This window comes from Lacinutrix cladophorae (genome assembly GCF_053604645.1).
Genome location: NZ_JBSHNR010000087.1, coordinates 171,847 through 229,517 on the forward strand (window position 1 = coordinate 171,847; position 57,671 = coordinate 229,517).

At 31.6% G+C, this 57,671-nt stretch carries 49 protein-coding genes and 5 tRNA genes (1 of these 54 running past the window's edge); 43 read left to right on the forward strand and 11 right to left on the reverse strand.

Annotated features, from left to right (window positions below; all coding sequences use genetic code 11):
- Nucleotides 1–841 carry the 3' portion of a DegT/DnrJ/EryC1/StrS family aminotransferase gene (locus ACVC3Y_RS05545; RefSeq protein ID WP_452226329.1) on the forward strand. 260 nt of this gene lie to the left of the window's left edge, so the window shows 841 of its 1,101 coding nt (coding positions 261–1,101); its start codon lies beyond the left edge, outside the window; the stop codon is at nt 839–841.
- Nucleotides 842–927: 86 nt separating this feature from the next.
- Nucleotides 928–2,238, forward strand: coding sequence for an O-antigen translocase (locus ACVC3Y_RS05550; protein WP_303426185.1), 1,311 nt, complete (start codon nt 928–930; stop codon nt 2,236–2,238).
- A gap of 179 nt (nt 2,239–2,417) precedes the next feature.
- Here ACVC3Y_RS05550 and ACVC3Y_RS05555 read toward each other — a convergent pair whose 3' ends face one another.
- The gene (locus tag ACVC3Y_RS05555) at nt 2,418–3,560 is read right to left on the reverse strand and encodes a glycosyltransferase (protein WP_303426186.1); all 1,143 of its coding nucleotides are present in this window, start codon (nt 3,558–3,560) and stop codon (nt 2,418–2,420) included.
- Nucleotides 3,561–3,590: 30 nt separating this feature from the next.
- Between ACVC3Y_RS05555 and ACVC3Y_RS05560 the strand changes: the two genes are divergently transcribed.
- Nucleotides 3,591–4,697 carry a glycosyltransferase gene (locus ACVC3Y_RS05560; protein WP_303426188.1) on the forward strand — a complete coding sequence of 369 codons (1,107 nt, stop codon included), beginning with the start codon at nt 3,591–3,593 and terminating at the stop codon, nt 4,695–4,697.
- On the forward strand, nt 4,694–5,107 hold the full coding sequence (locus ACVC3Y_RS05565) for a sugar 3,4-ketoisomerase (RefSeq protein WP_303426190.1): 414 nt from the start codon (nt 4,694–4,696) through the stop codon (nt 5,105–5,107). Before ACVC3Y_RS05560 ends, ACVC3Y_RS05565 begins: the two co-directional genes overlap by 4 nt.
- On the opposite strand, the gene ACVC3Y_RS05570 is transcribed toward ACVC3Y_RS05565, so the two are convergent.
- Complete coding sequence (locus ACVC3Y_RS05570) at nt 5,090–6,028, reverse strand: glycosyltransferase family 2 protein (RefSeq protein WP_303426193.1); 939 nt, start codon at nt 6,026–6,028, stop codon at nt 5,090–5,092. The two genes, ACVC3Y_RS05565 and ACVC3Y_RS05570, sit on opposite strands and share 18 nt — an antisense overlap.
- Before the next feature lie 3 nt (nt 6,029–6,031).
- Nucleotides 6,032–6,922: a glycosyltransferase family 2 protein gene (locus ACVC3Y_RS05575; protein WP_452226330.1), complete on the reverse strand. Its 891-nt coding sequence runs from the start codon at nt 6,920–6,922 to the stop codon at nt 6,032–6,034.
- Nucleotides 6,923–7,004: 82 nt separating this feature from the next.
- Here ACVC3Y_RS05575 and ACVC3Y_RS05580 point away from each other — a divergent pair, with 82 nt between their 5' ends.
- A complete protein-coding gene (locus tag ACVC3Y_RS05580) occupies nt 7,005–8,615 on the forward strand; it encodes a hypothetical protein (RefSeq protein ID WP_452226331.1) in 1,611 nt (536 codons plus the stop codon).
- Here the strand turns inward: ACVC3Y_RS05580 and ACVC3Y_RS05585 are convergent.
- A complete protein-coding gene (locus ACVC3Y_RS05585) occupies nt 8,612–9,295 on the reverse strand; it encodes a cell division ATP-binding protein FtsE (RefSeq protein ID WP_452226332.1) in 684 nt (227 codons plus the stop codon). The two genes, ACVC3Y_RS05580 and ACVC3Y_RS05585, sit on opposite strands and share 4 nt — an antisense overlap.
- Nucleotides 9,296–9,519: 224 nt before the next feature.
- Between ACVC3Y_RS05585 and ACVC3Y_RS05590 the strand changes: the two genes are divergently transcribed.
- From ACVC3Y_RS05590 to ACVC3Y_RS05610, 5 genes are all read left to right on the forward strand, one after another.
- The gene (locus tag ACVC3Y_RS05590) at nt 9,520–12,540 is read left to right on the forward strand and encodes a tetratricopeptide repeat protein (protein ID WP_452226333.1); all 3,021 of its coding nucleotides are present in this window, start codon (nt 9,520–9,522) and stop codon (nt 12,538–12,540) included.
- Between the two features lie 87 nt (nt 12,541–12,627).
- Nucleotides 12,628–14,385, forward strand: a complete 1,758-nt coding sequence (locus ACVC3Y_RS05595) for a TonB-dependent receptor (RefSeq protein WP_452226334.1) — start codon at nt 12,628–12,630, stop codon at nt 14,383–14,385.
- A 610-nt stretch (nt 14,386–14,995) separates the two neighbouring features.
- A complete protein-coding gene (locus tag ACVC3Y_RS05600; RefSeq protein WP_452226335.1) occupies nt 14,996–15,526 on the forward strand; it encodes a DUF2059 domain-containing protein in 531 nt (176 codons plus the stop codon).
- Nucleotide 15,527: 1 nt separating this feature from the next.
- Nucleotides 15,528–15,854: a hypothetical protein gene (locus ACVC3Y_RS05605; protein WP_452226336.1), complete on the forward strand. Its 327-nt coding sequence runs from the start codon at nt 15,528–15,530 to the stop codon at nt 15,852–15,854.
- Nucleotides 15,855–15,868: 14 nt separating this feature from the next.
- Nucleotides 15,869–16,498: a hypothetical protein gene (locus ACVC3Y_RS05610; protein ID WP_303426206.1), complete on the forward strand. Its 630-nt coding sequence runs from the start codon at nt 15,869–15,871 to the stop codon at nt 16,496–16,498.
- On the opposite strand, the gene ACVC3Y_RS05615 is transcribed toward ACVC3Y_RS05610, so the two are convergent.
- On the reverse strand, nt 16,495–17,193 hold the full coding sequence (locus ACVC3Y_RS05615; protein WP_303426207.1) for a class I SAM-dependent methyltransferase: 699 nt from the start codon (nt 17,191–17,193) through the stop codon (nt 16,495–16,497). The two genes, ACVC3Y_RS05610 and ACVC3Y_RS05615, sit on opposite strands and share 4 nt — an antisense overlap.
- A 100-nt stretch (nt 17,194–17,293) precedes the next feature.
- Between ACVC3Y_RS05615 and ACVC3Y_RS05620 the strand changes: the two genes are divergently transcribed.
- From ACVC3Y_RS05620 to ACVC3Y_RS05635, 4 genes are all read left to right on the forward strand, one after another.
- On the forward strand, nt 17,294–17,788 hold the full coding sequence (locus ACVC3Y_RS05620; protein ID WP_303426208.1) for a YkgJ family cysteine cluster protein: 495 nt from the start codon (nt 17,294–17,296) through the stop codon (nt 17,786–17,788).
- Between the two features lie 80 nt (nt 17,789–17,868).
- The gene (locus ACVC3Y_RS05625) at nt 17,869–18,711 is read left to right on the forward strand and encodes a sterol desaturase family protein (protein ID WP_303426210.1); all 843 of its coding nucleotides are present in this window, start codon (nt 17,869–17,871) and stop codon (nt 18,709–18,711) included.
- 38 nt (nt 18,712–18,749) lie between these two features.
- Nucleotides 18,750–19,583, forward strand: coding sequence for a glycerophosphodiester phosphodiesterase family protein (locus ACVC3Y_RS05630; RefSeq protein ID WP_452226337.1), 834 nt, complete (start codon nt 18,750–18,752; stop codon nt 19,581–19,583).
- A gap of 280 nt (nt 19,584–19,863) precedes the next feature.
- A complete protein-coding gene (locus ACVC3Y_RS05635) occupies nt 19,864–20,697 on the forward strand; it encodes a hypothetical protein (RefSeq protein WP_452226338.1) in 834 nt (277 codons plus the stop codon).
- Between the two features lie 66 nt (nt 20,698–20,763).
- Here ACVC3Y_RS05635 and ACVC3Y_RS05640 read toward each other — a convergent pair whose 3' ends face one another.
- Nucleotides 20,764–22,056: an exo-beta-N-acetylmuramidase NamZ family protein gene (locus ACVC3Y_RS05640; protein ID WP_303426214.1), complete on the reverse strand. Its 1,293-nt coding sequence runs from the start codon at nt 22,054–22,056 to the stop codon at nt 20,764–20,766.
- A gap of 8 nt (nt 22,057–22,064) precedes the next feature.
- On the opposite strand from ACVC3Y_RS05640, the gene ACVC3Y_RS05645 reads away from it, so the two are divergent.
- Nucleotides 22,065–23,300: an ABC transporter permease gene (locus ACVC3Y_RS05645; RefSeq protein WP_452226339.1), complete on the forward strand. Its 1,236-nt coding sequence runs from the start codon at nt 22,065–22,067 to the stop codon at nt 23,298–23,300.
- A 336-nt stretch (nt 23,301–23,636) separates the two neighbouring features.
- Nucleotides 23,637–24,617: a PLP-dependent cysteine synthase family protein gene (locus ACVC3Y_RS05650; RefSeq protein WP_303426216.1), complete on the forward strand. Its 981-nt coding sequence runs from the start codon at nt 23,637–23,639 to the stop codon at nt 24,615–24,617.
- Nucleotides 24,618–24,753: 136 nt separating this feature from the next.
- Here ACVC3Y_RS05650 and ACVC3Y_RS05655 read toward each other — a convergent pair whose 3' ends face one another.
- The 3 genes from ACVC3Y_RS05655 to ACVC3Y_RS05665 form a co-directional block, all read right to left on the reverse strand.
- Nucleotides 24,754–25,473, reverse strand: coding sequence for a 3-ketoacyl-ACP reductase (locus ACVC3Y_RS05655; RefSeq protein WP_303426217.1), 720 nt, complete (start codon nt 25,471–25,473; stop codon nt 24,754–24,756).
- 215 nt (nt 25,474–25,688) lie between these two features.
- Nucleotides 25,689–26,591, reverse strand: coding sequence for a hypothetical protein (locus ACVC3Y_RS05660; protein ID WP_452226340.1), 903 nt, complete (start codon nt 26,589–26,591; stop codon nt 25,689–25,691).
- 85 nt (nt 26,592–26,676) lie between these two features.
- Nucleotides 26,677–27,165: an AAA family ATPase gene (locus tag ACVC3Y_RS05665; RefSeq protein ID WP_452226341.1), complete on the reverse strand. Its 489-nt coding sequence runs from the start codon at nt 27,163–27,165 to the stop codon at nt 26,677–26,679.
- A gap of 259 nt (nt 27,166–27,424) precedes the next feature.
- On the opposite strand from ACVC3Y_RS05665, the gene ACVC3Y_RS05670 reads away from it, so the two are divergent.
- Entirely contained in the window at nt 27,425–29,104 is a 1,680-nt protein-coding gene (locus ACVC3Y_RS05670) for a hypothetical protein (RefSeq protein ID WP_452226342.1), read from the forward strand.
- Between the two features lie 151 nt (nt 29,105–29,255).
- Here ACVC3Y_RS05670 and ACVC3Y_RS05675 read toward each other — a convergent pair whose 3' ends face one another.
- Nucleotides 29,256–29,666 (reverse strand): AAA family ATPase, encoded by a 411-nt coding sequence (locus tag ACVC3Y_RS05675; protein WP_452226351.1) that lies wholly within the window; start codon nt 29,664–29,666, stop codon nt 29,256–29,258.
- A 117-nt stretch (nt 29,667–29,783) separates the two neighbouring features.
- Between ACVC3Y_RS05675 and ACVC3Y_RS05680 the strand changes: the two genes are divergently transcribed.
- From ACVC3Y_RS05680 to ACVC3Y_RS05805, 26 genes are all read left to right on the forward strand, one after another.
- Complete coding sequence (locus tag ACVC3Y_RS05680) at nt 29,784–31,058, forward strand: DUF2851 family protein (RefSeq protein WP_452226343.1); 1,275 nt, start codon at nt 29,784–29,786, stop codon at nt 31,056–31,058.
- A gap of 72 nt (nt 31,059–31,130) precedes the next feature.
- Nucleotides 31,131–31,358, forward strand: a complete 228-nt coding sequence (locus ACVC3Y_RS05685; protein WP_452226344.1) for a PspC domain-containing protein — start codon at nt 31,131–31,133, stop codon at nt 31,356–31,358.
- Between the two features lie 2 nt (nt 31,359–31,360).
- Entirely contained in the window at nt 31,361–32,386 is a 1,026-nt protein-coding gene (locus ACVC3Y_RS05690; protein WP_303426226.1) for a potassium channel family protein, read from the forward strand.
- A gap of 90 nt (nt 32,387–32,476) precedes the next feature.
- Nucleotides 32,477–34,087: an alanine/glycine:cation symporter family protein gene (locus ACVC3Y_RS05695; RefSeq protein ID WP_452226345.1), complete on the forward strand. Its 1,611-nt coding sequence runs from the start codon at nt 32,477–32,479 to the stop codon at nt 34,085–34,087.
- Nucleotides 34,088–34,124: 37 nt separating this feature from the next.
- Complete coding sequence (locus ACVC3Y_RS05700; protein WP_452226346.1) at nt 34,125–35,009, forward strand: ComEA family DNA-binding protein; 885 nt, start codon at nt 34,125–34,127, stop codon at nt 35,007–35,009.
- A gap of 23 nt (nt 35,010–35,032) precedes the next feature.
- Nucleotides 35,033–36,202 carry an acyl-CoA dehydrogenase family protein gene (locus tag ACVC3Y_RS05705; protein ID WP_303426229.1) on the forward strand — a complete coding sequence of 390 codons (1,170 nt, stop codon included), beginning with the start codon at nt 35,033–35,035 and terminating at the stop codon, nt 36,200–36,202.
- A gap of 229 nt (nt 36,203–36,431) precedes the next feature.
- Nucleotides 36,432–37,856, forward strand: coding sequence for a carboxypeptidase-like regulatory domain-containing protein (locus tag ACVC3Y_RS05710; RefSeq protein WP_452226347.1), 1,425 nt, complete (start codon nt 36,432–36,434; stop codon nt 37,854–37,856).
- A 360-nt stretch (nt 37,857–38,216) separates the two neighbouring features.
- Complete coding sequence (locus ACVC3Y_RS05715; protein ID WP_303426233.1) at nt 38,217–39,596, forward strand: alpha-amylase; 1,380 nt, start codon at nt 38,217–38,219, stop codon at nt 39,594–39,596.
- 95 nt (nt 39,597–39,691) lie between these two features.
- The gene (gene rpsU / locus ACVC3Y_RS05720; RefSeq protein ID WP_303426234.1) at nt 39,692–39,886 is read left to right on the forward strand and encodes a 30S ribosomal protein S21; all 195 of its coding nucleotides are present in this window, start codon (nt 39,692–39,694) and stop codon (nt 39,884–39,886) included.
- A gap of 141 nt (nt 39,887–40,027) precedes the next feature.
- On the forward strand, nt 40,028–40,921 hold the full coding sequence (locus ACVC3Y_RS05725) for a tyrosine-type recombinase/integrase (protein ID WP_303426235.1): 894 nt from the start codon (nt 40,028–40,030) through the stop codon (nt 40,919–40,921).
- A 32-nt stretch (nt 40,922–40,953) separates the two neighbouring features.
- Nucleotides 40,954–41,256 (forward strand): ribosome hibernation-promoting factor, HPF/YfiA family, encoded by a 303-nt coding sequence (gene hpf, locus ACVC3Y_RS05730; RefSeq protein ID WP_303426236.1) that lies wholly within the window; start codon nt 40,954–40,956, stop codon nt 41,254–41,256.
- Between the two features lie 104 nt (nt 41,257–41,360).
- Nucleotides 41,361–41,434: transfer RNA gene (locus tag ACVC3Y_RS05735), tRNA-Thr, on the forward strand.
- Nucleotides 41,435–41,467: 33 nt separating this feature from the next.
- Nucleotides 41,468–41,549 (forward strand) — tRNA-Tyr (locus ACVC3Y_RS05740).
- Nucleotides 41,550–41,619: 70 nt separating this feature from the next.
- A tRNA-Gly gene (locus ACVC3Y_RS05745) sits at nt 41,620–41,692 on the forward strand.
- Nucleotides 41,693–41,702: 10 nt separating this feature from the next.
- Nucleotides 41,703–41,774 (forward strand) — tRNA-Thr (locus ACVC3Y_RS05750).
- 66 nt (nt 41,775–41,840) lie between these two features.
- On the forward strand, nt 41,841–43,028 hold the full coding sequence (gene tuf / locus ACVC3Y_RS05755) for an elongation factor Tu (protein WP_452226348.1): 1,188 nt from the start codon (nt 41,841–41,843) through the stop codon (nt 43,026–43,028).
- A 63-nt stretch (nt 43,029–43,091) separates the two neighbouring features.
- Nucleotides 43,092–43,164, forward strand: a tRNA-Trp gene (locus tag ACVC3Y_RS05760).
- A gap of 17 nt (nt 43,165–43,181) precedes the next feature.
- Nucleotides 43,182–43,379 carry a preprotein translocase subunit SecE gene (gene secE / locus ACVC3Y_RS05765; protein WP_303426238.1) on the forward strand — a complete coding sequence of 66 codons (198 nt, stop codon included), beginning with the start codon at nt 43,182–43,184 and terminating at the stop codon, nt 43,377–43,379.
- A gap of 11 nt (nt 43,380–43,390) precedes the next feature.
- Nucleotides 43,391–43,945 carry a transcription termination/antitermination protein NusG gene (gene nusG, locus ACVC3Y_RS05770; protein ID WP_303426240.1) on the forward strand — a complete coding sequence of 185 codons (555 nt, stop codon included), beginning with the start codon at nt 43,391–43,393 and terminating at the stop codon, nt 43,943–43,945.
- Between the two features lie 69 nt (nt 43,946–44,014).
- Entirely contained in the window at nt 44,015–44,452 is a 438-nt protein-coding gene (rplK, locus tag ACVC3Y_RS05775) for a 50S ribosomal protein L11 (protein ID WP_215967225.1), read from the forward strand.
- A gap of 19 nt (nt 44,453–44,471) precedes the next feature.
- Complete coding sequence (gene rplA / locus ACVC3Y_RS05780; RefSeq protein ID WP_452226349.1) at nt 44,472–45,161, forward strand: 50S ribosomal protein L1; 690 nt, start codon at nt 44,472–44,474, stop codon at nt 45,159–45,161.
- Between the two features lie 19 nt (nt 45,162–45,180).
- The gene (rplJ, locus tag ACVC3Y_RS05785) at nt 45,181–45,702 is read left to right on the forward strand and encodes a 50S ribosomal protein L10 (RefSeq protein WP_303426244.1); all 522 of its coding nucleotides are present in this window, start codon (nt 45,181–45,183) and stop codon (nt 45,700–45,702) included.
- 62 nt (nt 45,703–45,764) lie between these two features.
- Nucleotides 45,765–46,139, forward strand: a complete 375-nt coding sequence (rplL, locus tag ACVC3Y_RS05790; protein WP_303426245.1) for a 50S ribosomal protein L7/L12 — start codon at nt 45,765–45,767, stop codon at nt 46,137–46,139.
- Between the two features lie 124 nt (nt 46,140–46,263).
- Nucleotides 46,264–50,076, forward strand: coding sequence for a DNA-directed RNA polymerase subunit beta (rpoB, locus tag ACVC3Y_RS05795; protein WP_303426246.1), 3,813 nt, complete (start codon nt 46,264–46,266; stop codon nt 50,074–50,076).
- A gap of 72 nt (nt 50,077–50,148) precedes the next feature.
- On the forward strand, nt 50,149–54,450 hold the full coding sequence (rpoC, locus tag ACVC3Y_RS05800; protein ID WP_452226350.1) for a DNA-directed RNA polymerase subunit beta': 4,302 nt from the start codon (nt 50,149–50,151) through the stop codon (nt 54,448–54,450).
- 152 nt (nt 54,451–54,602) lie between these two features.
- The gene (locus tag ACVC3Y_RS05805; protein ID WP_303426250.1) at nt 54,603–54,920 is read left to right on the forward strand and encodes a DUF3467 domain-containing protein; all 318 of its coding nucleotides are present in this window, start codon (nt 54,603–54,605) and stop codon (nt 54,918–54,920) included.
- Nucleotides 54,921–55,543: 623 nt separating this feature from the next.
- On the opposite strand, the gene ACVC3Y_RS05810 is transcribed toward ACVC3Y_RS05805, so the two are convergent.
- Nucleotides 55,544–57,133, reverse strand: a complete 1,590-nt coding sequence (locus ACVC3Y_RS05810) for a peptide chain release factor 3 (RefSeq protein ID WP_303426252.1) — start codon at nt 57,131–57,133, stop codon at nt 55,544–55,546.
- Between the last annotated feature and the right edge of the window lie 538 nt (nt 57,134–57,671).

Below are 57,671 nucleotides of genomic sequence, written 5' to 3' on the forward strand. Positions count from 1 at the left end.
CACATATATAGCAAGTATCATATCGGTAATGCAAGCTGGATTAAAACCGATTTTTGTAGAACCAGACCTAAACACTTATAATATTTCTGTCGCTAATATTGAAAAGCAAATAACACCAAAAACAAAAGCGATTCTTGCGGTACATTTATACGGACAAATAGCAGATATGGAACGTATTAATATACTTGCAAAAAAGCATGATATATTAGTTGTCGAAGATGCAGCACAAGCACATGGTGCAGTGTATGAAAACAACAAAAAAGCGGGAAATTTAAGTGATGCTGCAGCCTTTAGTTTTTATCCGAGTAAAAATCTTGGAGCTTTAGGTGATGCAGGAGCAGTTACTACAAATAATACTGCTTTAGCAGAAGTGATTAAAAAAATAAGAAACTACGGTGCTTCCAAAAAATATGTAAATGAACTAATCGGATTTAATAATAGATTGGACGAAATTCAAGCCGCATTTTTAAATGTAAAACTTCCAACGTTAGATGCAGATAATGAAATTAGAAGACAGGTAGCAAAGCGCTATATTGCCGAAGTTAATAACGAAAAAGTAATACTTCCGTTTTATAATAATTCTAACAATCATGTGTTTCATGTGTTTGTAGTTTTAGTAGAAAATAGAGACCATTTTATAAATTATTTAGATCAACATCAAATAGAAACTTTAATGCATTATCCTATTGCGCCCCATAAACAAGAGGCATTTAAAGCATTTGAGTCATTAGAATTGCCAATAACAGAAGAAATTCATAAAAACATTGTAAGTTTACCTATGAGTCCTGTTCTTACAGCTGACGAGGTAACGCAAGTTATTAAAATTTTAAACGGCTATTAATTGAAAATATTTCGACCTACATTTTATCTAAAAAAAATATATGCAAATGCTTCCTCTATACGCAATAAATCAAAACGTGTAAACCGATGAAGCGCGTATTAAATTATATAAACTCTAATGTTTTATTTAAAGTTGCTTCGCTAAACTCTGCGGCAGTTTTAACTAAAATACTTACGGGTTTTTTAACCTCTAAAGCTATTGCTTATTTTATAGGAGCAGAAGGAATGGCTTTAATTGGGAATTTGCGTAATTTTTTACATTCCGCACAATCCATTTCTATTCTTGGGCTTTATAACGGCGTGGTTAAATATGTGGCAGAGTTTAAAGACAATGCTTTAGAATTAAGTAAAACCTTATCGACCGTCTTTTACTTAGGTTTTATATCTACTTTTCTGGTTTCTTTTTTAAGTTATTTTAATGCAGAACATATCAATAACTATCTTTTTCCAGCATATAATAATTATGCGTATGTAATTAAAATATTTGCAATTGCATTACCTTTCTATGCGTTGAATATGTTCGCTTTCTCCATTTTAAATGGGTTTTCCAAATATAGAATCATTCTTATTATTAGTATTATTGGTCAAGTTTTAGGAGCGCTTATAACGATTGTTTTAATTTGGTTAAATAAAATAGACGGCGCCTTAATTGCTATTGTAATTGCGGAGTCTTTAATTTTATTAATTACTCTGGTTGGTATTTTAAATCATCGAAACTTAATGCCGCTAGTAAAGGTTAAGAGTATAAGTTTTTCTTCTATTAAAAAATTAAGCTCATATTCGGTAATGGCATTGTTTTCTGCAATAATTTTACCTCTTGTAGCAATTGCAGTTCGTACTTATATTATAGATAATGTTAGTCCTCAAGCTGCTGGTTTTTGGGAAGCAATGACACGAATATCAAAGTATTATTTAATGTTTGTAAGTTCTTTGTTAACCTTATATATTTTACCTCGTTTGTCTGAAATAGATAACGTTAAAGAATTTAGAAAAGAAGTTTTTGGGTTTTATAAAACGATAATCCCCATTTTTGCGGTAGGTTTAGTTATTATTTATTTCCTTAGATCGTATATTGTTGCAATTGTTTTTACTGCCGAATTTAAACCCGTAGAAGATTTGTTTTTTTGGCAACTACTAGGTGATTTTGTTAAGATTTTATCCATTGTAATAGCCTATCAGTTTTTAGCAAAAAATATGTTTTGGCACTATATAATAACCGAAGCGTTTTCTGTACTATTAATGTATTTAGCGAACATATATTTTATTGACTTGTATGGTGTAAAAGGGGCAGCAATAGCTCACTTTGTTAATTACCTTATTTACTATGTGGTAATCTTATTAATCTTTAGTTCTTCGTTGTTTGGTGTTATTCCTGATGTAGATGAAGCTAATGACTAGTACGTTTTTTTTTTTTTTTTCTGAATTGTATTTTTTACTATTAGAATGAAAGAAGTTCGTTTTAGATCCTATCCATCTTCAGTTGAAATAGAGAATACCTTTATTTGCTTCGAAGGAAAGGTTTTGCCTGAAAATGTTATACTAAGAGGCGCTTTAGTGAAAAGGATAAGGACATTAATTTAGCGCGTTATAGACCAAGCTTCTAAATACTTTTTAGCTATTAAAACGTAATGATGTTCTTTTTCAATAAAAGCTCTAGCGTTTTTAGAAATTTCAGCAATTTTCTCCGGATGTAGAATTAGCCATTCTAATTTTTCTGCAATTTTTTTAGCATCTGGTAAGGCATTTATAGCAATAGTATCTTCTTCAATATGATAATAATCTAACCATTCTTGTTCTGCTCCAGTAAAAACCACTTTTCCTTTTGCCATTGCTTCTAAGGCGTTATAACCTTGGTCATAAGCAAATACTTGATCCAGAAGGATATGAGCAGAATTATAAGATTTTATATATTCGGAATACGGAAGGCTTCTAGCTTCAATAATCTCAATTTTTGAGGGATATTTATCTTTAATTATTTGTAATGCTTCATCAAATAAATCATTACCTTTTTTGTAGTAATTCTTGTCATTTATGCCATGAAAAATTACAATCTTATTTGTAATGTTTATAGGCTCTACTTTTACTTTATCTGTGTTTATGGGGTTCGGTATTAAGCCAATATATTTATTGTCATTACGCATTGGTAAATGATAATCTAAGTCGCTTGAAATTACGCCTTGAATGTTTTTAAAAACATAATCATGTAATTTTTTAAAAGGTTTTGTACGCCATTTTAATACATTCCAGTAATTAGCTTTAGAGACTTTATTGTTTTCATACGGAGTAAAAATGGAGTATCTAAACTTTTTGTCAAAAGCATAATTTACACTGATATAATCGGTACCACAAGACAGTAAAAACACTTTTTTATTATGTTTGAAAAGGTGTTGTAATAATGTGATCTCTAATTTCGGAATTGTACAAAAAGGGTTTTCATTTATTAATTGGACAACATCAAAATTAACAAGCTTACTTTTGTGTTTGTTAATTTGCCTTTTCGTACTTAAAGAAGTAATATCTATTGCTGTTAATTTATAGATGATTTTTTTTGCTAAAAGTAGAATCCCTTTGTTATACGCGTTTTTTAAATAAATATCGACAGGATAATTTTTAAAGTCATCACCAAAACCGGCAATAGTAACTTGTGCTCCAAGCGATTCTAACCCTTCTTTTAAAGAATTATGTAATCTACTATATTCTCCTATTAATAAAATTTTCATTTACTATCTTTGGTTTCTAAAAATTTACCCTTGCAAAATAACAATAAAAAAAAGATTTGTGTCGTTACTCCTTCATTAGCTAAAGGAGGAGCAGAAAAATCTTCGGCAACACTTACCACTATTTTGCATAATCTAGGATATAATGTACATGTGGTAACGCTGTTATCACAAGTAGAATATGAGTATTCTGGTACGCTTTTTAATTTAGGGGAATTTAAAGATAAAAATGATACTTTTTTAGGGAAAATAAAAAGATTCCGAAAATTAAAGCAATACTTTAAAGAGCATCATTTTGATTGTATTATCGATAATAGATATCGTATCTTAGCCTACAGAGAATATATATTCACAAAATATTTATACAGACATATTCCTGTAATTTATGTACTTCATAATTATGTGCAAGAAAAAACATTTACTCCTTATAAATGGTTGAATGCGTGGTTGTATAAAAACGAAACATTTACGGCGGTTTCCGAAGAAATAAATCAGAAATTTAAAAAAGAATTTCAAATTAAAAAGATGCATACTATTTATAATGCATTTGATTTTGAGGATATAGAAAGAAAGGCTTTAGATTTCAATGTGGTTGAAGCAGAAAAGAGTACGTATATTATTTATTACGGACGGATAGACGATGAACACAAGAATTTAAAACTTTTATTAAATGGATATAAAGCATCCAAATTGCCAACCCAAAACATTAAATTATGGATTCTCGGTAATGGTGAAGATCTAAATGAAATAATAACATACACAAAAAAAATACAATTAGAAACACATGTGGTATTTAAGGGGTTTACCGCAAATCCGTATCCGTATGTTAAAAATGCTTTGTTTACTATGCTTACAAGTAGACACGAAGGTTTCCCTATGGTAATTCCAGAATCGTTAGCATTAGCAACTCCAGTAATTTCTGTGAACTGTAATTCTGGGCCAAGAGAAGTAATACAAAATAAGGTAAATGGATTGTTAGTAGAAAATTATGACATAAATGCACTAGCGGAAGCTATGGATAGTTTTATATTTGACAAAACATTGTATCAACACTGTAAAGCAAATGCAAAACAAAGTGTTGCTAGGTTTTCTATAGAGAAGATTTCTAAGAATTGGAAAAAAATAATTGAAAGTACATGAGTCATACTATTATAAAAGATATTAAAATTATTGATATACCTCGAATTGCCGATAGTAGAGGTAATCTAGCTGTTATAGAGAAAGATTGTACTCCTTTTGAGATTAAAAGAGTGTATTATTTATATGATGTGCCCAGTGATGCATATCGAGGTGGTCATGCACATAAAGAGCAATTAGAATTCTTGGTTGCCTTAAGTGGTAGTTTTACTGTGATTCTAGATGATGGAAAACAAAAACAATCTATTACACTTAATAAGCCAAATAAAGGGTTGTTAATTCCAACAGGGATTTGGCGTGAGCTGGAAGATTTTTCTTCCGGATCTGTTTGTTTGGTGTTAGCTTCAGATGTTTTTGAAGAGAGCGATTACATTCGAGAATACAAAGACTTCGAGTTATTTAAACGGACTTAAATTAACGTGAAACTGTCGTAGTACTTTTTGTGTTTTCATTAAAAACAATAAAGTGCTTTTATTGCAACTAAGTATAAAACGTTGTTTTGCATTTAAATTACGCTTGTTTAAATGCTTTAAATAAAAATCCATCTTCTCTTTATTACCTACAAGTTTGTATTGCAAAGCAATAGAAAATCTATTGAAATCTAGATATTTTTTTAAAGAAGGATTGTTTTTAGCAGCTTCTTCATATACATCTAAATCTAAAAACTGTCTTAAATTGGTATTGGCATTAGAAATTCTGTTATCTGCATGTAAGTTATAAACGGCAGTAACATTATTGTTAAAAGCTATTGGATGTTGTATCGCTATTTTCATCCATAAATCGGTGTCTTCTCCAGCGCCAAGTGTAATTTTTTCATCAAAGCCATTAAAGGCCTCCAATGTTTTTTTAGGAACCATTACTGCAGATGTCCATGCAACACAGCTAAATTGACTGGATTTAAAATAGTCCTTAACAATACCATTCCATGCATTAGGAATGTCTATATAATCGGATTCTAAAGCGATTTCACCCATTTTTTTTACATATGCATTTGCATATAAACCACAGTTAGGGAAATCTTCTTGTAATTTTTTAAGTTGTGCTAAATGGTTGTTTAACCATAAGTCATCAGCATCTATAAACGCAATATAAGCTGCAGTTGCTTTTTCTATTCCATAGTTTCTAGCATGTGCAACACCTTGGTTTTTTATCGTAAATATTTGTATTCTAGAATCGTTAAAAGTATCTAATAGTTTTAAACTCGCATCCGTAGAACCATCATTAACCACAATAATTTCAAAATCTTGAAATGTTTGCTCAAGTACACTTTTTATTGTGTTGACAATAAAGTGTTCTTTGTTGTATAATGGAATTACTATGGAGAAAAATGGCATTTATTAGATATGTAAATAACAAAGGTAGCTTAATCTATATAAATCAAATAGGTATAAAGACGGTTTTTTTGAAAGTAAATTTTTTTCAAAAGAACCTTTAAACGTTCTATAAATAAAGGCAAATAAAAATGGAAGCTTTAATCTTTTTATACTAAAAAAGACTCTTGTAATTAAAGTATAATTTTTGGGTATTAAGTTTTGTTTTAAAAATAAATGTAAGGCGTCTACAGATTCAATAGATTTTTTTAAAAACAGACTGCTTTTTTCTAAACCTAAATGATAGGTTGGGTTTTCAATATGTTCGACTTTTATTTTATTTAATTTTAAATGGTAAGAAAATAAAGTGTCTTCATGTCTTAAGTTAGGAATGTCTTCATCAAAGGAAACTACATTAAAAATATCTTTTCTTATTAAAAAATTTAAGGTTAAAAAGCTTAAATAAATATTTTCGTTCCTTTTTTTAGTAGCTAATGCTTCTCGCTTTTTTCCGTAGGTCCAACGCAGTAAATGGTCATCGTCAGGCTTTTTTTTAGTATATAAAATGCCACCATAAATTACTTGCGAAGCTTTTGTTATAGCCTGTAAATAGGTAGCAATAAAATTGCTTTCTTTTGGTAATACATCTGCATCTAAAAAAAGTAACCATTCGTTTTTTGCCTCTTTTGCTAAAAGATTCCGAATAGCGCTTCGACCAATATTTTTTTCAAGTATTAAATATTGAGCGTTTTCTAAATTATTTATTTCTTTATTAGCAGTAATAATATTTTTATCTGTCGAACCATCATCATAACATAATATTTCAAAATCTACAGATAGCTGTTTTGTTTGCGCATACACTTCTTCAACAAGTGCGCTAATGTTATAGTTGTATGTAGGAATTAAAATAGAGAGCATGAATGCTTGTTAGATTTGTTCAAAACTAACAAAAATAATGTAATCTGTTTGCTATTGGTATAGTAATTGTAATTTTGTTACTATGAATAAAATTTATCTAACCTTATTATCTGTATTAATTGTTGCTGTTGGCTATGCGCAACAAGAGTTTCATGTATTTCCAGTAGACCATAAAACGTCGCCAGGAACAGCTACTGGTAATGGTACTTTGCAAAACCCTTGGGATCTGCAGACCGCATTAAAACAATCTATTAAGGTGGTTAAAGGAGGCGATACTATTTGGTTGCACGAAGGTGTGTATAATGGCAGGTATAATAGTACGCTTAACTGTACAATACCTAATACATATATAACGGTAAGTGCATACCAAGAAGAAAGCGTAATTTTAAATGGAAATGTTGCTTCAACAAAAGAACAAACATTAGGAATTCGAGGCGGACAAGTAATTTATAAAGATTTTGAAGTTACATGGTTAGGTGAATTTTCTAGAAATAAAAAAGATGCCAACTTCAAAAATCAAATCGCAGGTGTATATCATTTGTCGGGAAGAAACTGCAAGTTTATTAACCTTAAAATATACAATAATCCAGGTTTGGGTTTTGGCTCTTGGAAAAGTACAGGAGGAACTTTAATTACAGAGTGTTTTGTTTTTAATAATGGTGTAATTAATGAAAAAGGAAGAGGAGCAGGAGAAGGTTTTTATGTGCAGAATAAAAGTGAAGAAGAAAGAATTATAAAAAACAATGTTATTTTTAATAACTACTACAAAGGTATTGAGGTTTGGTCTGCAGGAAGAAAAGCAGATTTTGAATATGTGAAGAACATAACTTTAGATAATAATGTGATTTTTAATAGTGGTTTGCCTGCAAATAAATATACGGTAGATAATATTATTGTAGCTTCAGATGATAGAAATGCCATAAACATTGCTAAAAATATTAAAGTAACCAATAACATATTGTACCACAATACAAACTATCTAAAAAATGAGGTTAATGGAGATGCACCTTCTTTAACTTTAGGTTTTTACCACAAGTCACCAGTAGAGAATGTTGTGGTAGATAATAATATTATTTTAGGAAGAAATAATGCACTCAGAATATTATACGCAAAAACATTAACCTTTAAAAATAATATTGTCTATACTGGTTATATGAATTTTACAAATTCCGTTTTTGATTTGGCAAAAAATAAAAACTGGAAGTTTAGTAACAATTTATACTACTCTAAAAATAACGATGCTTTTCGAATTAATAAAACAAACTATCCACTTAACAAATGGAAATCCATGTTTAACATCGATATTAGTAGCCAGAAAAAACATATTGGTGCTTTTAATCTAAACAATGTTTTAGATATCACAAAAAGTGAATATAAAAATAACAGCTTTCGAGTAGTACTTTTTAATAAGGAAGAACAAGACGTAGTTGTCGATTTCTCGGAATATAATATCGAAAAAGGAAGCGCTTTTACTATTACAGATGTTGAGGATTTAAACCATATTTTAAAATCTGGAACTGTAACGGAAGACTCTAAAATTACAGTGCCAATGCAGGCAGTAGATCCTTCAAGAAATAAAACATTAAATAATTTTGGCGTTTTTATTATTGAATTTAAGAAAGATAAACAATTAAAAGCAACTCCTTCTAAAAAAGAAAGTGGCTTAAAACGTTTTTTTAAGAGGTTGTTTTAACCTTTACGTTGTACAACTTCAAAAATCTGATTCTCATCACATTTTAAAGTCTTACTTGGGTATTTTAATAACAATGCATAATCATGTGTTGCCATTAAAATAGTATTACCGTTTTTATTTATTTCTTGTAAAACTTCCATAACTTCAATACTAGTTTGCGGATCTAGATTTCCTGTTGGCTCATCGGCAAGTATTAGTTCAGGATCATTAAGCAAAGCTCTAGCAATAGCAACTCTTTGTTGTTCTCCTCCAGAAAGTTCATGCGGAAATTTAAAACCTTTGGTTTTCATTGCAACTTTATCTAAAACCTCGTCTATTCTAGTTTTCATTTTAGCTTTGTCTTTCCAACCAGTAGCCTTTAAAACAAATAATAAATTGTCGTTAATGGTTCTATCTGTAAGTAATTTAAAGTCTTGAAAAACAACACCCAATTTTCGTCTTAAAAATGGAATTTCCTTTTCTTTTAGTTTTCGTAAGTCATGATCTACTATATGTCCTTGGCCTTCTGTTAAAGCTAAATCGCCATAAAGGGTTTTCATAAAGCTACTTTTTCCAGAACCCGTTTTTCCAATCAAATACACAAAATCACCTTTGTTTACTTCTACATTAACATCAGAAAGGACTAAGTTATTTCCTTGAAAAATAGAAACATCTTTTAATTGTAAAACAGGATTCGACATATAGTATTTTGGTTTTAAGAGTTGTAAATGTATTATTAATAAATTAAAAGTGAAAAGTTATAATTTAAAAGTTTTCTTAAAACGAAGACTTCTCAATATTTCTGTGTCTAATAATTAGTAAACAGCACTAATTATTAATAACTCGGTGTATAATTATAACAAAATTCTAACGTTATCATTTATATATTGATTTATATTTGATTCTTGAATAAAAAACATAGTCCATGACTAGAAAAAACCTTTATATATTTCTCCTAGCTATTGCTTGTAGTTTTCAAATAATAGCGCAACAATCTGTAGCATATACTAATGATTTAGTAGCGTATCAAAAAGCACTTAGTTTATATAATAATCAACAATATCTGGCAGCTCAGTCTTTATTTAATCAAATAAAAAAAACAGCAAAAACAGATGTGTTACATAGTGATTGTGCATTTTATATTGCTAATTGTGCAGTGCGTTTAAACCAACAAAATGCAGATCAGTTAATCGAAGATTTTGTAGCAAAGTATCCAACAAGTACCAAACGAAATACAGCATATGCAGATGTAGCAGATTATTATTTTGTTAACGAAAAATATGCACATGCTAAAAAATGGTATGATAAAGTGGAAGAAAGCGGATTGGCTAGATCAGAAAAAGAACGCTATAACTTTAATAATGGCTATGTTGCTTTTGTAACTCAAGATTATAAAACTGCAAGAGAGTATTTAAGTCGTGTAGAAAATTCAGGAAGATATGGAGCGCAAGCAAAATATTATATCGGTTTTATGGCTTATGAAAATGATGATTATGACAAGGCAAATGAATACTTTAATCAGGTAGGAGAAGAAGAAAAATACAAAGAAAAACTTTCCTATTATCAAGCAGATTTACATTTTAAACTTGGCAAGTTTGAAGAAGCAATTACATTAGCAAAAGAACAACTACCAAATAGTGATGAAACTGAAGTGTCTCAACTCAATAAAATTATAGGCGAAAGTTATTTTAATCTAGAAAAATATGCTGAAGCTATTCCATTTTTAACCAAATACGAAGGAACTCGTGGTAAATGGAATAACACAGATTATTACCAATTAGGTTACGCTTACTACAAACAAAAAGACTATGACAAAGCAATAAGTGAGTTCAATAAAATAATAGGAGGTAATAATAGTGTAGCGCAAAATGCATACTATCATTTAGGAGAAAGCTATGTAAATGTTAATAAAAAACAACAGGCTTTAAATGCGTTTCGTAATGCTTCCGAAATGGATTACGATTTAAAAATTCAAGAAGATGCGTGGTTAAACTATGCAAAAATTAGTTACGAAATAGGAAATCCCTATCAATCGGCTCCGCAGGTATTAGCTGCTTATTTAGAAAAATATCCAGAGACATCTTATAAGAGTGAAATGGAAACTCTACTAATAGATTCTTATATCACATCTAAAAACTACAAGGAGGCTTTAAAATTATTAGAAGGAAAAAAAAGTTTTGAAAATAAAGTCGCTTATCAAAAAGTAACCTTTTATAGAGGGATCGAATTGTATAACGATAGTAAATATCAAGAAGCAGAAAGCCTTTTTGATGCTTCATTAAAAGAACCACAAGATGCTAAATATACTGCAAGAGCTACTTTTTGGAAAGCAGAAACAGATTATAATCTTTCTAATTTTGAGGATGCTTTAGTCGGTTTTAAACAGTTTGAACAGCAAACTTCTGCATCTCAAACACCAGAAATTACCAACTTAGATTACAATATTGCATACACGTATTTTAAACAGAAAAACTACACACAAGCAACACCGTATTTCAATCAGTTTATTACTAAAAGAAAAGAAGATCCGGTTAGGAGGAATGATGCATACCTTCGTTTAGGGGATGGTTATTTCGTTTCTAGTCAATATAACGAAGCAATTCAAGCATATAATAAAGCCATTCAAATTGGAGAAATAGAATCCGATTATGCATTTTTTCAAAAAGCATTAAGTGCTGGTTATGCAGGAGATGCTACGAAAAAGATTTCCGAATTAGAAACTTTTATTTCGAAGTATCCAAAATCTACTTTACGAGATGATGCTATGTACGAACTAGGTAATTCTTATGTAAAGGCTGGCAATACTGAAAAAGCAATGCAGTCTTATAACCGTTTAAATAGCGAATATAATAGTAGTGTATTCGTGCCAAAAGCACTTTTACGCCAAGGATTAGTGCATTATAATGCCAGCGAAAATGATCCTGCTTTAGTGAAGTTTAAACAAATTGCTGCAGATTTTCCAAGTACACCAGAAGCTAATCAAGCTGTGGCAACTGCACGTTTAATTTATATAGATACTGGTAGAGTCGACGAATACGCGTCTTGGGTGCAAACATTAGATTATGTAGAAGTTACAGATGCCGATTTAGATAATACAACCTACGAAGCAGCAGAGAAGAAATATTTAGACAATAATACAAATCAAGCAATCCAACAATTTAATGTGTATTTAAATCAGTTCCCAAACGGATTACATGCTTTACAATCGCATTTTTATATCGCAGAATTATATTTTAAAAAAGATTTAAAAGAAACTGCTATTCCTCATTTTCAATATGTAATCGATGCTTCGCAAAGTGAATTTACCGAAGAATCTTTATTGCGTTTAGCACAAGTGTATACCGAAAATAAAAATTGGACTGCAGCTATACCTGTGCTAAGTAGGTTAGAAACAGAAGCTAGTTTTCCGCAGAATGTTATTTTTGCACAATCTAATTTAATGAAAGCAAATTACGAGTTAGAACAGTATAATGAAGCGGTCGCTTACGCGGAAAAAGTACTATTAAAAAATGGCTTAGATAATAAAATTAAAAGCGATGCACATGTTATTATTGCTCGTTCTGCAATAAAAACAGGAGACGAAGCAAAGGCAAAAACGGCTTATGCACAAGTAGCGCTTACCGCAACAGGAAAAACTGCAGCAGAAGCATTATTTTACAACGGGTATTTTGAAAATAAAGCTGGAAGTTATAAAGCATCTAACGAAACTATGCAACGATTAGCAAAAGATTATTCGGGTTATAAATACTATAGTGCAAAAGGATTAGTTGTTATGGCGAAAAACTATTATGCTCTGGACGATGCCTTTCAAGCAACCTATATTCTAGAAAGTGTAGTTAAAAATTTTGCAAGCTATACCGATGTTGTTACAGAAGCACAAACCGAATTAAACAAAATAAAAACGGAACAAGCAAAAACAAATGCTTCTGTTGTACCAGAAGATTAGTTTTGTTACAAGCTATAAGCGTTAAAAAAAAAGGTCATGCTAAGCCAAGTTATAGCATTTCATCGTTCAAATAAATATCAAAAAGATATGCGAAAGCAAAAAAATAAAATTCTAATTTTTATCCTAACCATTGTTTCTACATTAGGTTTTTCACAAGAAAGAGAACAGGATACTCTAAATCCAGATGTTATTCAAGTTGTAAAACCATATACTCCTTCTGTTTCCGATGCATTTAAAGTAAAAGAAATTCCGTCTTTAGATGATGCAACGACTACTACAAAAAAGGAAATTAAATACAACATTTTTTCTTTTCCTGTGGCTTCTACATTTACTCCTGCAAAAGGAAAAGCTGCTGTTGTAGATAAAGAAGAACCTGCAAAATTGTATGATAATTATGCCACTTTAGCAGGAGGTATGTATACTTCTATTTTAGGTGAAGTATATTTAAATCATGCCTTTAGTAGAACCGAAAGTGTTGGTGGTTATGTGAGTCATCATTCATCACAAGGCGGAATTAATGATATTCTTTTAGACGATAATTTTTCGAATACTAAAGTAAGTGCTAATTACTCTAGAAATGAACGCGATTTAGCATGGAATATTGAAGGCGGATTTCTACACCAAAAATACAACTGGTACGGCTTGCCGCAACCTTTATATATTAAAGATGCTGCCGATGCTATTGGGGATGTAGATCATGCTTTTTTAGGCTTTAATCTTGGAGCAGATGTTGCCTTTACAGATTCGTATATAAACGAAGCAAGTATTTTATATAGACGTTTTGGAGACAATAATAGTTCTGGTGAAAATAGATTGTTAATCCAAACTAACGGAGATGTCTCTATTCAGGATTTAGATTTTAATATTGGCTTACAAGTAGATTACTTAGGAGGGAAATTCGATAGAAATTATGCTATAGATGAAGAATTAAAATATGGAAACTTTAATATTGGTATTTCGCCAACGTATCAATTAATTAAAGAGGATCTAACCCTAGACTTAGGAGTTTCTTTCTTCTATTTAAACGATACAGAATATGGAGATAATAAATTTTTCATCTATCCTAATATAAAAGCTTCGTACAGAATGGTAGATGAAATTTTAATCGCTTATGGAGGAATTAAAGGAGACTTAATTCAAAACACTTATTACGATTTTGCGCAAGAAAACCCATTTGTATCTCCAACATTATTTATAACACCAACCGATCAAAAGTATAATGTTTTTGTAGGTTTAAAAGGGAAAGTGGCTAATGGTGTAAATTATAATATTGATGGAAAATATAGTAGAGAAAACGATAAAGCAATGTATAGAAATAATTTGGTTCCTTACGGGTTTGATGCCGATGAAGCATACCAAAATGGAAATTCTTTTGGAATCGTTTACGATGATGTTTCTACCTTTTCAGTTTCAGGAGAAATAAATGCAGACCTAAATCGTAATTTTACATTAGGTGTTAAAGCGGCATATTTTTCTTATAATGTAGATCAAGAAGCGGAAGCATGGAATCTTCCAAACTTTAAAGCAAATCTGTTTTTAGATTATCAAATTACCAAACAGTGGTTTGCAGGTGCAAATTTATTTTTTGTAGGAGAACGTAAAGGGTTAGCCGGTTTTAATGATATTGACAATCCGTTGTTTGTAGATTTATTAAATCCTACAGAAACTATCCCTTTAAAAAGTTATTTTGATGCTAATGCACACGTTGGTTATCATATTAACGATAGATGGTCTGCATTTGCTAAAATAAATAATATTGCAAACCAAGAATACAATCGTTGGCAAAACTATCCCGTACAAGGGCTTCAGTTTTTAGCAGGAGCAACTTATAAATTTGATTTTTAAGACAAGCTGTCCTACTAAAACGGATTCAAAATCTAAAAATCGAAACTCAAAAGGGTTTTAAAATATAAGCGTTCTATTTTTGAATACTTTTCTTGTTTAACTTAATAACACCACTTTGATTCATTCTTTTTTTAAGTTAAATTGTATTGCGTATGGACATTATAGTCAGGAAAAGTATACTCGCCTTTTTATTAATATTCTTTGGTAATTATGAAAAAGAATAAGTAGACATTTTAATCACGAAAGCAAATGTTACACTGTTAATCCTAACTTTGAAAACGCATACGCTTTTGCCATAAAAGAGGAGAAGTTTGTAGGACTAGGAAGCACAAACGATATGTATTGGGCAGAAGAACGCTTAGGAAAAGAAACTTTAAAGAAATGACTATTTGGGAAGCTTAAGCTAATTTTGTAGATCGAGAAAAAGGAAGCATAGAAACTGGAAAGTATGCAGTTTTTATTATATTAGATAAAGATATCATGCAAGTTGCTGTTCAAGAAATTCCTAAAATTAAAGTACAACAAACTTTTATAGGTGGCGTGGCACAATAATTGCTTTCTTTGTAAAAATATTTATTAACTAAGATTACCGCTTTCGCGGAAAGTAAACATGAAAAAAATATACACATTTATACTAGCATTAATTATAACTACAACAACTTTTGCACAAGTAGATGCCTATAGTGAAGATGTAAAACAATGTATTAAAAGCAATGGTACTTATGATTATTACGAAAATGTAGTAGACCAAATGTTTTCTATGCTACAAGAACAATATGCTTCTCAAGGAGTTCCTGCGTCGCTTTGGACCGAACTTAAAGGTCTTAAAACAGAATCTTTAGAAGAACTAAGCCAAATGGTAGTATCTGCTTATCGTGGCCATTTTACACACCAAGATGTAAAAAACATGAACGCTTTATACGCTACCAAAGCTGGACAGAATATGTTTAAAAAAGCAGAAAACCTTACCGAAGGTGATAAAGTAGCTTTAACCGAATTTTATAGAAGTGATACCGGACAAAAAATCACAGGTTCTCAAGACTCTATGAATGCATCTATGAGCCAGATTTCGGAAATGTGGAGTAGTGGTTTTTATAGAACAATTGTAGATAAACTAAGTGAAAAAGGATTTAATTTGTAAGATGAAATATTTCTTATGTATCATTTTTATTGCGCTTTTTTCTTTAAACAGTTTAGCGCAAGAGCTACCTCCTAATCCTGAACCTGGAAAATGCTATGTTAAATGCATTCTGGAAGATGGAAACTTATCAAATTGGCAAACTATAGATTGTGAGTTTTCAAAGTTAGCAAAGGATAAAGCCAAATTGAATACACTACAGATTAAAATGTCTAATTTAGGTTACGATGTTGCTATTACTGGTAAAGCAGATTTAAAAACTATTGCAGCATACAAGCAATACACCAAAGACGAAAAAAAGCGATTACGTAAAGCAAAAAGAAATCTCTAATTTTAATCGGAATCATGCAAAGTAAATTAATAACGATACTCTTTTTTGTTTTTGTTAGTCATTCTCTAGTTGCTCAATATGGATGGACAGATGCAGAGGTGTTTTTAAAATCAGGCGAAGTAAAAACAGGACAAGCCTTTTTGCCTTTGCAGCCCTATAATGCTATTACTATTTCTTCTAATGAAATGCTAAAGTTTAGAACCGATAGAAAAGCTAAAAAAGAAAAGTATAAACCGAATCAAGTAGATAGTGTTCTTTTTAAAGTAGAAGATAGAGTAGATAAATATACAACCATGTTTATCTCAAAAAAGAAAAAACGTTTAGCTTTTGTTCAACTAATTGTAGAAGGAAATGTAGCTATTGTAGGTAGAACAGAAAAAACGAACATGCAAACATCAATACAAAATGACGAAAACCCTTGGGAACAAGAAGGTCCTTCTGCTAGTAATTATTTTAATCATAATCGATTATTTTTAGTCAAAGAAGGTGAAGTCTTAGAGAAAGTAAAAGTGAAAGGCTTTCGTGTTCGTGCCATGGAATTTTTTGCAGATTGTGATGCTTTAGTAAAAAAACTAGACTCAAAAAAAATGCATAAAGATAATTTTTATGAAATAGCAGCTTTTTACAATACGAATTGTAATTAGTAAATTTTCGCTAAATAATCAAAGTGTGCTCCTTCGGTAATTAATTCGCATTGTAACCCAACAGAAGTACAAGCAGTAAATAAAGTATTAAAGTCTAAATAGAGCCATTTCATAGGTTTTTCTTTTTCGTCTTTATAGCTTAAAAAGTAATCTAATTCACCATAATAATTGGCAGTGGTATCCATCCAGAATCCGCCATCTTCATCTTCGTACATGTATTTAATGTCGCTAGAATCTATTAGTATTTGTCCTTCGGGATTTAGTAGTTTTTTTAAATGCTTCAAATACATTGCAACTTGTTGTAATTCTTGAAAAATTCCAGTACCATTCATAAGTAATAAAATAGTGTCAAAGGTTTGCGTTTCATTTAAAATCGCTTTTACTTCTGCTTTAATAATGCCTCTTTTTTTGCAAACTGTAATAGCACCTTCCGAAATATCAATAGCTTTTATTGTAAAGCCTTTTTCTTGTAAATATAAACTATGACTTCCTGCTCCAGCTCCAACATCTAAAACACTTCCTTTACAGAGTTGTAGTGCTTTTTGTTCTAGTTTCGGCATGTCCTTAAAACTTCTAAAAAGATATGGAATTGGTAACTCGTCTGCGTCACTAATATTAGTAGAAGTGATAATGTCTTCGGTATAGTTTCCGTTTTGGTAATCTAATAAAGCTTTTCCAAATAAATCTTTTTCCATATAATTATTGTTGCGAGACTTTAGCAATCTGTTATTTATTTATTTATTTTGTCACACTAAGCACGATCAAAGTGTCTCAAAAAATTCTATTTTTGCTTCTATGGAAGAATTTCTAAATCAGCTCCCAAAGCTTGCCAAAGATAAACATAAGGAAAACAAAACCTTTTTTACAAAGCTAAAAAAGAAAGCACCAAAAAATTTAGATTATATCATGCAAGAATTGCACGAAGAAGAATTTGAGCGAACAGACTGCTTAACTTGTGCGAATTGCTGTAAAACAACAGGTCCTTTGTTTACAGATAAAGATGTAGAACGAATAGCTAAATTTTTCAAACAAAAGCCACAGCAGTTTATTGCGAATTATTTACGAGTAGACGAAGAAAACGATTATGTGTTGCAATCGGTACCATGTACTTTTTTAGGTGCAGATAATTACTGTTCTATTTATGATGTAAGACCAAAAGCTTGTCGTGAATTTCCACATACCGATCGAAAAAAATTTCAGCAAATTTCTAATCTTACCATGAAAAATGTTGCTATATGTCCTGCTGCTTTTAATATAGTAGAAGCTATGAAAAAAAGAATAAAAATATAAAGCGTGTTTTTTATTGCATATTGTTGCTTCCTGCAAGCATTCCTTTTTTTTAGTATCTTTAAAAACTAAAACTTTCTAATTTGGAAAACCTTATTAACTACTTTGAAACTATTCCATCCTTACATAGAAGTCTTATTCTTGTTGGTGGAATCACTTTTTTTTGGCTATTAGAAGGAGTGCTTCCATTGTATAAATTCAATTATAAAAAGTGGAAACATGCAGTGCCTAATTTATTCTTTACGCTTACTACTATAATTGTAAATTTTACATTAGCCTTTTTATTGTTAAAAACTGCCGATTGGGTTAAAATAAATGACTTTGGTATTATTAACTGGCTTCCTAATATGCCATTAGTTTTATATGTATTTTTAGGTGTATTTTTTCTAGATTTTTTTGGTGCATATTTGGCACACTATGTAGAACACAAAGTAAAACCATTATGGAAAATTCATATTGTTCACCACTCAGATCATAAAGTAGATACAACAACTGCAAATAGGCATCATCCGTTAGAAAGTATTATCCGTTTTGCATTTACTCTTTTTGGGGTTTTTATAGTTGGTACACCAATAGCAATTGTAATGTTATATCAATCTTTATCCTTAGTCGCAACACAATTTACTCATGCAAATATTAAGTTACCAAGAAAATTAGATAATGCATTAAGTTACTTTTTAGTTTCGCCAGATATGCACAAAGTACATCACCATTACGTGTTGCCTTATACCGATTCTAATTACGGAAATATTTTTTCGGTTTGGGATAGGCTTTTCGGAACTTTCATGATATTAGATAGAGACAAATTAGTTTATGGAGTGGATGTGTTTCCTAACGAAGCAGAAAATAGTAGTATTACTAATTTGCTAAAGCAACCTTTCCAAGAATATAGAAACCAAACTATAGTTGCTGTAAAGGAAGAATAATGCAAAAGCTAACAGTCTTTTTTTTAATGTTTTTATTTATGAACTGTAATTCTTCGAAAACGATAGACATTCAAGGGCACAGAGGTTGTAGAGGTTTAATGCCAGAAAACACACTTCAAGGGTTTAAAAAAGCAATAGTACTTGGTGTACATACTTTAGAATTGGATGTAGCTGTTTCTAAAGATAATATTGTAATTGTATCTCACGAACCTTATATGAACCCTGTGATTTGTTTAGATGCTAACGGAAAAGAAATACCAGAGGCAGATGCTAAAAAGTACAATCTATATCAACTAACACACGAAGAAATTAAAGCTTACGATTGCGGAACTAAATTTCATGAAAGATTTCCAAGTCAAGAAAAACAAAAAGCCTATAAGCCTTCTTTAAGTGAAGTATTCATTGTTTCTAATGCATTAAATAAAGAAATTAAATTCAATATTGAAATTAAGGCACTTCCCGAATACGATACTGTTTTTACTCCAAAACCGGAAGAATTTGTTCAGTTAGTTTTACAAACGATCCATGAGCATCAAGTATTTAATCAATGCAATTTGCAATCTTTTGATATTCGTATTTTAGAAGAAATAAAAAAACAAGCACCAAAAATGCAAGTAGCTCTTTTGGTAGATGAAAATGAAGACATTTCAGAAAAATTAAAACAGTTAAGTTTTTCACCAGAAATTATAAGTCCGTATTATAAACTAGTAAATAAAGAAAACACAAGTGCATATCATGTTCAAGGATTTAAAGTAATTCCGTGGACTGTTAATACTGCTTCAGAAATGTTAGAAATGATGCATAATAATGTAGACGGAATTATTACGGATTATCCAGATGTATTATTGCAGATTTATCAAGAAAATTATTAAATCCTTACAGTTTCTTTGGTGGTAAGGTGTTGGGTTTGATAAATTGTTGTTTTTTGTAAAAAAACGTAAGCATTTCTTGTTTTTTGTGAATTGTATTCGAAACTAAAGTCTTTTGTTTCAGCTCAATAGTATTTCGTCTGTAAAATTTGGTATTCAACGAAAATACCTACATCTAACATATGTAAATTCCTTTTTTTTGTAAATTATACTAATCTTTGGATCGGAATTTGATTAATAGCAAATAATTAAATCAATTAATCGGTACAAATTTATTCACGTAATGAAAGAGGGGAAAATTACGATATTATGTTTATTTATGGCCTTGATGACCTTTAGTGCATCATTTGGTCAAACTACAGTATATTCTACAATTGCAAAAAATATTAACTCAGAGGCTAATAGTTTACAGCACAATTTAAATAGAGCAGGAGATACGCTACATTTAAGCAGTGACTACAAATTATATAAAGTAGAGTTTATTGGTGCTTATGAAGCTAAAGTTTTTCCAGTAGAAGGAGAGAAAAAGCAAATAAGTATTCCTTTAAAATCTGTTCCAGTTGGAGAGTATACTATTGCTGCTTTTCAAATAGAAAAAACAGAAGGTATTTACCAAGATCAAAAAACAATCGTTTTTAGAATTTCTAGACTTTTACCAATTGAAGATCCTATTGAAGAAGAATTAATTGCAGAAGCAGTTACAGAGCCTGAAATTATTGAGGACGAGCCAATAGTTATTGAAGAAGAAAAAGTTGCTACTAAAGAAGAAGAAAAAGAAGTACCTGTAAAAAAGGAACGTATTAAGAAAGAACGAGTAGTAAAGAAAAAGGTTAAAAAAGAAATTACAAAAGAAAAGAAAACAAGAGTTACCAAAGCACGCACACCTAGACCTGAAAAAGTAAGAGTAGAAAAAGAAAAAACAATTGCAGATGCAAAACCAGTTAGAACAAAAACACAAAGGCCTACTAGAGTTGTCGAAGCAAGAAAACCTAGTTTAGATTCTACAGAGTATAAAAGTTACAATCTTACAAATGGAAGAGGAGGTCGTTACGTGGTTCAATCTCGTGAAGAGTATAGAGCAGAAAATTTAAGACCAAATGGAGAACCATACAACTAGTTTAAATTAGTTATATAACCAAAATCACATATAGGTAAAGCCTCTAGATTTTATTCTAGAGGTTTTTTATTTATATAATAAATAAGGTTGTCGCATCTTATCATAATCTGCTAAACCTCTAGCCCAAGTTTTCTTAATCTCGTAAGCAGTATGCTTTGTTTCTATTTGTTTTTGAAGCTTTTTTGTTCCTGCTAGCGTGGTGAAATATGCATTAAAAAAGGTTTCCTTGTTTGCTGTAGCTTGGTATGCTTCTATCAAATAGTTTAAGTCTAATCTATTTAAATATTTAGTGTCGCTTAAATCCATGCCATAGCACACCTTATTTTCGTTTTTTGGGTGTTTAGATCCAACATTTGGTCGTGGTGTGAAAGTATATTCGTAATTAAACATTTTAGTATCTAAAAAAGGGCTTCCAAATATTTGAAACTGTTTATTTGTTCCTCTACCAGCGCTTACGTTTGTTCCTTCAAAGAAACACAAACTAGGATATAAGTTTATAGATTTTGCATTAGGTAAGTTTGGGGAAGGCTTAATAGGTAAATCATATACCGTTTCATGGGTGTAGTTTTTCATAGAAATTACAGTAATGTCACTTTGTAAACCGTTTTCTAGCCATTTTTCACCATTAATCATTTTAGCATATTCTCCAATAGTCATTCCATGCACTACAGGAATAGGGTGCAAACCAACAAAACTTTTGTGTTCTAACTCTAAAATTGGGCCATCAATATAATGTCCATTTGGGTTTGGCCTATCTAAAATAATAACTGGAATATTCGCTTCTGCACAAGCTTCCATCACATAATGTAAAGAAGAAATATAAGTATAAAAACGTGCGCCAACATCTTGAATATCAAAAATCATAATATCTAAATCAGCAAGTTGTTTAATAGATGGTTTTTTGTTTTGTCCATAAATAGAAACAATAGGTAATCCCGTTTTGGTGTCAACTCCATCTTTTAAAAGTTCTCCAGCATCCGCAATACCTCTAAAACCATGTTCTGGAGAAAATACTTTTTTTACATCTACTTTTAAAGAAACCAATGAGTCCACAAGATGTGTGTAAGTGTTTTTTATAGGAGTTGTTTCTAACGAAGTAATCTCATTCTCATTTAGCTTAAAAATAACAGAAGTCTGATTTGCAACAATACCAACTCGCTTTCCAATTAATAAAGGTAAATAAGCTTCTGTTTGGTTTGCGCCAATACGTAAATCGTTGTTGTTTGGTAGTTCTATGTCACGTGCAACCTGTTGATGTACCTCCTTATTCTCGGCTAATTTTTCTTTTGATTTAGAAGCACAAGAAATTAATACCAAAACAAATAATAAAACTGTATTTTTGAAAACATTTAATCGCATAATCTAGTTTGAATTTCGAGTTTTTTATAGCTAAACGCATTATTAGTAGTAAAGCGTATAAAAGTAGTGTTTCAGCACCAATAATAAAAATTGGAATTGCTGCAATTGCTGTTGGTATTATTGTGATGATGATAGCAGTTGCTACAGGAATTGGCTTGCAGCAAAAGATTAGAGATAAAGTTTCGGCGTTTAATGGACACATAATTATTTCGAACTTCGATAGCAATAATTCCCAAGAAAGCGGAAAACCAATAACTACAAAACAAGATTTTTACCCAAAGTTTAAGCATGTAGAAGGCATCAAAAACGTACAAGCAGTTGCATCTAAATTTGGTGTGATTAGAACCGAAACTGACTTCGAAGCTATTATTGTAAAAGGTGTGGGAGCCGATTATAACTGGGAATATTTCACGGAGTTTCTTGTTGATGGTAGATTGCCAGACTACACGAAAGAAAGAAATCAAGACGTGCTTATTTCACAAGATTTAGCAAAAAGAATGCAGTTTAAATTAGGCGATAAATTCAGTACCTATTTTAAAAAAGAAGATCCAAACAAACTACCTACACAAATTCGTTATACCATAGTTGGGATTTACAATTCTGGACTTAAAGAATTTGATGAGACCTATGTGCTTGGAGATATTAGACATATACAAAGACTTAACCAGTGGGAGCCAGATCAAGTAGGGAGTTTTGAGGTTTTATTAAACGATTATAACCAACTACAAGATAAATACAGAGAAGTATTTCAAAATACACCTTCTTTATTAAACGCAGTAACTGTCGAACAAAAACACGCTTCTATTTTCGAATGGATTAGTATTTTCGATAAAAACACCTATGGTATTATCGGGATTATGATCCTTGTAGCGGGAATAAATATGATAACCGCATTACTTGTTTTAATACTCGAACGCACAAAAATGATAGGTGTTTTTAAAGCGCTAGGAAGTAACAATTGGAGCATTAGAAAAATATTTTTATACAACGCAAGCTATATTATTCTAATTGGATTGTTTTGGGGAAATCTTATCGGTTTTGTCATATTACTAGCACAAAAATATGGTAAATTTTTCCCTTTAGATCCGGATGTTTACCATGTAAGTGAAGTGCCAGTCTATATAAATTTAGGCTATATCCTCGCACTAAATATTGGTACTTTTATATTATGCTTAATTATGCTTTTAATACCATCTTATTTAATTACCAAAATTTCACCAGTAAAAGCCATTCGTTTCGAATAGATAATTATGGCGTTTACTACTTCGCTTAAGCTGCGTAGTACTGCGCTTTTCGTTATATCTTTTTCTCGTACCTCAAAAAAGGATGCCACTACAATCGCTAACGCGGCCTAAAAAGAAATTTTTAATAAAAATACAATACTTCTATCCTATTTTAGATGCTTTCTTTTGGCGCTTTTATCATTCCAGTCCAATTTTGTCATTCCGAATAAAGTCGAGGAATCTAACTCTAAAAACGAAAAGATTAAATAACAACCAAACCGCTATGGAAAAATAAAATAGAACTTTTAACTTTTAACTATTCCCTTTTAACTATTTTTGCAACAGTAAAAAAATAACATGGAATACGCAAAAAATATACTAGAAACTATTGGGAACACGCCATTAGTAAAACTAAATAAGCTTACAGCAGACTTACCTTGTTTGGTGCTTGCTAAATACGAAACTTTTAATCCTGGGAATTCTGCAAAAGATAGAATGGCTTTAACCATGATCGAAGATGCTGAGGCAGACGGACGTTTAAAACCTGGAGGAACTATTATTGAAGGTACTTCTGGAAATACAGGATTAGGTCTAGCGCTTGCTGCAATTGTTAAAGGCTACAAATGTATTTTTGTGATTAGTGATAAACAATCTAAAGAAAAATGTGACGTATTAAGAGCACATGGAGCTGAGGTGATAGTTTGCCCTACAGATGTTGAACCAACAGATCCTAGATCGTACTACTCGGTATCTAAACGTTTAGGGGAAGAAACACCAAACTCATGGTATGTAAATCAATATGATAATCCAAGTAATGCAAAAGCACATTACCAGAGTACTGGACCAGAAATTTGGAAACAAACAGAAGGTAAAGTAACGCATTTTGTGGTTGGTGTTGGAACAGGAGGAACCATTTCTGGAATTAGTAAATATCTAAAAGAACAAAATCCAGATGTAAAAGTATGGGGAATTGATACCTATGGTTCTGTTTTTAAAAAATACCACGAAACAGGAATCTTTGATGAAAATGAAATATATCCATATGTAACCGAGGGTATTGGAGAAGATATTTTACCAGAAAATGTAGACTTTTCTCTAATTGATGGATTTACTAAAGTAACCGATAAAGATGCAGCAATATATACCCAAAAATTAGCTTTAGAAGAAGGTATGTTTTTAGGAAATAGCGCTGGAGCAGCAATTAAAGGATTACTGCAACTAAAAGATGAATTTAAAAAAGACGATGTCGTAGTTGTTTTATTCCATGATCATGGAAGTCGTTATGTTGGTAAAATGTACAATAACGATTGGATGAAAAAAATGGGTTACATCGATTAACTCTTATCTTATAGTTTCCGTTCTAAATAAATAAAAAAACCTCCTGAAATTTCAGGAGTTTTTTTATTATCGAATATTTTATTTCGAGTGGTTTTTTCTTTTTAATCTTTGAAGGATAGTCAATCCTTGTAAATTATTACGGATTTGTAGACCATAAAGAAGCTCCTTTTAACATGGCTCTTCTTGGTAACTTTAAACCAGCAACAATAAGTTCGGCAAAATCTTCGGGTTGTAAAACACTGTCTTCAGAGTCTTTAGTTGCAATGCCTAAATCTATAGACATGTCTGAAGCAATGGTGCTTGGTGTTAATGTGCACACTCTAATATTGTTTTTGCGTACTTCCTTCATTAAAGATTCCGACATACCAATAACTGCAAATTTTGAAGCAGAATAAGCAGAAGTACTTGCATTACCTGTTAATCCAGCTGTTGAAGCTACATTAAAAATATCGCCTTGGTTTTTTTCCATCAAGTGCGGCAAAACTTCTTTGGTAACATAATACATTCCCATTAAGTTAGTTTGTATTATTTGACTCCATTGGTTTACATCCATTTCATTTAAAGTTCCAAAAGCCGCAATTCCTGCATTGTTTACCAAAATATCTACTGAGCCAAGTGTTTCAATTAAAGTTTTAATACCAGATTTAACTTCTTCATAATTTCCCACATCAAAAACGGCGTACGTTGCATTTACACCTAATGCTTTTATTTGAGCAGTTGTTTCAATTAACGTAGCTTCATTTCTACCAGTAATGGCTACATCTATTCCTTCTTGGGCAAAAGCTATTGCAGTTGCTTTTCCTAATCCTCTACCTCCTCCGGTAATTATTGCTTTTTTGTTTTTAAGGTTTTTCATGGTGTATTTTTGTATTAATAGTACGTTTTAAGTGTATACAAAAATAGCTATGTCTTAGCTTATAAACTAGGTAAACCAGAATTCTTAACAGCAAATTAATATAATGTGTCTATTGTTTTGAATGCTAAATAATAAAGTAAACTCAGGATTCCAGCAAAAACAAAAAAAACTCCTAAATTCTAAGAGGTTTTTTGTTGTAAATTAAGATAAATTATTTACTCATAATTATAAGTAGTAACTGTTTTATAGGTGTCTCCGTCAGATTCAATCATGTTTTCAATCTGCTCAACAATATTATCATTAGAGTCAAATTCATAATCAAATGTTACTGTTCTTGAAATATTTATATCGTAATCATAACGATAATAACTACTTATATAATTTTTACTTATTTGGTAAGTTTCTATGCCTAATCCAAATTGGGGGTCAAGTGCATAGTTGTTTTTCCATTCTGGTCCGTAGGTAAATAAATTATAATTGTAAAAATCTGAAGCTTCCATGTCTAAATATTCAAATGTTGCTTCTAGCAAAGTATTTTCGTTAGGATCTTTTATCTCAAATCTTGTTAAATTATTATTTATATATTCATAATGCTTTTCAGACATAATTTGTTCCTCATCATTTAATAGTTTGTTTTCAATAATAAGATTTTCAGGATTTAGTGTAATGTTTTCATTAGTAGTTTGAGTACTACTTAAAGTGAATAATACTTGTATATTAGAATTATCAGTATAAGTAATTTCTTTCTCTTGATTTGCGCTTGGATTGCTTGAGCTGGATATCGAGTTTTTCTGTATTAATCTTTTAGCGTTATCATAAGTGTATGTGTTTGTCCATTCTAAATTATTAGAAGCATCATACTTTAAGATGTTAGATACTAAATCATTCTCATAAAATAATTCTTCAAACCTTCCATAAGAGTGTTCGATTTTTATCAATTTGTTTTCTTCAAAACTGTAATTGGATGAATGTGAGAATGCATCATTAATATAGTAGTCTTTTTTTATAGAAGTTAAATTAATAGAGGTGTTAGAAGTGGTTGAGTTGTCATCGTCAGAATTACAAGAAACTAGTAAAAATGCAATAATTAAAATAAATAGAACGTTAAGTTTTTTCATGATGGATTGTTTTATAGTTGTTAAAATTTTAACAAAAAACATGCCGAAAACGTAATATTATTTATGAAACACAAGTAATCTACTTTTACTCTCTAACAATAACACCACCTTTCATTTCTTGAGCAGTAGGTTTTTCAAACCAGGATTCCATAAAATCAAAGTTTTCTTGTGATATTTCAAATTCAAAAGTATCTCCTTTTTCTGTGTTTCTTTTTAATACACGCTGTAATCGGGTTGCTTTATTAATATCTAAGAAATGGGTTTTAATTTCAAAACCATGTTTTGAAGCAAATTGTCTAAATTTTTCACGATGAGAAAATTTCGAAAGACCTAAATCTAGAATCGCATCGGTATTGGCATTTTCTAGTTGTATCACTAGATCTAGAATTAGTGTTTCTGCTCTTTCAATACGTTCTAAAAACCAATCTAATCCATCTTCGGGTTTCTTATCGGTAAGAAACAGGGTTTTGTTCCAGGTATCTATAGAAAAAAGGATTCCTTTGGTTTCTTTTTTTAATTGGTTGGAATAAGTGGTTTTCCCAGAACCTGTGTTTCCTAGTATTAAGTGAACCATTTTTTTAGATTTTAATTGTTTCTTTAAACATATAAAAATATAAAATTTCTTACTATTTGTTTTTTAATTGTAAAGGATTAGGCTTTCCAGAATACCTATGTTCCTTTTTTAATATCCAGAAATAAAAAATAACCAGCAGGTTAATTGATTGTAATTCAGTGTATTTATAGTTTATGACTTATAAATTGGTGATTTATCGAATAAATTACCAATAAAGTAAATTAGAAAATATATTTATTACTATTAAAAATAAGCTATTATGATAAAAAAATATTTTACTACGGTTAAAACAATGGCAATGGGTATTGTTTTTGTGTCTATGACCTATACTGTTCAGGCACAAGTTGGTATAGGTACAACTACCCCAGATGCGCAATTAGATGTTGTAGCACCTGCAGCAACAGCAAACGCTATAGAGGTTACACATAGTAATGGAATAAACGGTAGTTCTGCTGTTTGGGTAAAAAACTCAGGTACAGGATATGGTATTCATGCACAAAATTTAAATACGGCATCCAACGCTGCCGCTATGCGGGCTCAACAATTAGGTACGGGATTATCTGCTCACGGACTTTTAATTTATATGAGTAATACAACGGTAGGGGGAACAACAGGGCAATTTATTGATCAGCGAGGTTTAGGACTAGGGTCTTATATAAGTATGGGGAATGCAGGATCCAATAGTTCCGGTACCTATATTTCTCATGCAGGAAGTGGAGATGGGATGTCCATTTACCAAAATGGTACGGGAATGGGGATATATAATCAAGTAGCTGGAAATTATGGTATATATAATGTGCTTAATAGTAATACTCTAGGGACAATTAACTTAATGAATGCAGGAGGAACAGGGGAATATATAGATCTAGGCACAAATGATGGTACTGGTGTAGAGGTTATAGCAGTGGATAATGTGGTCACTCCTACTGCAGGAGGTGATGTTTATGCATTTAATGCCACTGTAAGAACAGCCACGGCAACGGGAGCCTTTGTTAACGGAGCCGTTTTAGCTGGCGTACAAAGCGGTATTGGTCATGGTGTGCTAGTAAATCACTCTGGAACCGATGGAAGAAATGCTGAGTTTAATATTAATAATACGGCCAATACCGATGCTGCCATTTTCTCCGTACATCAAGGTCAAGGGTCTGCAATTCTTGCTCAAAATCAAAATAATATTATTGTAGGAACTGTAAATGTAGGCGATTTTGCTTACACAGGAACAGATGTTACTGATCATGTTGGAGTATTTGGTTATTCCCAACCAGTAGCAGGTTGGGGTATTGGAGTGTTGGGTCAAGGAGGGTGGTATGGTTCATTTTCTTTAGGAGATTCTGGTGGTACAGGAGCAAAAACATTTATGATAGATCATCCAGAAGATCCAGCAAATAAAATATTAAAACATTTTTCTATTGAGTCTAATGAAGTATTAAATAAATATAGAGGAGTTGCTGTTTTTGATGCTACTGGTAAAGCAATTGTAAGCCTACCAGATTACTATGATAGTGTAAATAAAAATCCATCCTATCAATTAACCGCAATTGGAGCTGCTATGCCTAATTTGTTTATAGAAACAGAAATTACTAACAGACAATTTGTTGTTGCTGGCGGGGTGCCTAATAAAAAAGTATCCTGGGAAGTTACCGCAGAGCGAAATGATCCGTATTTACAGCAAAACCCGAATAAAAGAGAAACAGTAATTTTAAAAGAAGGTGAAAGAAGTGGTAAATATTTAACTCCAGAATTGTATAACCAACCAAAAGAAAAAGGAATGTTTTACAATAAAAATAGGGAAAAACAAACAGCTAGTAAAATGTTAGACAAAAGCAGTGAGAAAGTAGCATCGATTAGAGACTATATCCATGAGGAACCTATAATTGAAAAACCAAAAGCTACCGAAGAAGACCCTAATGAAACCCTAGAAAATAACCCAAAGAATTAAGAGGTATTTCATAGCTGTTATATTTTATAAGAAGTCACTTTATTAAAGGTATTATTTACTTTAATAAAGTGACTTCTTATTTTCAAAACCCGTGATGCAAGAAAGGTTTTGAGGAAACAACCTTTTTAATTCGAAAAATTGTTCTACTTTTTTAGGTATTAACAACAATACCATGTTGCATTTCTTCAGCAGTAGGTTTTGCAAACCAGCTTTCCATAAAATCAAAATCTGCTTGGCTTACTTCAAATTGGAAGGTGTCTCCTTTTTCAGAATTTCTTTGCAATACACGCTGTAATCTAGTTTCTTTCGGAATATCTAAAAAATGTAATTGTATCTCAAAACCATGAAGCTTGGCAAATTTTCTAAACTTTTCGCGATGTTTAAATTTAGAAAGCCCTAAACCTAAAATAACATCTGTATTAGCGTTTTCTAGTTGTATAATTAAATCTAGAATGAGGGTTTCTACTCTTTCTATTCGTTCTAAAAACCAATCTAATCTATCTTCAATTTTTTTATCTTTAAGAAATAGGGTTTTGTTCCAGGTATCTATAGAAAAAAGGATTCCTTTGGTTTCTTTTTTTTAATTGGTTGGCATAGGTTGTTTTGCCGGAGCCTTTGTTTCCTAGTATTAAGTGAACCATTTTTTTGTCATTTAAATTCTAAATATTACTTTAGTAAAATGATAGAAAATTTTCTACATTATATTTGGCGATATAAAAAGTTTGCACTTACTAACTTAAAAACTACAAACCAAGAACCAGTTTCTGTTTTACAAGTTGGTTCGTATAACCTTAATGCTGGACCTGATTTTTTTAATGCGCAAATTAAAATTGCAAATCAACTTTGGGCAGGTAATGTAGAAATACATGTAAATGCTAGTGATTGGTTTTTACATAACCACGAACAAGATAAAAACTACGATAATGTAATCTTACATGTGGTTTGGAAACACGATACAGAAATACACCGAAAAGACAATACCATTATACCAACTTTAGTGCTTAAAAATGTAGTAAATAAAAGCGCATTAGATGGTTACCAAAAGCTATTTAGTAAAAAGCAGAAGTGGATTAATTGCGAAAATGATTTTGTAACTGTAGATAAGTTTATCGTGCACAATTGGCTAGAGCGTTTATATTTGGAACGTTTAGAGCGAAAGTCTAAAGAAATTACACAATTATTAAAGAGTAGTAAAAACAATTGGGAAGCGGTACTTTTTAAAATGCTTGCTAAAAGTTTTGGTTTAAAAGTAAATGGAGATGCTTTTTTAAGTCTAGCAAATTCTATAGATTTTAATATTATTCAAAAACTACAAAGTAAGCATACTAGTTTAGAGGCTTTGCTTTTTGGTCAAAGTGATTTGTTAAATGAAGAAGTTCAAGATATATATTATTTAGAACTTCAAAAAGAATATCAATTTTTAAAACAAAAGTTTGGCTTGTCTAATCCATCTGTTACTCCATTACAGTTTTTTAGATTGCGACCACTAAATTTTCCAACCATTCGTTTGTCACAATTAGTTGGTGTCTATGCTTCAGAAAACCATTTATTCTCTAAAATTATAAGTGCTTCCGCTAAAGAAGAAATTTACAAATTGTTTCAGGTTAGTACTTCTGCGTATTGGGAAACACATTTTACCTTTGGGAAAAAGAGCAAATCTTCTAAAAAAAGAATCACAACTGCTTTTATCGACCTATTAATTATTAATACCATTGTACCGCTCAAATTTAGTTATGCAAAAAAACAAGGTAAAGCTGTAGATGAAGCTGTTATTACACTTATAAATGAAATAGTTTCCGAAAAAAATAGTATTGTAACTAAGTTTCAAGAGTTACAAGTAATTTCTAAATCGGCTATGCATAGCCAAGCATTACTGCAACTTAAAAACGAATATTGCGTTAAAAACAAATGTTTGCAATGTGCAATTGGTAATAGTTTATTGTCTGGCAATTAATATGTTCTTATTATGTCTTTGTAATTTGCATTTTTTATTTAAAAATTGATGTCAATTAACTAAATTGCAGTCATGAACATTTTTTATCGCATTCTCTTATATTTTCAAAAGCATGGGTATTACGTTTGCCAACGTATCGCCGATAGATTAGGTATGCGAGCAAAAGTGGTAAGAACTTCTTTTATTTATCTCACTTTTGTAACCGTTGGGTTTGGATTTGCCTTATACCTATTCTTAGCTTTTTGGATGAAAATAAAGGATATAATTTATACAAAACGAACATCCGTTTTCGATCTATAAGTATGATGAGCCCTTTTTTAAAATTTTTTAGAACTAGAATATATACAGCTATTACTTTGTTGGTAATATTACTGCTAATAGGAGTGTTAGGTTTTAAATTATTATCCCATTATTCTTGGATAGATTCCTTATACATGACGGTAATAACCATTACAACGGTTGGTTTTGGAGAAGTGCAACCACTAGATCCAATATCTAAAATGTTTACTATATTTTTAATATTAATAAGTATAATAATTGTTGGTTACGCTTTAACAGTAATTACAGAATATATTTTAAGCAAAAATAATTTGGAAGAATTAAAACAAAAAAAGATGCAAAAAACCATAGATGAACTTGCAAACCATATTATTATTTGTGGTTATGGAAGAAACGGAAAACAAGCAGCCAAAAAATTACTAGCTTACAATAAGCCATTTGTTGTTATTGAAAAAGATAAAGAAACGATAGATAAGTTTGAATGTGAAGAAATCCCTTTTATTTTAGGTAATGCAAATGAAGATGAAGTTTTATTGGATGCAGGAATTGATAGAGCAAATACATTAATCTCTGCATTGCCAAGTGATGCGGATAATTTATTTGTGGTTCTTTCGGCAAGACAAATGAATACAGGTTTACGAATAATTAGTAGAGCGTCGGAAGAAACATCATATAAAAAATTAAAGTTTGCGGGAGCAAATAATGTAATACTTCCAGATAGAATTGGTGGAGATCATATGGCATCTTTAGTGGTTGTTCCAGATTTAATAGAGTTTATAGATAACTTAGGTATTGTAGGGAATTCAAATATTAATGTGGAAGAGATTGTAGTAGAAAAATTATACGATACCAATGTAAGTATTAAAACGATACGAGATTTAGACTTGCGTAGAAAAACTGGTTGTAATGTAATAGGGTATAAAAATGGCGATGGCGAATATATTGTAAATCCAGAAGCAGATCAAAAACTAGAGGCTAATGCCAAGATAATTGTGCTTGGTAGGCCAGAGCAAATACAAGTGTTAAATACCGTTTACAACTTGCACTAGAGTTCTATTTTAACAGGATATGCTTTAAAAAACCGTTTTTTTTTAGCATATTGCTATCTTAATTTAAATTTAACTAACTAATATTATATCATGAAGAAATATCTTCTTACCATTTTTACATTCATTTTACCATTTATAAATTTTGCTCAAGATGCGCAAGAGGTTGGCATTGACCAGAAAATAGATCAAGTTTTTGGAGATGCTACAGGATGGTTTGTTAATTTTATTTTCTACCAGATTGATTTTGGAGGAAACGTTAAAGTCTTTTGGGTGTTATTTCCTTTAATATTAGGAGCTTTATATTTTACGTTTTACTTTAAGTTTATCAATTTTAGAGGGTTTATTACATCTGTAAATATTGTTAGAGGAAAATATGATGATTTAGATCATAGAGAAAACCATAAAGTAGAAATAGAGAAATCTAAATTTACAGACGAAGAAGATAATCCAGATACAATAAGAGTCGAAGGTCATGACGGAGAGGTAAGCCACTTTCAAGCTTTAACAGCAGCACTATCTGCTACTGTTGGTTTAGGTAATATTGCTGGAGTTGCAATTGCAGTTTCGGTTGGTGGAGCTGGAGCTACATTCTGGATGATTGTTGCAGGTTTTTTAGGAATGGCTTCTAAATTTGTAGAATGTACACTAGGTGTAAAATATAGAGATATTGCCGCAGATGGAACCGTTTACGGTGGACCAATGTACTACTTAACCAAAGGTTTAAAGGCAAAAGGACTTGGCTCTTTAGGAAAAGTATTAGCAGGGTTATTTGCTATTTTTGTAATTGGTGGTTCTTTTGGTGGAGGAAACATGTTTCAGGTAAATCAAGCTTTTCAATTAGTACAAAATATTACAGGAGGAAACGAATCTTTCTTATATGGTAAAGGATGGTTGTTTGGTATTGTAATGGCTGTACTAGTAGGTATCGTTATTATTGGTGGAATTAAGAAAATTGCCAAAGTAACCGATAAAATTGTACCATTTATGGTTGCTATATATGTTGCAGCTTCTTTGTTTGTAATTATTGCAAATTATTCTATGATTGGAGATGCATTTGGACAGATTTTTAGTGGTGCTTTTAGCCCAGAAGGTGTTGCTGGTGGAGCAATTGGTGTATTAGTACAAGGATTTAGACGTGCAGCTTTCTCTAATGAAGCTGGTGTAGGTTCGGCTTCTATTGCTCACTCTGCAGTAAAAACAAACTATGCTGCAAGTGAAGGTATGGTCGCTTTATTAGAGCCATTTATCGATACGGTTGTGGTTTGTACCATGACCGCTTTAGTATTAATTATTACAGGAAATGTAACTGCTGCAAATGCAGGATTAAACGATGCCCAGGCAATTTTATTAACTTCAGGAGCATTCGAATCTGCAATTTCATGGTTCCCATATGTATTAACCGTTGCAGTTGTTTTATTTGCATTTAGTACCATGATATCTTGGTCTTACTACGGTTTTCAAGGTTGGGCTTACCTTTTTGGAAGGTCTAAAAAAATGGAATATGCATATAAATTAATATTCTGTGTATTTGTAGTTATTGGTTCTGCTGCTAGTTTAGGATCTGTAATAGGTTTCTCTGATGCTATGATCTTTGCAATGATGGTTCCAAATATGATAGGACTTGTATTATTAGCACCAAGAGTACGTGAGGAATTAAAGAAATATACAGACGCTATTAAAAATAGAATTTCAGATAAATAAATATTTTTTGTAACTTCATCTTGCTAAAACTAACAAGATGAATATTTTAAAATCCCATTTCGTGTTTACTAAAAACCAACGAAATGGGATTTTTCTTTTGTTGGCAATTATTATTGCTTTACAATGTTTTATGTTTTTTAACGATTTTTCTTCCGAAGAAATTCCGGTAAACCAAAAACAATTAGCACTTTTTAAAAAAGAAATGGATTCTCTTCGTATTGTAGAAATAGAAAAACGTAAACCGAAGATTTATCCTTTCAACCCTAATTTTATAACCGATTATAAAGGGTACACTCTAGGAATGTCTAATGAAGAAATAAATAGATTACTACTATTTAGAAAACAAGATAAATGGGTAAACTCCGTGCTACAGTTTCAGCAAGTGACTAAAGTTTCCGATTCCCTTTTAAATATTATTTCACCTTTTTTTAAATTCCCAGAATGGGTTACGAACCCCAAACCAAAAAAATATTCAAATTATAAAACAACAAACTATTCCAATACACCAAAAACATTTCAGCAAAAAATTGATTTAAACACTGCAACAGCCAGTCAGTTGCAAAAAGTGAGAGGAATTGGAGAAGCTTTTTCTAATAGAATTATACAATATAGAAATAAGCAAAACGGATTTATTGCAGATGTACAGTTACAAGAAGTTTATGGCTTGCAACCAGAAGTGATTACACGTATTACAAATGAGTTTACTGTGAAAACTCCGAAAACAGTAAATAAAATTAATCTTAATACCGCTACAAGAGATCAGTTCGTTAATATACCTTATGTGGATTATGAAGTTGCACATCAAATTATAGAGCAAAGAACGTTGCGTGAAGGTTTTCAATCTATTGATGAATTAATAAAAGTAAAAGGCTTTCCAGTTAAAAAAATTGAGATAATTAAATTATATTTGACTCTTAATTAGAATATAATAAATCCATTAGGACTATGAGCAATATGTACTTCACAGAAGAGCATCAATTATTTAGACAAAGTTTACAAGATTTCTTGAAAAAAGAAGTGGTTCCACATATAAATAAATGGGAAGAAACTGGAACGGTTGAACGTTTTATTTGGAAGAAATTTGGTGAAATGGGCTTTTTTGGATTAGCTTATCCCGAAGCGTATGGCGGTCTAAATCTAGATTTATTCTATACGGTTATATTGTTAGAAGAATTACAAAAAATAAACTCTGGCGGTTTTGCAGCTAATATATGGGCGCATACTTATTTAGCAATGACACATGTTAATAAAGAAGGAAGCCACGAAATAAAAGAGAAATACTTAACAGCAAGTATTACTGGAGAAAAAATAGGATGTTTATGTATTACAGAGCCTTTTGGAGGGTCTGACGTTGCAGGAATGCGAACTACAGCAGTTAAAAAAGGAGATACTTATGTGTTAAATGGCTCTAAAACATTTATTACAAACGGAGTATATAGTGACTATCTCGTAGTTGCTGCTAAAACCACTCCCGATCTAGGAAATAAAGGAATTAGTATTTTTATAATGGATAGAGATACACCAGGAATATCTGCAACCAAATTAGATAAGTTAGGTTGGAGGGCAAGTGATACAGCAGAAATTGCTTTCGATAATGTTACCATTCCCGCTAGTAATTTAATGGGAGAAGAAGGAAAAGGGTTCCCGTACATTATGCAGCATTTTGCACTAGAAAGATTAATTATGGGAATTAATGCACATGCTAGAGCAGAGTACGCTTTAGAGTATGCTAGGCAATACATGAGCGAACGTACTGCCTTTGGTAAAACCATAGATAAATTTCAAGCACTTCGTCATAGTTTTGTTGACTTGTATGCAGATATGGATATGTGTAAAACCTATAACTACTCTGTAGCTTACAGACTTAATAAAGGAGAATACGTAGTAAAAGAAGCTACCATTTCGAAATTAAAATCTACCAAAATGGCAGATGAGGTTGCTTATCAATGTGTGCAGTTTTTAGGTGGTTATGGTTATATGGAAGAATATCCAATGGCACGACTTTTGCGTGATAGCAGATTAGGACCAATTGGTGGAGGAACAAGTGAAATACTTCGCGAAATAATTGCAAAAATGGTAATCGATAAAAAGGAATACAAACCTGCGGCAAAATAATACGATTAACATTTTCATGAAATTAGTATCTCTATTTTGTTAAAATGGTAATTCATTTGTTAGCATATAAAGCAACGCTAAAATAATTTTAGTAGTATTTTCAAAATTGCTACATTGTTTCTCGTTTAGAATCGAACTAACAATAGTATTTTATTTGTAATTAATACTATATGGAATTCTAAATCGTTAACTACACTAAACTGTCCTAGACTATTATTAAATATATACTATGCAATTTAAAAACACAAAACAATTAGCAGTTGTACTATTACTTTTTTTAGGATGTACAAGTTACGCGCAAACCGAACTTAAAAATACCGTTGTAGATACATTAGATTCTTTTCCTATTGCAAGCGCAAGTGTCTACATTAAAAACACCACTATTGGTACAGTAACAAATATCGATGGTAATTTTGTATTACAAGTGCCAAAAAAACATGAAAACGATACATTAATTATTTCGTCTATTGGATATTCTACCTACAAAACTCCTATTCAAGAATTTAATAAAGATGTTTTAATTTACTTATCAGAACAACAAGCTTCTTTAGACGAAGTGATACTAATTGCAGAGCCAAGACCTACCACAGGAAATGAGATTGTACTAAAAGCAATAAAAAAACTAGAACGTAATCTTCCAGACTCTTCCTATATTCAAAAAGGATTTTTAAGACATAAAGAACGAAACAAAAATGAATTTAAATGGCTAATAGAAAGTGCTATTTCTGTTTACGATTCGGGATATGCAGCAAGTAGTGCAGAGCACCTAAAAATTAATGTAGATCAAGTACGTAAAAGTTATGATCTTCGTGATGTAGATAGTTTATTTACATATGCTTCTTATAAAAACCAAAACACAAAAACAAAACTCAAAGCAAAAGATATTAGCCGAAGATCCGTTTCTACCCAACAATTACTAAAAGCTATTAAATGGAATGATACTAGAGTGAATGGTTTGCAAAACCTTTTTCAAGGAAAACTAAATGTACTGCGAAACGCAAATAATGCAAAAGCCTTATTTGGAGATAATATTTTAGATACACACCAATTTACTTTAGACACGATTCTGGTAGATAATGAACGTAAATTATATAAAATTAAAATTGCCGATTCGAAAGATTTTGTTGGTTTAGAGACAAAAGGTATTTTTAACGAAGGATATCATGCACAAGGTTGGTTATATATTTATTATGATAACTACGCATTCAAAAAAATAGAATATGAGTTAGTAGCTGCGTCACCTGCGCAAAAAGATAGAAGTAAAAGACTTTTTGATACCCAAACCAATCACAAATTAGTAATAACATATATGGAGTATAAAGATAAAATGTACCCAAACTATATTTATTACGAAACACCAAAGCTGGTAAATGTTGGTATGAAACCTTCTTTAAAAATATCTAAAGTAGAAGAAGCACGTTATAATAAAGAAGAACGCTACTACTACACAGTTCAAGAAATCTTGTTTTCCGAAATTATCTTAGATAAAGAAGTAATAGCCAAAGAACAACAAGAAACTTGGGATCCAGATATTTTTGCTTCCAAACCATATAATAAAGAGTTCTGGAAAAGCTATAATGTTTTATTAGAAAGTGAAGAAGATGAACAGCTTATTCTAGATCTTAGCAAAAGAGCATCTCTATATAAAGATTAATTATTTGGGCAAATACTCCTTCGCTAAATAAAGCAAACATCTTTATCCTTTGAAAGCAAGTAATATTCTAATTATTGATACTAGGCATCTACATGCTCCAAAGCTTCAGCGAAGAAGTACCACGCTTTCCACTATATCTTTTTATTTGTCATTCCTGTTTAGACAGGATTAACAAATAAAAAGGATGTCGTTACAATCGTTTTCGCATTTAAAGCAAGTTAATTTTATGATTTTATTAATTTTTAACGTATAAAATCAGTTATTTGTTAACACGAAAACGTTTTCGTTGTTAATTTCATTTTGGTAATAACTTGTAATCCTGTAGATTCAAAGTATTATTAACCACAAATCGTAGACAAAATGAAAAATTTTACAATTACATGCCTAGCATTTCTTTTCCTAATAGTTTGGAGCTGTAGCAATGAGGAAGCAGATTTTAACGATCAAACTGTTCAAATAGAAGAAAAAACAACACAGTCTACACAAAGAGCAGGTTTAAAATCTATTGGTTCTGGTGTTATGATGCAAGCTTTTTATTGGGATGTTCCAGCCGGAGGTACTTGGTGGAATACCATAAACACCAAAGTGGAAGATTGGAGTAATGCAGGAATAGACGCTATTTGGCTTCCGCCAGTATCTAAAGCACAAAACGGACCCTTTTCCATGGGATATGACCCTTTTGATTATTTTGATTTCGGAGAATACAACCAAATGGGAAGTGTTGAAACTCGTTTTGGGTCCAGAACAGAACTAACCAACATGATAGATAATGCACACCTTTATGGATTAAATGTAATTGCAGATATTGTAATCAATCATAATAGTGGTGGAGCTAGTGAGTATAATCCGTATACAGGTGGTAATACTTGGACCGATTTTAATCCGCTTTCAGGAAACTTCTATCGTTCTACTACAGATTTTCATGCAAATAATGTGCATTCTAATGATAGTGGTGCGTTTGGTGGGTTTCCAGATTTATGTCACCACCAAACTTATGTGCAAGATTGGTTATGGAAAAACAGCAATAGTGTCGCAAAATATTATAGAGATGTTATTGGTTTTGATGGTTGGCGCTTTGATTATGTTAAAGGTTTTGAACCATGGGTAGTTAAAGAATGGAAAAATGAAGTAGGTGGTTTTTCTGTTGGTGAATTATGGGATAGCAATGTTACACTATTAGACTCTTGGACAAATGATGCGGAGGCAAGTGCTTTCGATTTTGCTTGTTATTATAAAATGAAAGATGCATTTATGGGAAATAACTTAAATGCCCTAAATGATAACATGCTATGGAAACAAAATGCATCTAAAGCAGTGACTTTTGTAACCAATCACGATACAGATGAAATAATAAATAATAAAATTTTGGCCTATGCGTATATATTAACTCATGAAGGATATCCTACAATTTTTTATAAAGATTATGAAGAATGGTTAGATAAAGAAAGACTAAATAATTTAATATGGATTCACAATAATTTAGCTGGTGGATCTACTAATATCTTGCATGTAGATACAGATGAATATATAGCTAAAAGAAATGGTTATAATAATAATGGCATAGTTGTTTATATAAACAATTCTAATTCCTGGCAAGAAAGATGGGTAGAAACCAATTGGTCTAATACAGTAATTAAAGACTACACTGGACATTCAACTTGGGAGCCAACAACACAATCTGGAAAATGGGTTAAAATACAAGCACCACCTAAAAGCTATTCGGTTTGGTCTGTAAAATAAAAAGTAAGTAAAAGTTTTAAAATAGTAGTTTTTATTTTAATTTCCTTCCTATATTTGCAGCCTTAAAAAATCTAAAAGAGAGGAGGTTAATAACGATGTTAAGAATTCCAGTAAAAGAAGGAGAAAATATAGAAAGAGCATTAAAACGTTACAAACGTAAATTTGTTAAAACTACAGTTAAAAATCAACTGCAAGAGCGTAAGCAATATAATAAACCTTCTATAGAACGTAGAGCGCAAGTGCAAAAAGCACAATATGTGCAAGGTTTAAGAGATGCAGAAAACGTTTAAGCACTTTTAAAGAAAGCAATACAAAATCCTATTAGTAATACCTAATAGGATTTTTTTTGGTTTAAAAATTATTTCCAATAAAACTTTAGTACATTTAACTAATAACTAATAACTAATAACTAATAACTAGTAACTAAAGTAATGCCATTCAAATCTTTCATAGACTATCTTTTGTTAGAAAAAAACTATTCTAAGCTTACTGTAAAAGCATATGAAAAAGATTTATCTGATTTTTTAGAATTCAACACAGCTCAATTCGATCAAGATGGTATTGAAGACGCAAATTATTCACAAGTACGAAGTTGGATCGTTTCTATGGTCGAAAAAGAAATTTCCAATAGAAGTATCAATAGAAAAGTTTCAGCATTAAATACCTACTATAAGTTTCTTCTTAAAATTGGAGAAATAGAAATAAATCCGCTAGCAAAACATAAAGCTTTAAAAACGAGTAAGAAAATTCAAATACCATTTTCTGAAACAGAAATAGCTATAGTGTTAGACGAGTTAAACTTTCAAGAAGACTTTAAAGGCCTTAGAGATAAACTTATAATAGAGTTGTTTTACTCTACAGGAATTCGAAGAATTGAATTAGTAACGCTTAAAGTTCATGATGTAGATCTTTCAAATAATACCTTGAAAGTATTAGGAAAACGTAATAAAGAAAGATTTGTACCATTATTATCATCTGTAATTCGAACTATTAAAAAATATAAAGAAGTAAGAAATCAATTAGAAGTAATAAAAGATAAAGACTATTTGTTTTTAACACAAAAAGGAGTTAAAATTTATGAAACACTTGTTTACCGAATAATAAATGAGTATTTTAGTTTAGCATCTACTAAAGTAAAAAAGAGCCCGCATATATTAAGGCACTCATTTGCGACTCATTTACTAAATCAAGGTGCAGATTTAAATGCTGTTAAAGAATTGCTTGGTCATTCTAGTTTAGCTGCAACACAAATATATACACATAATAGTATTGCAGAGTTAAAAAAAGTATATCTAAACACACATCCAAGAAGTAAAAAAAAATAGCATAATTGTTTAACCTATAATAAATTAGAAGTATGAAAGTAAACACCCAATCCGTCAACTTCAATGCAGACCAAAAACTATTAGACTTTATTCAAAAACGAATGGATAAGCTAGATACTTTTTATGATAAAATAATTAAATCCGATGTTTTTTTAAAAGTAGAAAACACAAGCGATAAAGAAAATAAAATATTTGAAGCACGAGTAAGTGTTCCAGGAGATAGCTTTGTTGTAAAAAAGCAATGTAAGTCTTTTGAAGAAGGTGCAGATGTAGCAATTGCATCTCTAGAAAGACAGTTAAAAAAGCGAAAAGAAAAATTAAGATCATATTTATGAAAAAAATATTGAAAAAATGTTTTGAATAATTAAATAAATATATACATTTGCAGTCCGTTAGAAATAGCGGGCTTTTTTTATAGCTAAAAAGCCAATAAAAAAAAGCCGATGTAGCTCAGCTGGCTAGAGCAGCTGATTTGTAATCAGCAGGTCGTGGGTTCGAGTCCCTCCATCGGCTCAAGTTCTTTAATAGAGTGAAATATTTATAATTGGGGAGATACTCAAGCGGCCAACGAGGACAGACTGTAACTCTGTTGTTTTTAACTTCGCAGGTTCGAATCCTGCTCTCCCCACTTTTTTTAATTAATACCAAAAAAAATTAAAAACAAGTAAGATTGTAAATGTTTAGAATTTTAAATAATTGCGAGAGTAGCTCAGTTGGTAGAGCGTCAGCCTTCCAAGCTGAATGTCGCCGGTTCGAACCCGGTCTCTCGCTCTAATATTTAGCCGGTGTAGCTCAGGGGTAGAGCGTTTCCTTGGTAAGGAAGAGGTCACGGGTTCAATTCCCGTCATTGGCTCTTTTTTTAGAAATTAGTATAGAATAAATTGAACAATAATATAAATAAGATTAAAATAAATTAAACATGGCAAAGGCAACTTTCGATCGTTCAAAACCACACTTAAACATTGGTACTATTGGACACGTAGATCACGGTAAAACAACTTTAACTGCTGCTATTACTAAAGTATTAGCTGATGCAGGTTTTTCAGAAGCAAGATCATTTGATCAAATTGATAACGCACCTGAAGAAAAAGAAAGAGGTATAACAATTAATACTTCGCACGTAGAGTATCAAACTGAAAATCGTCACTATGCGCACGTTGACTGTCCAGGTCACGCCGATTATGTAAAAAACATGGTTACAGGTGCTGCACAGATGGATGGTGCTATTTTAGTTGTAGCTGCTACAGATGGTCCTATGCCACAAACTCGTGAGCATATCTTATTAGGTCGTCAAGTAGGTATTCCTCGTATCGTTGTTTTCTTAAACAAGGTAGATATGGTTGATGATGAAGAGCTTTTAGAGTTAGTTGATATGGAAGTTAGAGATTTATTAAGCTTCTATGAGTACGATGGTGATAATGGACCTGTTGTTTCTGGTTCTGCTTTAGGAGCACTTAACGGTGAACAAAAATGGGTAGATACAGTTTTAGAATTAATGCAACAAGTGGATGCTTGGATTGAAGAGCCAACTCGTGAAGTTGATAAAGATTTCTTAATGCCAATTGAAGATGTATTCTCAATTACAGGTCGTGGTACTGTTGCTACTGGTCGTATTGAAACTGGTATCGCTAATACAGGAGATCCTGTTGAGATTATTGGAATGGGAGCTGAAAAGTTAACATCTACAATTACAGGAATTGAAATGTTCCGTCAAATATTAGATAGAGGAGAAGCTGGAGATAACGCTGGTATCTTATTAAGAGGTATTGAAAAATCTCAAATCTCTAGAGGTATGGTAATTACTAAACCTGGTTCAGTAACACCTCACTCTAAATTTAAAGCAGAGGTTTATATTCTTAAAAAAGAAGAAGGTGGACGTCACACTCCATTCCATAACAATTACCGTCCACAGTTCTACGTTCGTACAACGGATGTAACAGGAAACATTGCGCTTCCTGATGGAGTTGAAATGGTAATGCCTGGAGATAACTTAACGATTACTGTTGAGTTAATTCAACCAATTGCAATGAATGTTGGTCTTCGTTTCGCTATTCGTGAAGGAGGAAGAACAGTAGGAGCTGGTCAGGTTACTGAGATTTTAGACTAATTAAAAGTTTATAAATAATAAGTAAAGGTGTTCTGTTTTGGCAGAACGCCTTCACTTATATTTACGGGTTTAGCTCAGTTGGTAGAGCACTGGTCTCCAAAACCAGGTGTCGGGAGTTCGAGTCTCTCAACCCGTGCAAATACAAATATTATAATGGCAGGAATTGTAAATTATATAAAAGAATCATTTGGAGAATTAAAAAACAATGTGAGCTGGCCTACATGGGCAGAAACACAAAGTTTAACTATTCTTGTAGCTGTGTTTTCTATTATTTTCTCATTAGCAATTTGGGGAGTAGATACAGTTTTTAGTAAAGTTATTGGGTATTATTTTAATTTAATAAACGGATAATTTTAAGTTTTATGTCTGAAGGAATTCAAAAAAAATGGTACGTTGTTAGAGCTGTAAGTGGTCAGGAAAACAAAATTAAAGCATACATCGAGAATGAAATAGCTCGACTAGGTTTGCAAGATTATGTAGATCAAGTATTAGTTCCTACCGAAAAAGTAATTCAAATACGTAATGGTAAGAAGATAAGTAAAGAAAAGGTTTACTTCCCTGGTTACATTATGGTTCAGGCTAATTTAAGTGGAGAGATTCCTCATATAATAAAATCAGTAACTAATGTTATTGGATTTTTAGGGGAAACAAAAGGAGGAGAGCCTGTACCTTTAAGACAATCTGAAGTAAATAGAATGTTAGGTAAGGTTGATGAACTGGAAGTAGATACAGATGTTAATGTTGCTATACCTTTCACCATAGGAGAAACAGTGAAAGTTATAGATGGTCCATTTAATGGATTTGATGGAAGTATTGAAAAGATAAATGAAGAAAAACGTAAACTAGAAGTAATGGTTAAGATTTTTGGAAGAAAAACACCATTAGAACTTAGTTATATGCAAGTAGAAAAAGTATAATAATTGTTACATAAAGATAGATGTTTCTTTTGCTTCCAATAAAAGTAAACATCGACTAAATTATTTAAAATGGCAAAAGAGTTAGACAAAGTAGTTAAGTTACAAGTAAGGGGAGGTGCAGCGAATCCGTCGCCACCGGTTGGACCCGCTCTAGGAGCTGCTGGGGTTAATATCATGGAGTTCTGTAAGCAATTTAATGCTAGAACACAAGATAAACCAGGTAAAGTATTACCTGTGGCAATTTCTGTTTACAAAGACAAATCATTTGAGTTTGTAATCAAAACACCACCAGCTGCAGTACAATTATTAGAAGCGGCAAAAATCAAGAAGGGTTCTGGAGAACCAAACCGAAAAAAAGTAGCTAAAGTTTCGTGGGATCAAGTGAAAACTATCGCAGAAGACAAAATGGTAGATTTAAATGCATTTACAATTGAATCTGCAATGAAGATGGTAGCTGGAACCGCAAGGTCTATGGGTATAACCGTGACTGGAAACGCGCCAAATTAATCTATAAAAGAAATTTAAAATGGCAAGATTAACAAAAAAGAAAAAAGAAGCTTTAGCAAAAATAGAAAAAGGTAAAATTTATTCTATTACAGAAGCTTCTGCATTAATTAAAGAAATATCGAATGCAAAATTCGACGCATCTGTAGATTTAGCAGTTCGTTTAGGAGTTGATCCTAGAAAAGCTAACCAAATGGTAAGAGGTGTAGTATCTCTTCCTCATGGTACAGGTAAAGACGTAAAAGTTTTAGCATTAGTAACTCCAGATAAAGAAGCAGAAGCTAAAGAAGCTGGAGCAGATTACGTTGGTTTAGATGAGTACCTTGACAAAATCAAGAGTGGTTGGACAGACGTAGACGTTATTATTACTATGCCTAGTGTTATGGGTAAATTAGGTCCTTTAGGACGTGTGTTAGGTCCTCGTGGTTTAATGCCAAACCCTAAAACTGGTACCGTAACAATGGATATTGCAAAAGCCGTTACAGAAGTAAAAGCTGGTAAAATCGACTTTAAAGTGGATAAAACTGGTATTGTACACGCTGCAATTGGAAAAGCATCTTTTAGTGCTGATAAAATTGAAGGTAATGCAAATGAATTATTACAAACATTAATGAAACTTAAACCAACTGCATCAAAAGGAGTTTATGTAAAAAGCATATTTATGTCTTCTACAATGAGCCCTAGTATTGCAGTAGATCCAAAAATAGGTTAATTAGTTAAAAACTTTTATTATGACAAGAGAAGAAAAATCACAAGTAATTAAAGACTTAACTGCACAATTAGCTGATAATGCAAATATCTATTTAGCAGATATTTCTGGATTAAATGCAGTTGCAACTTCAAATTTACGTCGTGCTTGTTTTAAAGCAAACGTGCAATTAGCTGTTGTTAAGAACACATTACTTGAAAAAGCAATGGAAGCATCAGATAGAGAATTTGGTGAGCTTCCTACAGTTTTAAAAGGAAATACATCAGTGATGTATTCTGAAACTGGAAATGCTCCAGCTAAAGTTATTAAGGCTTTTAGAAAAAAATCAGAAAAGCCTTTATTAAAAGGTGCTTTTATTGAGGAAGCTATTTACATTGGCGATGAGCAATTAGATATGTTAGTAGACATCAAGTCGAAAGAAGAATTAATTGGAGATATCATTGGATTATTACAATCTCCAGCTAAAAACGTTATTTCAGCGCTTCAATCGAGTGGAGGAAAACTTTCAGGTATCTTAAAAACATTATCTCAAAAAGAGGGATAATTTAAAAAGTACGCACTTTTACAATTATATATTATTTACAAAATTATTAAAACGATAGAAAAATGGCAGATTTAAAAGATTTCGCAGAACAATTAGTTAACTTAACAGTAAAAGAAGTTAATGAATTAGCAACTATATTAAAAGACGAGTATGGTATCGAGCCTGCTGCTGCAGCTGTAGCTGTTGCTGCTGGACCTGCTGCAGGTGGAGACGCTGCAGAAGCTCAAACTGAATTCGACGTAATATTAAAAGCTGCTGGTGGTTCTAAATTAGCAGTTGTAAAACTTGTTAAAGAATTAACTGGTTTAGGTTTAAAAGAAGCTAAAGGTTTAGTTGATGATGCACCAAGTGCAATCAAAGAAGGTGTTTCTAAAGATGAAGCTGAAGGCTTAAAATCTTCTTTAGAAGAAGCTGGAGCAGAGGTTGAGCTTAAGTAAGCTTAACAAGCAAACAACATAAAGGTTTAGGTCTAGAACATGTGTTCTAAGACCTAGACCATTTTGCGTATATAAATATGACGTATACGCTTTATATTTTTTTTAATCAAAATTCCGTCCATTGATGTTAGCAAAACAAGCTGAAAGATTAAATTTCTCATCTATTATCAATAGAACTGAATATCCAGATTTTATGGATATTCAAATAAAATCCTTTCAGGATTTTTTCCAGTTAGAAACAAAATCTGAAGAAAGAGGAGATGAAGGCCTATACAATACCTTTCTAGAAAATTTCCCAATAACAGACACTCGTAATCAATTTGTATTAGAATTTTTAGATTACTTTATTGATCCACCTAGATATTCTATTGAAGAATGTATCGAAAGAGGACTTACATATAGTGTTCCATTAAAAGCAAGGTTAAAGTTATACTGTACAGACCCTGAACATGAGGATTTCGAGACCATTGTTCAAGATGTGTACTTAGGTACAATACCTTACATGACACCTTCTGGTACTTTTTGTATCAACGGTGCAGAACGCGTTGTAGTTTCTCAATTACATCGTTCACCAGGTGTGTTCTTTGGGCAATCATTCCACGCTAATGGTACTAAATTATACTCTGCAAGAGTAATACCATTTAAAGGTTCTTGGATAGAGTTCGCTACAGATATAAACTCTGTAATGTATGCGTACATTGATAGAAAGAAAAAATTACCTGTAACCACTTTATTTAGAGCAATAGGTTTTGAACGTGATAAAGATATTCTTGAAATTTTTGATTTAGCGGAAGAAGTTAAAGTATCAAAATCAGGGCTTAAAAAAATCTTAGGACGTAAACTTGCTGCACGTGTACTTAATACATGGCATGAAGACTTTGTAGATGAAGACACTGGTGAGGTAGTATCTATCGAACGTAATGAAATCGTCTTAGATCGTGATACTGTTTTAGATAAAGATAATATTGAAGAAATCCTTGAAGCAAATGTAAAAACAATTCTTTTACATAAAGAAAGTGCTGAACAAGGTGATTACGCAATTATTCATAACACACTTCAAAAAGATCCTACTAACTCTGAAAAAGAAGCAGTAGAACATATTTATAGACAACTACGTAATGCCGAGCCGCCAGATGAAGAAACTGCACGTGGAATTATAGATAAATTATTCTTTAGTGACCAACGTTACTCTTTAGGAGAAGTAGGTCGTTACAGAATGAACAAAAAATTACAGTTAGATATTGGCATGGATAAGCAAGTGCTTACCAAAGAAGATATCATAACTATTATAAAATATTTAATCGAGCTTATTAACTCTAAAGCAGAGATTGATGATATTGACCACTTATCTAACCGTCGTGTACGTACAGTAGGTGAACAATTATCATCTCAGTTTGGTGTTGGTTTAGCACGTATGGCAAGAACGATTCGTGAACGTATGAACGTTCGTGATAATGAGGTGTTTACACCTATTGACTTAATTAATGCAAAGACATTATCTTCTGTAATTAATTCTTTCTTTGGTACGAACCAATTATCTCAATTTATGGATCAAACCAATCCGCTTGCAGAGATTACGCATAAGCGTCGTCTTTCCGCATTAGGACCTGGAGGTCTATCTCGTGAAAGAGCTGGTTTTGAGGTACGTGATGTTCACTATACTCACTACGGAAGACTTTGTCCTATTGAAACTCCTGAGGGACCAAATATTGGACTTATTTCTTCACTTTCGGTATTTGCTAAAGTGAATTCTATGGGATTCATTGAAACCCCTTATAGAAAGGTAACAGATGGTGTTGTAGATATTAAAAGCAATCCAACTTATCTTAGTGCAGAAGAAGAAGAAGATAAATTAATTGCTCAAGCAACTGTAGAAGTTGACGATAATGGAAAGATTTTACATGATAAGGTAATTGCTAGAATGGAAGGTGACTTCCCTGTAATTGACCCTAAAGAATTACATTATACAGATGTAGCTCCTAATCAAATATCTTCTATTTCTGCTTCATTAATTCCTTTCTTAGAGCATGATGATGCAAATAGAGCCTTAATGGGATCTAACATGATGCGTCAGGCTGTACCATTATTACGTCCGCAAGCTCCTATTGTAGGAACTGGTTTAGAACGTCAAGTGGCTTCAGATTCTCGTGTACTTATCAATGCAGAAAGAGATGGAGTTGTTCAATATGTAGATTCATTAGAAATTACAATAAAATACGATCGTACAGAAGATGAAGCTAAAGTAAGCTTTGATTCAGATACGGTAACATATCCTTTAACCAAGTTTAGAAAAACAAATCAAGGTACAAGTATTAACTTGAAACCGATTGTTGTTAAAGGAGATAAAGTTAAAAAAGGACAAGTTTTATCTGAAGGATATGCAACTCAAAAAGGAGAGCTAGCCTTAGGTAGAAACATGAAAGTAGCCTTTATGCCTTGGAAAGGGTATAACTTTGAGGATGCTATCGTGATTTCTGAAAAAGTAGTACGTGAAGATATCTTTACATCCATTCATATAGATGAGTACTCTTTAGACGTTAGAGATACAAAATTAGGTAATGAAGAATTAACTAACGACATTCCTAATGTTTCTGAAGAAGCTACTAAAGATCTAGATGAAAACGGAATGATTCGAATTGGAGCAGAAGTAAAACCTGGTGATATCCTTATCGGAAAAATTACACCAAAAGGGGAATCTGATCCAACTCCGGAAGAAAAACTATTACGTGCAATCTTTGGTGACAAAGCAGGAGATGTAAAAGATGCATCTTTAAAAGCATCACCTTCTTTACATGGTGTTGTAATTAACAAGAAGTTATTTGCAAGAGCTGTAAAAGATAAACGTAAACGTGCACAAGACAAAGAAGATATAGCGCAATTAGAAGCTTTATATTATACTAAGTTTGACGATTTACAAAGTGTTTTAGTAGATAAATTATTTACACTTGTAAATGGAAAAACTGCGCAAGGTATATTTAATGATTTAGGTGAAGAAGTACTTCCAAAAGGAAAGAAATTTACACTTAAAATGTTAAATGCTGTAGATGATTATACACACTTAACTTCAGGTACTTGGACAACAGATGACAAGACCAATAAGTTAGTTGCAGATTTAATTCATAATTACAAAATTAAAGAAAACGATTTACAAGGTTCTTTAAGACGTGAAAAATTTACTATCTCTGTAGGAGATGAATTACCAGCTGGTATTATCAAATTAGCAAAAGTTTATATTGCTAAAAAACGTAAGCTTAAAGTTGGAGATAAAATGGCAGGACGACATGGTAACAAAGGTATTGTTGCTCGTATTGTACGTCAAGAAGATATGCCATTCTTAGAAGACGGAACTCCTGTGGATATTGTATTAAATCCACTTGGTGTACCTTCTCGTATGAATATTGGTCAGATTTACGAAACTGTTTTAGGTTGGGCTGGACAAAAATTAAACCGTACATATGCTACGCCAATTTTTGATGGAGCAACACTAGACCAAATTAATGGATTTACAGATGAAGCTGGAATCCCAAGATTTGGACACACATATTTATATGATGGTGGTACAGGAGACCGTTTTGATCAACCAGCAACAGTTGGAGTTATCTATATGTTAAAATTAGGACATATGGTTGACGATAAAATGCACGCTCGTTCTATAGGACCATACTCACTTATTACACAACAACCTCTTGGTGGTAAAGCACAATTTGGTGGACAACGTTTTGGTGAAATGGAAGTTTGGGCACTAGAAGCATATGGAGCATCTGCAACATTACGAGAAATATTGACAGTTAAATCTGATGATGTAATTGGTAGAGCTAAAACATACGAAAGTATCGTGAAAGGAGAACCAATGCCAGATCCAGGATTACCAGAATCATTCAATGTATTAATGCATGAATTAAAAGGTTTAGGATTAGACATTAGATTAGAGGAGTAAAAAAAATAGTAATCAGTTAACAGTATGCATTACTAATGGATACTGTTACTGAAAACTGAAGACTTAAAAAACATGGCAAGAAAACAAGATAAGAACACAGTAAAGAGATTTAATAAAATCTCCATTGGTTTAGCATCACCAGAGTCTATTTTAGCAGAATCTAGAGGTGAAGTTTTAAAACCAGAAACTATCAATTATCGTACACATAAACCAGAACGTGACGGTTTATTTTGTGAGCGTATTTTTGGTCCAGTAAAGGATTATGAATGTGCTTGTGGAAAATATAAACGTATTCGCTACAAAGGGATTGTATGTGATCGTTGTGGAGTAGAAGTAACAGAAAAGAAAGTACGTCGTGACAGAGTAGGACACATTAATTTAGTAGTCCCTGTTGCACATATTTGGTATTTCCGTTCTTTACCAAACAAAATAGGTTACCTTTTAGGGTTACCATCTAAGAAATTAGATATGATTATTTACTACGAACGTTACGTAGTAATTCAACCAGGTATTGCTAAAAATGCCGAAGGAGAACCATTACAAAAAATGGATTTCTTAACAGAAGAAGAATATTTAAACATTCTAGAAACACTTCCAAAAGAAAACCAATACCTAGATGATACAGATCCAAACAAGTTCCTAGCTAAAATGGGAGCAGAATGTTTAATAGACTTATTAGCTAGAATAGATTTAGAAACACTTTCTTACGAGTTACGTCACAAAGCAAATACCGAAACGTCTAAACAACGTAAAACCGAAGCTTTAAAACGTTTACAAGTTGTAGAAGCGCTAAAAGAATCTAACGAAAATAGAGAGAACCGTCCAGAATGGATGATCTTAAAAGTAGTGCCAATTATTCCACCAGAATTAAGACCTTTAGTACCTTTAGATGGTGGACGTTTTGCAACTTCAGATTTAAATGATTTATATCGTCGTGTAATTATTAGAAATAACCGTCTTAAAAGACTTGTTGAAATAAAAGCACCAGAAGTTATTTTACGTAATGAAAAACGTATGTTACAAGAATCTGTAGATTCTTTATTAGATAACACACGTAAATCATCTGCAGTAAAAACAGACTCTAACAGACCATTAAAATCTTTATCAGATTCCCTTAAAGGTAAACAAGGACGTTTTCGTCAAAACTTACTTGGTAAGCGTGTCGATTATTCTGCACGTTCTGTAATTGTTGTTGGACCAGAATTAAAATTATTTGAATGTGGATTGCCTAAAAACATGGCAGCAGAGCTTTACAAACCTTTCGTAATTAGAAAACTAATTGAAAGAGGTATTGTGAAAACTGTAAAATCTGCAAAGAAAATTATAGATAAAAGAGAACCTGTAGTTTGGGATATTTTAGAAAATGTTTTAAAAGGACATCCAGTACTTTTAAATCGTGCTCCTACACTTCACAGACTAGGTATTCAAGCTTTTCAACCAAAATTAATTGAAGGAAAAGCAATTCAATTACACCCGTTAGTAACTACTGCATTTAATGCCGATTTTGATGGAGATCAAATGGCAGTACACTTACCATTAGGACCAGAAGCTATTTTAGAATGTCAATTATTAATGTTGGCTTCTCATAATATCTTAAATCCTGCAAATGGTTCGCCAGTAACTGTACCATCTCAAGATATGGTACTTGGTCTTTATTATATGACTAAGCTACGTACTTCTACAGATACGGTTAAAGTTAAAGGTGAAGGATTAACATTCTACTCTGAAGAAGAAGTTACTATTGCTTACAATGAAAAACGTGTAGATTTAAATGCAGGAATTAAAGTAAGAGCTATAGATTTTAATGACGCAGGAGAATTAGTTCCTCAAATTATTGAAACGACTGTTGGACGTGTAATTTTTAATAGAAACGTACCAAAAGTAGCAGGTTATATTAATGAAGTATTAACTAAAAAATCACTAAGAAATATTATTGGTGATATTTTAAAAGTAACTTCAGTACCAGAAACGGCTGCATTTTTAGATGAAATAAAAACTTTAGGATACTACTATGCATTTAAAGGTGGTTTATCCTTTAGTTTAGGGGATATTATTATTCCACCTGAAAAACAAAGTATGATTGACAAAGCGAATGGCTTAGTTGATGGTATTATGGGTAACTATAACATGGGACTTATAACAAATAACGAACGTTATAACCAAGTGATTGATATCTGGACTTCTACCAATGCTGAATTGACGGAATTGTCAATGAAACGTATTCGTGAAGACCAACAAGGTTTCAATTCGGTATATATGATGCTTGATTCTGGAGCTCGTGGATCTAAAGAACAGATTCGTCAGTTAACAGGAATGCGTGGATTAATGGCAAAACCTAAAAAATCTACTGCAGGTGGAGGATCTATTATTGAAAATCCAATTCTTTCTAACTTTAAAGAAGGACTTTCTATTTTAGAATACTTTATCTCGACACACGGTGCGCGTAAAGGTCTTGCCGATACAGCACTTAAAACTGCCGATGCAGGATATTTAACACGTCGTTTAGTAGATGTATCACAAGATGTTATTGTTAATACTGTAGATTGTGGTACTTTAAGAGGAGTAGAAATTTCTCCACTTAAAAAGAATGATGAAGTTGTTGAAACTTTAGAAGAAAGAATTGTAGGTCGTATTTCATTAAACGATATATACAATCCTTTAACAGACGAATTATTAGTTGGTGCTAATGAGTTAATTACTGAAGATATTGCAAAAGCAATTGAAAACTCTCCAATTGATACCGTAGATGCTCGTTCTCCATTAAGTTGTGAAGCTAAAAAAGGTATTTGCGCTAAATGTTATGGAAGAAACCTTGCAACAAACAAAATGGTGCAACGTGGAGAAGCAGTAGGTGTTGTGGCAGCACAGTCTATTGGTGAACCAGGAACACAGTTAACACTTCGTACATTCCACGTTGGTGGTATTGCAGGAAACATTTCTGAAGAAAATAAATTAGCCGTTAAATTTGATGGTGTTGCAGAAATTGAAGAACTTAAAACTGTAAAAGGAGAAGATAATGAAGGTAACATTGTAGATGTTGTAATCTCTCGTACTTCAGAAATTAAGTTAATAGATAAGAAAACTGGAATAACATTAAGTACTAATAACATTCCTTATGGTTCTTATGTCTATGTGAAAAATGGAGATAAATTAACTAAAGGAGACGTAGTTTGTCAATGGGATCCATATAACGGTGTAATTATTTCAGAATTTGCTGGAAAAGTACGTTATGAAAATATTGAACAAGGTGTTACTTACCAAGTAGAAATAGATGAGCAAACAGGTTTCCAAGAGAAAGTAATTTCAGAATCTAGAAACAAGAAACTTATCCCAACGCTTATTGTTGAAGATAGTAAAGGCGAAGCAATTCGTTCTTACAATTTACCAGTAGGTGCACACATTATGATTGACGATGGTGAAAAAGTTAAGATTGGTAAAGTCTTAGTTAAAATTCCACGTAAATCCGCAAAAGCAGGAGATATTACAGGAGGTCTTCCACGTGTAACAGAATTATTTGAAGCACGTAACCCTTCTAATCCAGCTGTTGTTAGTGCTATTGATGGTGTGGTTTCTTTTGGAAAAATTAAAAGAGGTAATCGCGAAATTATAGTAGAATCTAAAACTGGAGATATTAAGAAATATCTAGTAAAATTATCGAATCAAATTCTTGTACAAGAAAACGATTTTGTAAAAGCTGGTATGCCTTTATCAGACGGTTCTATTACACCTAACGATATACTAAACATAAAAGGACCATCTGCTGTTCAACAATACTTAGTAAATGAAGTACAAGAGGTATATCGTTTACAAGGAGTGAAAATTAATGATAAACACTTCGAAGTAGTTGTTAGACAAATGATGCGTAAAGTTAGAATTATAGATTCTGGCGATACTATTTTCCTTGAAGATCAACTAGTACATAAATCTGATTTCATTGAAGAAAATGATGAAATCTTTGGAATGAAAGTAGTTGAAAACGCTGGAGAATCTGATACCTTAAAAGAGGGACAAATTGTTTCTGCACGAGATTTAAGAGATGAAAATTCTATTTTACGTCGTGAAGATAAAGCATTGGTGGAAGCTAGAGATGCTAGACCAGCAACTGCTACTCCTATCTTACAAGGTATTACAAGAGCATCATTACAAACAAAATCATTTATATCAGCAGCTTCTTTCCAAGAAACTACAAAAGTATTAAATGAAGCTGCGGTAGCAGGTAAGATTGATACTTTAGAAGGACTTAAAGAAAATGTAATTGTAGGACACAGAATTCCAGCAGGAACAGGAATGCGTAATTATGATAACATTATTGTCGGGTCTAAAGAAGAATTTGATCAAATGATGCAAGCAAAACAAGAAGTTAATTACAATTAAATAATTGTCATTCCTGCGCAGGTAGGAATCTCTTAATTTGAAACTAATGTTTTAATAATAAAAAAAGTCCTGTTTTTCTAAACAGGACTTTTTTTTTAAATAAAAAAAAATAATATAACTTCCGTTTTCACGGAAATAAAAATAAGTTTACGATGGCAGAAGATAAAAACAAGAAAAAACCAGGACAAATTAATATAGAATTAGATGAGAAAGTTGCTGAAGGAACTTACTCTAACCTTGCAATTATTAACCATTCTGTTTCCGAGTTTGTGGTAGATTTTGTTAGTATTATGCCTGGAACACCAAAAAGTAAGGTGAAATCTAGAATTATATTAACACCACAGCATGCAAAACGTTTAATGAAAGCTTTAAGTGATAACGTAGCTAAATTTGAAAATATGCACGGTGAAATTAAAGATTATGAGCAACCTCCAATTCCACTTAATTTTGGGCCAACGGGAGAGGCTTAATAAAGAATTCAAGTTAATCACAAAAAAGTTTGCTTTACATGTTTCAAAAGCAAACCTTCAATTCCAATTAATTTGGACCAACAACGATGCATAAACAATAAAGAATAATCCCTTTTATTTATAAAAGGGATTTTTTTTGCCATTATTTTATAAATAAAAGTAAGCAAATATTTAAGATGTTTCCTTTTTATTAAAACAATATAAAAAACACCAGAAAAGGCATTTTATGATTTATTTAATTACTGAACTAGATATATTCATGGAATTCTTTAAAATACCCGATAGTTCCCTAGTACATCATTTTGTACATGCATAGAAATTTATGATTTATTGTAGCAGTAATATTTTCATTAATTAATTGCTTATCTTGAATTTTCATAAATAGATTAATTTGGGGATTAATCATTAGAAATTTAAAATATTTTTTTATTCAAAAGTGAAATTTATGATAAAGCATTAAGTATCAATATTTATTATCGATATCTGTTTTTAAATAAATATTATTTATTTTCGATTAAAAGTTGAGATAAATAAAAGCGTTTTAAGGGTTTTTTGGATTTGCACTATATGGTTTTAAGGTTAATGAGTTATAAGTTTATTAAAGGTGCTTTAAATGAGTATTTTTATTTAAACTCGCTTACAAAGTGGAATTTTAAATTTGGATACTTTTGTTGTGTCATTTGTAAAGAAAATGCTGAGTCTGCTAAAAAAACTAATTGATTTCTTTTGTCTTTAGCTAAATAACGTTGTTTAACTCTTAAAAACTCTTTATATTCTTCACTTTTTACATCATCTGTTTCAATCCAACAAGCTTTGAAAACATTTAAGTTTTCGTAGGTACATTTTGCTCCATATTCATGCTCTAATCGATATTGTATAACTTCATATTGTAAAGCTCCTACAGTTCCTATAACTTTTCTACCATTTAGTTCTAAAGTAAATAATTGTGCTACACCTTCATCCATTAATTGATCGATACCTTTATTTAATTGTTTAGATTTCATTGGGTCTGCATTATTGATATATCTAAAATGTTCTGGCGAAAAACTTGGTACACCTTTATAGTTTAGTATTTCCCCTTGGGTTAAGGTATCACCAATTTTAAAAGTTCCTGTGTCTTGTAAACCTACAATATCTCCAGGATATGAAATGTCTACTATTTCTTTTTTTTCAGCAAAAAACGCATTCGGACTAGAAAATTTCACTTTTTTATTATGTCTTACGTGTAAGTAAGAAGTATTTCTTTTAAATTCTCCAGATACTATTTTAATAAAAGCCAATCTGTTTCTATGATTTGGATCCATGTTAGCATGTATTTTAAATACAAACCCAGAAAATGTATCTTCATCAGGTTTTACAAGTCGTTCTTCACTTTGTTTAGCTCTCGGTTTAGGTGCTATTTCTACAAAACAATCTAATAATTCACGTACTCCAAAACTATTTAAAGCAGATCCAAAAAATACGGGTTGTAAATTGCCTTCCAAATAATCAGAATTCTGGAAAGTTGGATAAATGCCTTCTACTAATTCTATCTCTTCGCGTAATGTTTCTGCAGCTTTATCTCCTATTAATTTATTTAATTCACTAGAATTTAAATCAGAAATTTCTATCGTTTCCTCAATGTTTTTTCTGCTATCTCCACTAAAAAGATTAATGTTCTTCTCCCATATATTATAAATTCCTTTAAAGTCGTAACCCATACCTATAGGAAAACTTAAAGGAGTTACTTTTAATCCTAATTTTTGTTCAATCTCATCCAGTAGTTCAAAAGCATCTTTTCCTTCACGATCCATTTTATTTATAAAAACAATCATCGGTATGTTTCGCATTCTACAAACTTCAACGAGTTTTTCTGTTTGCTCTTCCACACCTTTTGCTACATCAATTACTACAATAACACTGTCTACAGCAGTTAAAGTTCTAAAGGTGTCTTCAGCAAAATCTTTATGTCCAGGTGTATCTAGAATATTTATTTTTATACCATTATATTCAAAAGCTAGAACAGAGGTTGCTACAGAAATACCACGTTGTCTTTCAATTTCCATAAAATCACTAGTAGCTCCTTTTTTTATTTTATTACTTTTTACTGCTCCAGCTTCTTGGATAGCACCTCCAAAGAGTAATAATTTTTCGGTAAGTGTAGTTTTTCCTGCATCTGGATGCGAAATAATTCCAAAAGTTCGTCTACGGTTGATTTCGTCTATAAATTTCATTGAAAATTAATTTTGGCAAATATAAAGTATTCAAAGTATTATATTAATTGTATCAAGATTATTATAATAGTTTTATAATAATATAGATTTTAATTTTAATTTAAATTCTTGGTTTTATTGTAAATTATAGTAATTATTATAGTGCTAGGTTAAGTATTTAGCTACTTATTTTAAAATAAATTCTTTTATCGTTAAAATTATTCATCACAACGATAAAACTAGTCTTGTTTAAACATTAAGATTAAATTCACATAAATTTTTTGATTTTTGTACAATAAATTACTGAAATAATCACTTAGTCGTGCGTATTTGTTTTTCATCGATTTAAGTGAATGTTTTTAGTATATCGATATAATTATAGCATTGTATTGATACTTTTGTTTAAAAAATAATTTTACGGAAAAACCGTAAAAACAAAGTTTAACCATTATTTCTCCCTAAGAGAGTGGATAACTATAATAAAATTTTATTGAATAAAACTAACACAAGATGTTGTGCTAGTTCTTTGTGCGAAATAATTAATACGTTTTGTGGTGCT

Coding starts and splice junctions, on each gene's coding strand:
- ACVC3Y_RS05550 (WP_303426185.1), top strand. CDS start 928: ATGAAGCGCGTATTAAATTATATAAACTCTAATGTTTTATTTAAAGTT.
- ACVC3Y_RS05555 (WP_303426186.1), bottom strand. CDS start 3,560: ATGAAAATTTTATTAATAGGAGAATATAGTAGATTACATAATTCTTTA.
- ACVC3Y_RS05565 (WP_303426190.1), top strand. CDS start 4,694: ATGAGTCATACTATTATAAAAGATATTAAAATTATTGATATACCTCGA.
- ACVC3Y_RS05570 (WP_303426193.1), bottom strand. CDS start 6,028: ATGCCATTTTTCTCCATAGTAATTCCATTATACAACAAAGAACACTTT.
- ACVC3Y_RS05575 (WP_452226330.1), bottom strand. CDS start 6,922: ATGCTCTCTATTTTAATTCCTACATACAACTATAACATTAGCGCACTT.
- ACVC3Y_RS05580 (WP_452226331.1), top strand. CDS start 7,005: ATGAATAAAATTTATCTAACCTTATTATCTGTATTAATTGTTGCTGTT.
- ACVC3Y_RS05585 (WP_452226332.1), bottom strand. CDS start 9,295: ATGTCGAATCCTGTTTTACAATTAAAAGATGTTTCTATTTTTCAAGGA.
- ACVC3Y_RS05590 (WP_452226333.1), top strand. CDS start 9,520: ATGACTAGAAAAAACCTTTATATATTTCTCCTAGCTATTGCTTGTAGT.
- ACVC3Y_RS05595 (WP_452226334.1), top strand. CDS start 12,628: ATGCGAAAGCAAAAAAATAAAATTCTAATTTTTATCCTAACCATTGTT.
- ACVC3Y_RS05600 (WP_452226335.1), top strand. CDS start 14,996: ATGAAAAAAATATACACATTTATACTAGCATTAATTATAACTACAACA.
- ACVC3Y_RS05605 (WP_452226336.1), top strand. CDS start 15,528: ATGAAATATTTCTTATGTATCATTTTTATTGCGCTTTTTTCTTTAAAC.
- ACVC3Y_RS05610 (WP_303426206.1), top strand. CDS start 15,869: ATGCAAAGTAAATTAATAACGATACTCTTTTTTGTTTTTGTTAGTCAT.
- ACVC3Y_RS05615 (WP_303426207.1), bottom strand. CDS start 17,193: ATGGAAAAAGATTTATTTGGAAAAGCTTTATTAGATTACCAAAACGGA.
- ACVC3Y_RS05620 (WP_303426208.1), top strand. CDS start 17,294: ATGGAAGAATTTCTAAATCAGCTCCCAAAGCTTGCCAAAGATAAACAT.
- ACVC3Y_RS05630 (WP_452226337.1), top strand. CDS start 18,750: ATGAACTGTAATTCTTCGAAAACGATAGACATTCAAGGGCACAGAGGT.
- ACVC3Y_RS05635 (WP_452226338.1), top strand. CDS start 19,864: ATGAAAGAGGGGAAAATTACGATATTATGTTTATTTATGGCCTTGATG.
- ACVC3Y_RS05640 (WP_303426214.1), bottom strand. CDS start 22,056: ATGCGATTAAATGTTTTCAAAAATACAGTTTTATTATTTGTTTTGGTA.
- ACVC3Y_RS05650 (WP_303426216.1), top strand. CDS start 23,637: ATGGAATACGCAAAAAATATACTAGAAACTATTGGGAACACGCCATTA.
- ACVC3Y_RS05655 (WP_303426217.1), bottom strand. CDS start 25,473: ATGAAAAACCTTAAAAACAAAAAAGCAATAATTACCGGAGGAGGTAGA.
- ACVC3Y_RS05660 (WP_452226340.1), bottom strand. CDS start 26,591: ATGAAAAAACTTAACGTTCTATTTATTTTAATTATTGCATTTTTACTA.
- ACVC3Y_RS05665 (WP_452226341.1), bottom strand. CDS start 27,165: ATGGTTCACTTAATACTAGGAAACACAGGTTCTGGGAAAACCACTTAT.
- ACVC3Y_RS05670 (WP_452226342.1), top strand. CDS start 27,425: ATGATAAAAAAATATTTTACTACGGTTAAAACAATGGCAATGGGTATT.
- ACVC3Y_RS05680 (WP_452226343.1), top strand. CDS start 29,784: ATGATAGAAAATTTTCTACATTATATTTGGCGATATAAAAAGTTTGCA.
- ACVC3Y_RS05685 (WP_452226344.1), top strand. CDS start 31,131: ATGAACATTTTTTATCGCATTCTCTTATATTTTCAAAAGCATGGGTAT.
- ACVC3Y_RS05690 (WP_303426226.1), top strand. CDS start 31,361: ATGATGAGCCCTTTTTTAAAATTTTTTAGAACTAGAATATATACAGCT.
- ACVC3Y_RS05695 (WP_452226345.1), top strand. CDS start 32,477: ATGAAGAAATATCTTCTTACCATTTTTACATTCATTTTACCATTTATA.
- ACVC3Y_RS05700 (WP_452226346.1), top strand. CDS start 34,125: ATGAATATTTTAAAATCCCATTTCGTGTTTACTAAAAACCAACGAAAT.
- ACVC3Y_RS05705 (WP_303426229.1), top strand. CDS start 35,033: ATGAGCAATATGTACTTCACAGAAGAGCATCAATTATTTAGACAAAGT.
- ACVC3Y_RS05710 (WP_452226347.1), top strand. CDS start 36,432: ATGCAATTTAAAAACACAAAACAATTAGCAGTTGTACTATTACTTTTT.
- ACVC3Y_RS05715 (WP_303426233.1), top strand. CDS start 38,217: ATGAAAAATTTTACAATTACATGCCTAGCATTTCTTTTCCTAATAGTT.
- rpsU (WP_303426234.1), top strand. CDS start 39,692: ATGTTAAGAATTCCAGTAAAAGAAGGAGAAAATATAGAAAGAGCATTA.
- ACVC3Y_RS05725 (WP_303426235.1), top strand. CDS start 40,028: ATGCCATTCAAATCTTTCATAGACTATCTTTTGTTAGAAAAAAACTAT.
- hpf (WP_303426236.1), top strand. CDS start 40,954: ATGAAAGTAAACACCCAATCCGTCAACTTCAATGCAGACCAAAAACTA.
- tuf (WP_452226348.1), top strand. CDS start 41,841: ATGGCAAAGGCAACTTTCGATCGTTCAAAACCACACTTAAACATTGGT.
- secE (WP_303426238.1), top strand. CDS start 43,182: ATGGCAGGAATTGTAAATTATATAAAAGAATCATTTGGAGAATTAAAA.
- nusG (WP_303426240.1), top strand. CDS start 43,391: ATGTCTGAAGGAATTCAAAAAAAATGGTACGTTGTTAGAGCTGTAAGT.
- rplK (WP_215967225.1), top strand. CDS start 44,015: ATGGCAAAAGAGTTAGACAAAGTAGTTAAGTTACAAGTAAGGGGAGGT.
- rplA (WP_452226349.1), top strand. CDS start 44,472: ATGGCAAGATTAACAAAAAAGAAAAAAGAAGCTTTAGCAAAAATAGAA.
- rplJ (WP_303426244.1), top strand. CDS start 45,181: ATGACAAGAGAAGAAAAATCACAAGTAATTAAAGACTTAACTGCACAA.
- rplL (WP_303426245.1), top strand. CDS start 45,765: ATGGCAGATTTAAAAGATTTCGCAGAACAATTAGTTAACTTAACAGTA.
- rpoB (WP_303426246.1), top strand. CDS start 46,264: ATGTTAGCAAAACAAGCTGAAAGATTAAATTTCTCATCTATTATCAAT.
- rpoC (WP_452226350.1), top strand. CDS start 50,149: ATGGCAAGAAAACAAGATAAGAACACAGTAAAGAGATTTAATAAAATC.
- ACVC3Y_RS05805 (WP_303426250.1), top strand. CDS start 54,603: ATGGCAGAAGATAAAAACAAGAAAAAACCAGGACAAATTAATATAGAA.
- ACVC3Y_RS05810 (WP_303426252.1), bottom strand. CDS start 57,133: ATGAAATTTATAGACGAAATCAACCGTAGACGAACTTTTGGAATTATT.